Origin of the sequence: Paenibacillus sp. NPDC058898 (assembly GCF_049316025.1) — a bacterium.
Classification (GTDB): domain Bacteria; phylum Bacillota; class Bacilli; order Paenibacillales; family Paenibacillaceae; genus Paenibacillus_AQ.
Window position 1 is genome coordinate 633,758 of record NZ_JBMOSM010000003.1, and the last position, 57,671, is coordinate 691,428.

53 protein-coding genes and 1 riboswitch (2 of these 54 running past the window's edge) are annotated in these 57,671 nt (G+C 49.3%); of the genes, 16 read left to right on the forward strand and 37 right to left on the reverse strand.

Features of this window, described 5'->3' with window-relative positions; all coding sequences use genetic code 11:
• Positions 1-720, forward strand: partial view of an MFS transporter gene (locus ACOZB4_RS11355; protein ID WP_379404785.1) — the 3' portion only. Its footprint begins 519 nt before the window's first position; the window shows 720 of its 1,239 coding nt (coding positions 520-1,239); its start codon lies beyond the left edge, outside the window; its stop codon occupies positions 718-720.
• A 72-nt stretch (positions 721-792) separates the two neighbouring features.
• Here ACOZB4_RS11355 and ACOZB4_RS11360 read toward each other — a convergent pair whose 3' ends face one another.
• The 5 genes from ACOZB4_RS11360 to ACOZB4_RS11380 form a co-directional block, all read right to left on the reverse strand.
• A complete protein-coding gene (locus tag ACOZB4_RS11360) occupies positions 793-2,097 on the reverse strand; it encodes an MFS transporter (RefSeq protein WP_379404859.1) in 1,305 nt (434 codons plus the stop codon).
• Between the two features lie 85 nt (positions 2,098-2,182).
• On the reverse strand, positions 2,183-3,886 hold the full coding sequence (locus ACOZB4_RS11365) for a methyl-accepting chemotaxis protein (RefSeq protein ID WP_379404787.1): 1,704 nt from the start codon (positions 3,884-3,886) through the stop codon (positions 2,183-2,185).
• 311 nt (positions 3,887-4,197) lie between these two features.
• Entirely contained in the window at positions 4,198-6,528 is a 2,331-nt protein-coding gene (gene helD, locus ACOZB4_RS11370; protein ID WP_379404789.1) for an RNA polymerase recycling motor HelD, read from the reverse strand.
• 295 nt (positions 6,529-6,823) lie between these two features.
• Complete coding sequence (locus ACOZB4_RS11375; RefSeq protein ID WP_379404791.1) at positions 6,824-7,882, reverse strand: FUSC family protein; 1,059 nt, start codon at positions 7,880-7,882, stop codon at positions 6,824-6,826.
• A gap of 107 nt (positions 7,883-7,989) precedes the next feature.
• Positions 7,990-8,679 (reverse strand): phosphatase PAP2 family protein, encoded by a 690-nt coding sequence (locus ACOZB4_RS11380; RefSeq protein WP_076325058.1) that lies wholly within the window; start codon positions 8,677-8,679, stop codon positions 7,990-7,992.
• Between the two features lie 180 nt (positions 8,680-8,859).
• Here ACOZB4_RS11380 and ACOZB4_RS11385 point away from each other — a divergent pair, with 180 nt between their 5' ends.
• Positions 8,860-9,504, forward strand: coding sequence for an SDR family oxidoreductase (locus ACOZB4_RS11385; RefSeq protein ID WP_339266317.1), 645 nt, complete (start codon positions 8,860-8,862; stop codon positions 9,502-9,504).
• A gap of 185 nt (positions 9,505-9,689) precedes the next feature.
• On the opposite strand, the gene mnmH is transcribed toward ACOZB4_RS11385, so the two are convergent.
• Positions 9,690-10,742 (reverse strand): tRNA 2-selenouridine(34) synthase MnmH, encoded by a 1,053-nt coding sequence (gene mnmH / locus ACOZB4_RS11390; RefSeq protein ID WP_379404794.1) that lies wholly within the window; start codon positions 10,740-10,742, stop codon positions 9,690-9,692.
• Positions 10,743-10,781: 39 nt separating this feature from the next.
• Entirely contained in the window at positions 10,782-11,834 is a 1,053-nt protein-coding gene (gene selD / locus ACOZB4_RS11395; protein ID WP_076325061.1) for a selenide, water dikinase SelD, read from the reverse strand.
• A gap of 295 nt (positions 11,835-12,129) precedes the next feature.
• Between selD and ACOZB4_RS11400 the strand changes: the two genes are divergently transcribed.
• The 3 genes from ACOZB4_RS11400 to ACOZB4_RS11410 all read left to right on the forward strand — a co-directional run bounded on the left by ACOZB4_RS11400 (position 12,130) and on the right by ACOZB4_RS11410 (position 15,003).
• A complete protein-coding gene (locus ACOZB4_RS11400; RefSeq protein WP_339290866.1) occupies positions 12,130-13,200 on the forward strand; it encodes a permease in 1,071 nt (356 codons plus the stop codon).
• Between the two features lie 134 nt (positions 13,201-13,334).
• Positions 13,335-14,525 (forward strand): peptidyl-prolyl cis-trans isomerase, encoded by a 1,191-nt coding sequence (locus ACOZB4_RS11405; RefSeq protein ID WP_379404797.1) that lies wholly within the window; start codon positions 13,335-13,337, stop codon positions 14,523-14,525.
• Positions 14,526-14,658: 133 nt separating this feature from the next.
• Positions 14,659-15,003, forward strand: coding sequence for a hypothetical protein (locus tag ACOZB4_RS11410; RefSeq protein WP_339290868.1), 345 nt, complete (start codon positions 14,659-14,661; stop codon positions 15,001-15,003).
• An 85-nt stretch (positions 15,004-15,088) separates the two neighbouring features.
• On the opposite strand, the gene ACOZB4_RS11415 is transcribed toward ACOZB4_RS11410, so the two are convergent.
• Positions 15,089-16,033 (reverse strand): hypothetical protein, encoded by a 945-nt coding sequence (locus tag ACOZB4_RS11415; protein ID WP_379404799.1) that lies wholly within the window; start codon positions 16,031-16,033, stop codon positions 15,089-15,091.
• A 193-nt stretch (positions 16,034-16,226) separates the two neighbouring features.
• On the opposite strand from ACOZB4_RS11415, the gene ACOZB4_RS11420 reads away from it, so the two are divergent.
• Positions 16,227-17,003: a TIGR02206 family membrane protein gene (locus ACOZB4_RS11420; protein WP_379404801.1), complete on the forward strand. Its 777-nt coding sequence runs from the start codon at positions 16,227-16,229 to the stop codon at positions 17,001-17,003.
• Between the two features lie 103 nt (positions 17,004-17,106).
• Here ACOZB4_RS11420 and ACOZB4_RS11425 read toward each other — a convergent pair whose 3' ends face one another.
• From ACOZB4_RS11425 to ACOZB4_RS11440, 4 genes are all read right to left on the reverse strand, one after another.
• Positions 17,107-18,099, reverse strand: coding sequence for an aldose 1-epimerase (locus ACOZB4_RS11425; RefSeq protein WP_379404803.1), 993 nt, complete (start codon positions 18,097-18,099; stop codon positions 17,107-17,109).
• A 135-nt stretch (positions 18,100-18,234) separates the two neighbouring features.
• Entirely contained in the window at positions 18,235-19,965 is a 1,731-nt protein-coding gene (locus tag ACOZB4_RS11430) for a glycerol-3-phosphate dehydrogenase/oxidase (protein ID WP_379404805.1), read from the reverse strand.
• Between the two features lie 189 nt (positions 19,966-20,154).
• Positions 20,155-21,645 (reverse strand): glycerol kinase GlpK, encoded by a 1,491-nt coding sequence (gene glpK, locus ACOZB4_RS11435; RefSeq protein WP_379404808.1) that lies wholly within the window; start codon positions 21,643-21,645, stop codon positions 20,155-20,157.
• 60 nt (positions 21,646-21,705) lie between these two features.
• A complete protein-coding gene (locus tag ACOZB4_RS11440; protein WP_379404861.1) occupies positions 21,706-22,917 on the reverse strand; it encodes an ROK family transcriptional regulator in 1,212 nt (403 codons plus the stop codon).
• Between the two features lie 431 nt (positions 22,918-23,348).
• Between ACOZB4_RS11440 and ACOZB4_RS11445 the strand changes: the two genes are divergently transcribed.
• The 5 genes from ACOZB4_RS11445 to ACOZB4_RS11465 all read left to right on the forward strand — a co-directional run bounded on the left by ACOZB4_RS11445 (position 23,349) and on the right by ACOZB4_RS11465 (position 27,811).
• On the forward strand, positions 23,349-24,611 hold the full coding sequence (locus ACOZB4_RS11445) for an ABC transporter substrate-binding protein (RefSeq protein WP_379404810.1): 1,263 nt from the start codon (positions 23,349-23,351) through the stop codon (positions 24,609-24,611).
• A gap of 47 nt (positions 24,612-24,658) precedes the next feature.
• A complete protein-coding gene (locus ACOZB4_RS11450; RefSeq protein ID WP_076325068.1) occupies positions 24,659-25,600 on the forward strand; it encodes a carbohydrate ABC transporter permease in 942 nt (313 codons plus the stop codon).
• A gap of 16 nt (positions 25,601-25,616) precedes the next feature.
• On the forward strand, positions 25,617-26,453 hold the full coding sequence (locus tag ACOZB4_RS11455) for a carbohydrate ABC transporter permease (RefSeq protein WP_379404813.1): 837 nt from the start codon (positions 25,617-25,619) through the stop codon (positions 26,451-26,453).
• 42 nt (positions 26,454-26,495) lie between these two features.
• The gene (locus ACOZB4_RS11460; RefSeq protein ID WP_379404815.1) at positions 26,496-26,624 is read left to right on the forward strand and encodes a hypothetical protein; all 129 of its coding nucleotides are present in this window, start codon (positions 26,496-26,498) and stop codon (positions 26,622-26,624) included.
• Positions 26,625-26,848: 224 nt separating this feature from the next.
• Positions 26,849-27,811, forward strand: a complete 963-nt coding sequence (locus ACOZB4_RS11465) for a Gfo/Idh/MocA family protein (protein ID WP_339290877.1) — start codon at positions 26,849-26,851, stop codon at positions 27,809-27,811.
• Between the two features lie 138 nt (positions 27,812-27,949).
• On the opposite strand, the gene ACOZB4_RS11470 is transcribed toward ACOZB4_RS11465, so the two are convergent.
• From ACOZB4_RS11470 to ACOZB4_RS11490, 5 genes are all read right to left on the reverse strand, one after another.
• Positions 27,950-29,374, reverse strand: a complete 1,425-nt coding sequence (locus tag ACOZB4_RS11470; RefSeq protein ID WP_379404817.1) for an NAD-dependent succinate-semialdehyde dehydrogenase — start codon at positions 29,372-29,374, stop codon at positions 27,950-27,952.
• A 177-nt stretch (positions 29,375-29,551) separates the two neighbouring features.
• On the reverse strand, positions 29,552-30,523 hold the full coding sequence (locus ACOZB4_RS11475; protein WP_379404819.1) for a siderophore ABC transporter substrate-binding protein: 972 nt from the start codon (positions 30,521-30,523) through the stop codon (positions 29,552-29,554).
• 201 nt (positions 30,524-30,724) lie between these two features.
• The gene (locus ACOZB4_RS11480; protein WP_076325073.1) at positions 30,725-31,483 is read right to left on the reverse strand and encodes an ABC transporter ATP-binding protein; all 759 of its coding nucleotides are present in this window, start codon (positions 31,481-31,483) and stop codon (positions 30,725-30,727) included.
• On the reverse strand, positions 31,480-32,427 hold the full coding sequence (locus ACOZB4_RS11485) for an iron chelate uptake ABC transporter family permease subunit (RefSeq protein WP_098747217.1): 948 nt from the start codon (positions 32,425-32,427) through the stop codon (positions 31,480-31,482). The genes ACOZB4_RS11480 and ACOZB4_RS11485 overlap by 4 nt, the downstream gene beginning before the upstream one ends.
• Positions 32,417-33,370 (reverse strand): ABC transporter permease, encoded by a 954-nt coding sequence (locus ACOZB4_RS11490; protein ID WP_076325075.1) that lies wholly within the window; start codon positions 33,368-33,370, stop codon positions 32,417-32,419. Before ACOZB4_RS11490 ends, ACOZB4_RS11485 begins: the two co-directional genes overlap by 11 nt.
• 526 nt (positions 33,371-33,896) lie before the next feature.
• On the opposite strand from ACOZB4_RS11490, the gene ACOZB4_RS11495 reads away from it, so the two are divergent.
• Both ACOZB4_RS11495 and ACOZB4_RS11500 read left to right on the forward strand, forming a co-directional pair.
• Entirely contained in the window at positions 33,897-34,499 is a 603-nt protein-coding gene (locus ACOZB4_RS11495; protein ID WP_098747218.1) for a nitroreductase family protein, read from the forward strand.
• Between the two features lie 182 nt (positions 34,500-34,681).
• Positions 34,682-34,784, forward strand: a riboswitch (TPP riboswitch).
• Between the two features lie 85 nt (positions 34,785-34,869).
• On the forward strand, positions 34,870-35,475 hold the full coding sequence (locus ACOZB4_RS11500; RefSeq protein WP_379404823.1) for a YkoF family thiamine/hydroxymethylpyrimidine-binding protein: 606 nt from the start codon (positions 34,870-34,872) through the stop codon (positions 35,473-35,475).
• A gap of 70 nt (positions 35,476-35,545) precedes the next feature.
• On the opposite strand, the gene ACOZB4_RS11505 is transcribed toward ACOZB4_RS11500, so the two are convergent.
• Together ACOZB4_RS11505 and ACOZB4_RS11510 are read right to left on the reverse strand one after the other, a co-directional pair.
• Complete coding sequence (locus ACOZB4_RS11505; RefSeq protein WP_076325078.1) at positions 35,546-35,644, reverse strand: sporulation protein YjcZ; 99 nt, start codon at positions 35,642-35,644, stop codon at positions 35,546-35,548.
• A 117-nt stretch (positions 35,645-35,761) separates the two neighbouring features.
• Complete coding sequence (locus ACOZB4_RS11510; RefSeq protein ID WP_379404825.1) at positions 35,762-36,460, reverse strand: nucleotidyltransferase domain-containing protein; 699 nt, start codon at positions 36,458-36,460, stop codon at positions 35,762-35,764.
• Positions 36,461-36,607: 147 nt separating this feature from the next.
• Between ACOZB4_RS11510 and ACOZB4_RS11515 the strand changes: the two genes are divergently transcribed.
• Both ACOZB4_RS11515 and ACOZB4_RS11520 read left to right on the forward strand, forming a co-directional pair.
• A complete protein-coding gene (locus ACOZB4_RS11515) occupies positions 36,608-37,330 on the forward strand; it encodes a class I SAM-dependent methyltransferase (protein WP_076325080.1) in 723 nt (240 codons plus the stop codon).
• A gap of 184 nt (positions 37,331-37,514) precedes the next feature.
• Positions 37,515-38,765, forward strand: a complete 1,251-nt coding sequence (locus tag ACOZB4_RS11520) for a methyl-accepting chemotaxis protein (RefSeq protein ID WP_422759539.1) — start codon at positions 37,515-37,517, stop codon at positions 38,763-38,765.
• Positions 38,766-38,969: 204 nt separating this feature from the next.
• On the opposite strand, the gene ACOZB4_RS11525 is transcribed toward ACOZB4_RS11520, so the two are convergent.
• The 18 genes from ACOZB4_RS11525 to ACOZB4_RS11610 all read right to left on the reverse strand — a co-directional run bounded on the left by ACOZB4_RS11525 (position 38,970) and on the right by ACOZB4_RS11610 (position 55,834).
• Positions 38,970-39,530 carry a histidine phosphatase family protein gene (locus ACOZB4_RS11525; protein ID WP_379414963.1) on the reverse strand — a complete coding sequence of 187 codons (561 nt, stop codon included), beginning with the start codon at positions 39,528-39,530 and terminating at the stop codon, positions 38,970-38,972.
• A complete protein-coding gene (locus ACOZB4_RS11530; RefSeq protein WP_379414960.1) occupies positions 39,527-39,991 on the reverse strand; it encodes an NUDIX hydrolase in 465 nt (154 codons plus the stop codon). Before ACOZB4_RS11530 ends, ACOZB4_RS11525 begins: the two co-directional genes overlap by 4 nt.
• Before the next feature lie 2 nt (positions 39,992-39,993).
• Positions 39,994-40,701 (reverse strand): class I SAM-dependent methyltransferase, encoded by a 708-nt coding sequence (locus tag ACOZB4_RS11535; RefSeq protein WP_379414958.1) that lies wholly within the window; start codon positions 40,699-40,701, stop codon positions 39,994-39,996.
• Between the two features lie 102 nt (positions 40,702-40,803).
• Complete coding sequence (locus ACOZB4_RS11540) at positions 40,804-41,352, reverse strand: nucleotidyltransferase family protein (RefSeq protein ID WP_339266354.1); 549 nt, start codon at positions 41,350-41,352, stop codon at positions 40,804-40,806.
• A gap of 415 nt (positions 41,353-41,767) precedes the next feature.
• Positions 41,768-41,953 (reverse strand): hypothetical protein, encoded by a 186-nt coding sequence (locus ACOZB4_RS11545; protein WP_074961828.1) that lies wholly within the window; start codon positions 41,951-41,953, stop codon positions 41,768-41,770.
• A gap of 249 nt (positions 41,954-42,202) precedes the next feature.
• A complete protein-coding gene (gene rbsK / locus ACOZB4_RS11550) occupies positions 42,203-43,114 on the reverse strand; it encodes a ribokinase (protein WP_379414954.1) in 912 nt (303 codons plus the stop codon).
• A gap of 20 nt (positions 43,115-43,134) precedes the next feature.
• Positions 43,135-45,255: an ADP-ribosylglycohydrolase family protein gene (locus tag ACOZB4_RS11555; RefSeq protein WP_379414952.1), complete on the reverse strand. Its 2,121-nt coding sequence runs from the start codon at positions 45,253-45,255 to the stop codon at positions 43,135-43,137.
• Positions 45,256-45,318: 63 nt separating this feature from the next.
• Entirely contained in the window at positions 45,319-46,473 is a 1,155-nt protein-coding gene (locus ACOZB4_RS11560) for an ADP-ribosylglycohydrolase family protein (protein ID WP_379414950.1), read from the reverse strand.
• Between the two features lie 13 nt (positions 46,474-46,486).
• Positions 46,487-47,980, reverse strand: a complete 1,494-nt coding sequence (locus ACOZB4_RS11565) for an extracellular solute-binding protein (protein WP_379414948.1) — start codon at positions 47,978-47,980, stop codon at positions 46,487-46,489.
• A 69-nt stretch (positions 47,981-48,049) separates the two neighbouring features.
• Positions 48,050-48,922: a carbohydrate ABC transporter permease gene (locus ACOZB4_RS11570; RefSeq protein WP_215160247.1), complete on the reverse strand. Its 873-nt coding sequence runs from the start codon at positions 48,920-48,922 to the stop codon at positions 48,050-48,052.
• A gap of 14 nt (positions 48,923-48,936) precedes the next feature.
• A complete protein-coding gene (locus tag ACOZB4_RS11575) occupies positions 48,937-49,830 on the reverse strand; it encodes an ABC transporter permease (RefSeq protein WP_379414944.1) in 894 nt (297 codons plus the stop codon).
• A gap of 3 nt (positions 49,831-49,833) precedes the next feature.
• Positions 49,834-50,160 (reverse strand): DUF4387 domain-containing protein, encoded by a 327-nt coding sequence (locus ACOZB4_RS11580; RefSeq protein WP_083659789.1) that lies wholly within the window; start codon positions 50,158-50,160, stop codon positions 49,834-49,836.
• Positions 50,161-50,173: 13 nt separating this feature from the next.
• Entirely contained in the window at positions 50,174-51,523 is a 1,350-nt protein-coding gene (locus ACOZB4_RS11585) for an acyclic terpene utilization AtuA family protein (protein WP_379414941.1), read from the reverse strand.
• A gap of 90 nt (positions 51,524-51,613) precedes the next feature.
• Positions 51,614-52,312, reverse strand: coding sequence for a FadR/GntR family transcriptional regulator (locus ACOZB4_RS11590; protein ID WP_076325091.1), 699 nt, complete (start codon positions 52,310-52,312; stop codon positions 51,614-51,616).
• A 267-nt stretch (positions 52,313-52,579) separates the two neighbouring features.
• Positions 52,580-52,873 (reverse strand): hypothetical protein, encoded by a 294-nt coding sequence (locus tag ACOZB4_RS11595; protein ID WP_379414936.1) that lies wholly within the window; start codon positions 52,871-52,873, stop codon positions 52,580-52,582.
• Positions 52,874-52,920: 47 nt separating this feature from the next.
• Positions 52,921-53,712, reverse strand: coding sequence for a lipid II flippase Amj family protein (locus ACOZB4_RS11600; protein ID WP_076325093.1), 792 nt, complete (start codon positions 53,710-53,712; stop codon positions 52,921-52,923).
• Positions 53,713-53,812: 100 nt separating this feature from the next.
• Positions 53,813-54,724 (reverse strand): sugar phosphate isomerase/epimerase, encoded by a 912-nt coding sequence (locus tag ACOZB4_RS11605; protein ID WP_379414932.1) that lies wholly within the window; start codon positions 54,722-54,724, stop codon positions 53,813-53,815.
• Between the two features lie 27 nt (positions 54,725-54,751).
• Positions 54,752-55,834: a Gfo/Idh/MocA family protein gene (locus tag ACOZB4_RS11610; protein WP_379414930.1), complete on the reverse strand. Its 1,083-nt coding sequence runs from the start codon at positions 55,832-55,834 to the stop codon at positions 54,752-54,754.
• Positions 55,835-56,201: 367 nt separating this feature from the next.
• Between ACOZB4_RS11610 and ACOZB4_RS11615 the strand changes: the two genes are divergently transcribed.
• Positions 56,202-57,671 carry the 5' portion of a spore germination protein gene (locus ACOZB4_RS11615; protein ID WP_379414927.1) on the forward strand. Its footprint extends 63 nt past the window's final position, so 1,470 of the gene's 1,533 nt are visible here — the first part of the coding sequence; it begins with the start codon at positions 56,202-56,204; the stop codon falls past the right edge of the window.

The following is a 57,671-nucleotide window of genomic DNA, read 5'->3' on the forward strand; positions in this document are numbered from 1 at the left end:
ACCGTCATCATCAATGTACTTATCTTCCCACTCGCCTACGTTCTGACGTTAAAATCGGCAAAACGAAACACGGAGCGCCCCTCAGCAGTTAAACCTCGAGTGGAGGAACAACCGAAGGGCTCATTCAATAAAAAGCTGATTCTACCCAGCGTCCTTAATTTTTTGATGTCCATTACGTACGGCGGGCTGCTGAGCTTCATGGCGTTGTTCGGCACCGAGGCTCACCTCCGGAATCCCCAATATTTCTTCTTGTTCAATGCCATTGCCATCATTCTGGTACGGCCGTTCTCCGGCAGAATCTATGACCGCTATGGACACAAGGCGCTGGTTATACCCGCTGCTGTTCTGATGGTCACCGGTTTGTTGTTGCTGACCTTCGCCTCATCGACGGGAATTATGCTGTTATCGGCATTATGTTATGGCCTTGGCTTCGGTGCGATGCAGCCGTCCATCCAGACCTGGATGATCCAGGAGGTTCATCCGCTCCAGCGCGGCATGGCCAACGGCATGTTCTTCAACTCCCTGGATTTCGGTGTCGCTATCGGCTCTATCGCGCTCGGCTCCATCGCCAAATCCACTTCGTACACGATCATGTACCGATATTCAGCCATTGCGCTAGTGCTGTTGATCCTGATTTATATCGTCATGCAGGCAACCGGCAAATCGCGCACTAAAGCTACATCAAAGCTTGAGGATACCGAACCCACCGTTGCAGGATAACGGGGGTTCGAAAGCGAATCCAATTTTTTAGCATCCGATCCGTACCCGAATATGAGAGAAAGGTCTTGTCCATTATTTATGGACAAGACCTTTCTTTTTCAAGCCCTGCGGTTTCTTGAAATCCACTCGGTATGAATTCCCTCCGGTATCGTCTTCCTTCGCCTCCGGCTTCACGGCGAATAATGTAAGCAGGCCACCTACAGCCGCAACGGCTGCCAACGTGCCGAACAGGACCCAATGATTCGCCCCGAGCAGCAGTGAAACAACTGGCGGACCGAGCGATACGCCGATAAAACGCATACTGCTATATAGGGAGGTAATGGTACCGCGCTGCTCCTTCTCAACACCTTCCGTCAGCAGCGTGTCCATGCATGGCAGTACCATCCCGATCCCGACGCCACCAAGCGTCATCATGCCGACTACAAAATAGATCTGTGCACTAAATCCGGTTACGATCAAGGAAGCCGTCAAAATGGCCATGCCCGCGAAACCGGTCCACTTCTTAGCCGCTTTATTTTTGCCCGTAAATTTACCGGCTAAATAAGATGAAAGACATAACAAAGCTAGCGGAATCGCAAGCACCAGCCCTTTCACCACACCGTGTAAATGGTAAGTGCTTTCGAGCGTTTCCGACAAATAGAAAAGAACGCCGAACACGCCAAACATCGCGATGCCGCCGATGGCAAATATCGCATACAGCCATCTTCCCTTCTCGTGTAAAACCTGCTTGGTTGTTTTCAAAAACTCACGAATGGATTGTTTATCGTTATGGTTTGACTTTGGCGTCTTCACAAGAAAAATGACAAGCACGATAGAGATCAAGCATAGAATCGGAATAGCTATAAAGGGCAAGAACCAAATAAAACTTCCGAGCAGGGCACCCAGTATCGGGCTGATTACCTTGCCAAACGTATTGGAGGTTTCGATAATACCCAAACTCTTACTGACCTCTTCTTCCTCTTTAAACATGTCACCGACAAGCGGAATGACAATGGGGAATGCCCCGGCAGCACCAATCCCCTGCAGAAACCGTCCCGCCAAAATAACGTAATATGCTGCCGTCCCACTCAGCATCCAGGCTGCCACAGCCGAGACAGCTCCGCCTAATGCCGCAATAATTAAGCTGGGGATGATGATCTTCTTTCGTCCATACCGATCCGATAAATAACCGGCAATCGGAATCAGTAAGATGGCTACAACAGCATATACCGTTATAAGCATACTGACTTTGAAGGAACTGATCCCCAGAGCTTTTGAAATCTGCGGCAAGATGGGAATCAGCATGGAATTGCCCAAGGTCATGATGAGTGGTATGGATGCAAGGGCAACCAGATCCCATTTCTTGTTTTCCATGAGAGAAGACCACCTTTGCGTTATCTGTCATCCATATTGTAGGTTCTTTTGCCCAGAATATGCATGATTGCAAGGTGGCCGTTTTTTCCCATATGCAATTTTTCCTTATTTATACTTTAAAGCCGGACATCAACTGCCGCAGCTTGCTGGACATTACATTCAAATCCTCAACGGAATTTGTAATTTCCTCCATAGAGGCCAGCTGCTCTTCCGTGGCTGCACTGACGCTTTGGGTTCCACCTGCCGTTGTCTCCGTGACCTCCTGAATTCTGCGGATGGCATGAACAAGCTCTCCTGCTCCGGAGTCCATCTGTTTAGTTGCAACAGTGACACTCTGAATTTGTTCGTTCAATTCGCCGACGGATTGCTCAATATCCTTAAAGGCTCTCTCGGCTCCTTGTGCCACGTTCATACCCTCGGTCACTTCGCGGGTGCCCTGCTCCATGACGCCGGCCAAATCAACAATATCCTGCTGAAGCTCATGGACGAATTGTCTGATTTCGACGGAAGAGTTTGAGGCCTGATCAGCCAATTTTCGGACCTCAGCCGCTACAACCGCAAAACCTCTGCCATGCTCACCTGCCCGAGCGGCCTCAATGGAGGCATTCAAGGCAAGTAGTGATGTCTGCTCTGCAATTTCGATTATGATCTGTCCCATCGCTCCAATGTTGGAGGCCTTTTCGCCGAGCGCCCGCACCGATTGCGCAGATTGATCCACGCTGGTGCGTATGCCTTCCATCTGAGCCAGCGTATGTATAAGTGCCTGTTCCCCTTCAGCCGCAAGTTGGTTCGTCGTTGCTGCCAATCCGGAGACACCTTGGGCGGCATGCGCGATATGTTTCATGCCTTCCGCCATGTCCGTTACCGTAGCTGTCGTTTCCTCCGTATCCTGAAGCTGGTTTTCTACCCCGGCCGCCAGCTCTTCCATAATCCCAGAGGTTTGCTGAGAAGCTTGACGGATTTCCTCGGTCGTGGAGTGCAGCGTCGAAGCTGCGACACCAACTTTGCCAGCCGTATCCTGTACCTGCACGACAAGCACCCTGAATCCATCAACCAGTTTATTGTAGGCGTCGGCAACCGCCCTGATTTCGTCTTTCGTATTGATCTGTAATCGGGTAACCAGATCACCGCCGCCTTCGGCAATCTTCAAAAGCTGACTGCTCATCTGGTTTAACGGACGGATCGAGCGAGTAAGAAGATATCCCTGTATAGCAAAATAAACAACGGCTGCGACTCCGATCAGCATAATGATCAAATTCTGAAATCGGCTGCTGGCCGCAATTTGATCAGCCTGTTTAGTCAAGGCTTCATTTTTATCTACGGTAAATTGTGCGATAAGCGTACTGAAGGACCTTCGCACTTCGCGTTCCTTGTTAAAGGCAGCTTCATATACCCGGAACGGCACAGCCTTGTAAAAACCGGTATCGTACCCCAATTTGCTCAATACCTCGTTAACGGCTTCAGAATAAATGACATATCCGGTTTCAATCTCGTTAAACACCTTAAGGTCTTCCTCAGCCATCATCAAGCCTTTGGTTTCAGCCATGAGTTTGGCAACCGACTCCTGTTTCGCTTTCAATGAATCTGCAAAGGTCGAATCTCCGGTCAATAGGTAGCCCCGCTCATCATTAGAGACACCAGTCAATAGGGTCTCCAATTGCGTCAGGTTATAAATGACCTTCTGATCCACTTCAATAATTTCGCTGAACCTCTTCTCCGTCATGTTCGAAGTGATGAACGCGATGATTACGATAACCACCGTAACCGTTGCAAGAATCGTAGACGAAAGAATTAATTTTGTTTTTATCTTCATCCGTAAGCACCCGACCTTTGATATAAGTAATAGACCCCCAATCCTTTTTTCGTCAAATTTGTGTCCAAAATGAATAGACACGGCGGTCGAGAAAGCACTTATTCCGAAAATTATTGAAAAAAATTATTAATCACCGGTCAAATCATCATAAATATTGGATAACTCCCTCCTTATGGTACAAAGCATACTCCCTATCTCACCCTAAATAGGTTTCCGTTTTTTTCCTTTTCCATGAAACATGTTTGGATTTCATATAACAATCATGAAAAAAAGGCCTGCCTAAGCCGTGGCTCAGGCAGACCTTTATTCATTTAATATTCATCCGGGATAAAATGGCTTTTTTCCCCGATATGATACACATGAAGTTTGTGCATGGCACGCGTACATGCGGTGTAGAACAGCTTGCGGTCGCTTTCGCGATGGTACACATCCTCAGAGCCGTTGTATATGATCACCGCGTCGAATTCCACGCCCTTGGCCAAATAGGCAGGAACGACAAGCGTTCCTTTCTCAAAAGCCGGAGTGGTTTTGGCAATTAATCGTGTTTGTATATCTGCTGACAACTGCTCGTGTACGCGTCTACTCTCCTCTTCTGTCCGGCAGATCACCGCGACGTACTGGAATCCCTGTTCATGAAGTTCACGGATATCAGAGACTATCGCTGCATGCAGGTGTTTTTCATCGTTCACCGCAACCACACGCGGAGCTTCGCCGCTTCGATTAAATGGAACGATCCGCTCCCCGCCCGGTATCATCTGCCGCGTGAAATCAACGATTTCATACGTGGACCGGTAGCTTTGCGTCAGATTGATAACCTCCGTATCCTCCTTGCCGTACAGACTTACCAGATTTTCGAGATTGCCGAGTGCCTCTCCATGTGCATAAATCGCTTGATTAAGGTCTCCCAGCACCGTCATTTTCGCTCGTGGGAACAATCGCTTCAGGAATTCCAGCTGGAATCCGGAATAGTCCTGTACTTCATCAACAATGACGTGTCGAATCGACGTGTTCGTGCGGAAACCTTGAAGCAGCTCCTTCAGATAGAGGAACGGAGTCGCATCCTCATACAACAGCGATTTGTTGTCCAGTGACGCAACGGTAAGATTGCAGATTTCTTCCCAATAATCCGGGAGCATCTCCAAATTTCCGGCCGCCCGGCGAAATAACGATTCATCCGTATATAGTTTTCGATACATGCCCTTCACATCCACATAACGGAACCGCTTGATCCAGCGTCTGACCGGCTTGAGCCGATTGCTGATGACCATTTTGGCAAGGACGTCCCTTTCCTTATCGAAATCGTCAAACGTGTCTGCCTTCCGGTTTTGCTTACGTCTCATCGTTTGAAAGGCCCGCTGGTAATCCTCCGTATCCAGCAGCTGGATTTGCTCCTCCACCCACGGGGCGTCTTTTTCGCTCTGAGCAAACTCCGACAGGCGTTTCAGCATCCACTCTTTCATGAGGTCGATACGGCCAGCAAGTTTAACCGCCGCATCATAACCATAGAACTGCGCGGACATTTCGTCGGAGCTAACGATAACCTTACCTTGGAATACGACCGGCTTAAAGAGCATCCCGTCCTGTTCCAGCAGCTCCTTGTATCGTCTGATGGTGTCCAGATAAGCACCCGAGGATTTATAGGATATACTCTGAAGCCGTGCCCGGTAACGCGGCGAATCGTCCGCATTCAGCAGGGTTTCCGTCTGCGTGAACACGTCTTCGAGCTCAAACTCTTTGCCGAGCCGATGCTCCAGATAGGACTGAAAGGTCGTCTGCTGCATATTGTCCTCGCCAAGCTCCGGAAGCACCGTGGATACATAACTGTTGAACAGCGGGTTCGGTGAGAACAGAATCATCTGATCGGCCCGAAGCGTCTCCCGGTACTTATACAACAGATAGGCCACTCGCTGCAGTGCCGCTGAGGTTTTGCCGCTGCCAGCAGCCCCCTGAACGATCAGCATGCGGGTTTTGTCGTTTCGGATGACGGCATTCTGTTCCTTTTGAATTGTAGCTACGATGCTCTTCATCCGATCATCCGCGCTATGGCTGAGCACCTGCTGGAGCAGCTCATCCCCGATCGTTACACCGGTATCAAACAATACCTTGATCTCGCCGTCATGGATGACGAATTGGCGCTTAAGCAGCATTTCGCCTTTGACCGTACCCGATGGCGTTTCATATTGGGCCTGCCCCGGTGCCCCGTCATAATACAAGCTTGATATCGGAGCCCGCCAGTCGTAAACCAGAAACGTCTCCATATGTTCATCCAAAAAAGATCCTGTCCCCAAATAAATGGTTTCCGTCTCCGTGGTTCCATCCTCTTGAAAATCGATGCGTCCAAAGTAAGGGGATTCCACAAGTTTTCTATACTTTTTAAGCAGCTTGCTGGATTGCAGATGAGCATGCTCACGTTCCGCGAGCACCTGCGACTGCTGTCTCAGGTTGGTGGACGTTTCACCCAAATCGTCCGGGTTGCTGAAGTTGACCGTTACTTCGTCCCAAAAGTCTTTTCGCATATCAATAACGACTTCACGGATATCTCCAACGCTCGCTTCCAGCTGAGATATTTTATTACCGATTTTCGTTGTCACTTCCGTTACCCGTGCCTGTTCTTCTTTCCAATCCTGTTCGCTGATAGCCATTTGTTCATCCCCCTAATATACTGGTTGACAGCGCAAGTTGCCTGTGTTATAATACAATTGTGATATTCTAACCACGAATCCTAATTTTAATGACAAATCATTGCTAATTATAACAATGAGCCCCGTATAATTCAACATCGAATTTCAGAACCGACCCACCGGGCGGTTTTTTTTGCGTTTATATACAATACCATTCCCAAAGCTCACTGCCAAGAGAAATCATCCTAAATCCTGGTGCATGAAAACAGCCGATCAAATATGGCATCTTGATCGGCACCCTCATGGTGAACGTCACTTATTTACGCAGCCACGAGAACAAGGCTTCATCCTGCTCTTTATCATCCGCAACGCGGCTGATATGATCCGCCACCCGGTTCAGCCGGTCAAGCTGATATCCGTAATCATACATGGAGGCAGCCACCACTGACAGCCGAAGCCCCCCGGCATTGGCGCCTGGCCCGCACATCACCTGCTCCATAAACGCTTCATTGTTCTCCGCCATGGTCTCAGCTTCGTCCTCATTCGGTTTCAGTTTATCTTCGAATTTCCACAAGATATGCTCATGGTACTTCATTAACCGCTCTAGATTATGATCAAACTTCTCGTCGATTCCTTCGGATCGTTCCGCCTGAAAATAGTGGTTCTCCACCGCATCCAGCACTTCATACCCCTTACGAAGGGATTGGAGCAATTGCTTATACACCACTAGCTGTCTTGCTTGACTGTACTTGGCCCGCTTTAGCTTCCTCTGCTCTTCCTCAAACAAATTGTATTTGTCGGACAACGATTTGATCGCCGATTCCAGCTCCTTCTTCTCCGCACGATACACCGAATCCTTCATTTCATGAGAGATGGCCGTGCGCAGCAGAAGTGACATTTTGCCAAATACAATATGAATCCGCGTGATGTACTGTTCCTTGGGTTTCGGGGGAAACACAAGAATATTGATAAGAAATGCAGATATGATACCGATAATCGTCAGAATAAAGCGATTGAGTGCAAAATCCCATTGACCTGAAGCTTCCATCACAGATATTACCGTGACGAGTGTAAGTCCGATGGTCTCACCCATATTCAGCTTCATACAAATCATAATCACTAAAACACACACCAAACCGACGGAAATAGGCTGATTCGATAAAAAGTATCCTCCGAGCATCGCCAGAATCGCACCGAGCGTACTGGTCTGCAGCTGGTCCAGGAAATACCTCCACGACCTATATATGGATGGCTGCATCGCAAAAATCGCGGCTATGGCGGCAACAACAGGGGATTTAAAGTCAAAGAGCATGGCTAAATAAAGAGCCAGCGTCACGGCTAAGCCGGTTTTGAACATTCTTGCTCCAAACGCCACAGACAGCCCTCCTTACCGAACTCAATTTCACATCTATGGATACACACCATGATACATACTCCTCCGTTTGAACCGCTATTACATGAATTACCCTTGCGCTTCCAATGTTATGCAGTTTCTGATCCAATCCTATCTTCCGGGTTGGCCCGCTTCCCCATCCTCTTCTCGTAAGATCGGACCAGAAAGCCAAGCCAAGCGCAAGCAGCCAAATATCCGCCAAGAATATCGCTTGGATAATGGACCCCAAGATAGACTCTGCTTAGTCCGATGCCCAGAATCATGACGACGGAGATGGATATTAAAGTTCCTCTCCCCGCCCTGCTGTCGATATGTCTCCACAGCAAGTAAGCCAACACGCTGTAGAACGAGAAGGCAGCCATGGAATGTCCGCTGGGATAACTATATCCCGTAATTTCAATTAAGCGGTGGATGTCAGGCCTTGCCCGTTGAAATACCCATTTTAATAATACATTCAGAATAGATGAACCGAAGACGACCACAATAAGGAGAAGGATCTCCACGCGGTGCCCCAGTACCCAATATAGCACGGCGATTACAATCAGACATAACATAATCACCGGTCCGATAGAACCTATAAACGACAGCCCGATGGCGATATCTGTGATAAGCGGCTGCTCCCAGGCTTGTACCGTTGTTATGATCGCCATGTCAAACGTTTCCAGGCCTTGCCGCTTTACCAAAGCTGCCAGCGTGACAAATCCTATGAGGCTGATCATCGATATGAGAAAAATCCAGCGTTGTCTTCCTGAAGTCGGGTGTAGCTTCTGTCCGCTCAACTCTCTTTTCTCCTTTGCCTTTGTTTCGAAACCGTGTCAATTGGTGAAAACAAGATAATATCATTTTCCCGAGATAAAGGAAAGTACATTTGGGATATACATGAAATATCCCGTAGTCTATGTCAAAATCGCAATGATTACTCTTTCAAGGAAATTTTTACCGTAAAGGAGCGTGTCCACATGAAGATTCTCGTTGTCGGTGCCAACGGCCAAATCGGCAAACAGCTTACACATCTGTTGCAAGACCATGAAAGATATACCGTGAGAGCAATGGTACGAAAAGAGGAACAGGCCGCCCCATATCAAGCCGCCGGAATAGAGTGTGTTCTTGCGAACCTGGAAGGATCGGTCGAGGAGCTTGCTGATGCGGCGAAGAATTGCCAGGCGGTGGTATTCGCTGCCGGCTCAGGCGGAGCTACCGGATACGACAAAACCCTGTTAATCGATCTGGACGGAGCCGCAAAAATGATCGAAGCCGCCGAGCAGGCATCTGTTTCGCGTTTTGTGATGGTAAGTGCGCTTCAAGCCCATCATCGGGAATTTTGGAATGAGGAGATCAAACCGTATTACGCCGCCAAGCATTACGCGGATCGCATGCTTCGTCAGAGCAGCCTCACGTACACCATCATTCGTCCAGGAGGACTTACAAATAGACCCGGTACCGGTCGTATTACCGCTGCGGAGGATATCCAGGGCGGATCAATTCCGCGCGAGGATGTAGCACGAACGATTCTGTTATCCTTGGATGAAGAAAATACCTTCCGTCGTTCCTTCGATCTGATTTCAGGAGATACTCCTATATCCGAAGCTTTATCCTCTATTTAAAGAGAATGCCTTTGCCAAAAAAAATCGCCCCTTAGTATAAGCGGTACGTTGGTATCGGCTCATACTTCAGGGACGATTTTCCATACTAGTTCCAATCATAACCAGCTTACAATAAAAGCGGTCAATGCCAACGCAGGCGCATAGTTTATGATTTACTTTGTCACATTAGCCTTTGTTTTGCTACCTTACGCGCCTGTCTTCCGCAGCATTTGATTCCGCAATATATCTTTAACCGCAACCACCGCTTCTTCCACCCGGTCCACCGCCACAACGATAGGCGTGCTTCCCTCATATTGACTGAAAGAGTGATTATACTTGGGATCATAATAATGCTCGAGCAGCAGTTGTATTCCCTGAGCAAATCGACCCTCTTCCAACGACTTGCCGATTTCCGCAGCGATCGGTGTGTGGATCCTGCTTTTGATTAACTGGAAGGCTGCTAAATATTGCTCTTTAAAAGCAGCAGGGTTGTAATCCTCCAGAATCTGACGAACACGCTCGGCCATCGGCAGTTCTAACACGATGGCTACCCCAGACTCCTTCTTCTTCATGAGGAAATCGGGAACGGCAATTTTGCCGATCCGTTTGCTCTCCGCCTCAAATAACAAATACGGCGAAGATTCCAGTTGCTTCAGCCGCTCAACCAATCCCGAATCAAACGTCTTCTGATTATTCGCCTGGAGACCGATATGTCCAAAGATCGAGCCGCGATGTCCTGCCAGCCCTTCCAGGTCCACGACCGGGTAGCCTTCCTGCTGAAGCTGTTTAAGCACTGCGGTCTTGCCTGTGCCTGTCAATCCATGAAGGACAAATGCTTCCGCGTCCAGACTCTTATGCTCAAGCGTATCCAGCACATACTTCCGGTAAGCCTTAATCCCACCCGTAATTCGGTTGACATGGATATCCATTAAAGAGAGAACGGTTGCGGCGGTCCGGCTGCGCATGCCGCCCCGCCAGCAATAGACCGCCTTATCCCCTTCGATCTCCTTGAATTGCTTCACAAAGCTCGGGAGCTTGGCCGACATAATGGCAAGTCCACGCTCTTTAGCCGCATCCACGCTCACCTGTTTATAAATCGTCCCGATCTCCGCCCGTTCTTCATCATTGAAGACCGGAATGTTCAGACTTCCCGGAATGGTGGAATCCCTGTACTCCGAAGGGGAACGGACATCTATCAAAGTAATCTTCTTCTTGCTTTGCAGTTCCATTAATTCTTTTACGGTGATGTCTTGAAACATGTCTGTTCGCTCCTTTATTGATACAAAACCCGATTCCCTTTATAACTCAACGACAATGCGATTCGGATGGTTATCCACGACCTCACCGATTCTTCCTGCTTCCAGACCGGCATGGCGAAGCTCTGACAGAAGCTGATCGGCCTGCGAGCCATCAACCGCAATGAGGAGTCCTCCTGAAGTAACGGCATCGCACAATATCCACTTATCAATCTGGTCCATGCTGTCCGGGAAATCCACGTCATCCTTCACGTGATCATAGTTGTTTTTTGTACCGCCTGGAATAACACCACCATCGGCCATCTCTCGAACCCGCTCCAGAATAGGAACAGAAGGTTTAGAAATTCGGATCCCCGTGCCGCTTCCTTTTGCCATTTCAAGCGCATGGCCAAGGAGACCGAAACCAGTCACATCCGTGCACGCATGCACCTCATAAGGTTCCATGAGCTCGGCTGCCGTTTTGTTCAATGCCGCCATCACGGCGGTAACTCGGCGAATCTCCTCATCGCTTAACAGATCTTTCTTGATGGAACTCGTCAGGATACCCACGCCGATTGGCTTGGTCAAAATCAATGCATCGCCTGGCTTAGCACCGGCATTGGTTCTTACTCTGTCCGGATGGACAGTACCTGTAACAGCAAGGCCGAATTTTGGTTCTTTATCATCGATGGAGTGCCCGCCAACCAGGGTTACCCCCGCTTCCTTCAATTTATCCCCCGCACCTCTCAAAATATCCGTCAATACCTGCTTGTCCAGCGTTGAGATCGGAAATGCCACGATATTCAAGGCAGTCAACGGTTTGCCTCCCATGGCATAAATATCGCTGATGGCATTCGCTGCAGCCACTTGTCCAAAATCATAGGGATCATCCACAATCGGCGTAAAGAAATCGACGGTCTGAACCATAGCCAACTCATCCGTGAGGCGGTATACGCCAGCATCATCACTTGTATCCAAACCAACCAATAAATTGGGATTCGGCTCGGCTTGCGGGAGCTTGCGAATGACCTGTGCCAGGTCCGCAGGTCCGATCTTGCATCCGCATCCTCCTTTAGAGGAATACGAGGTTAATTTTATTTTCTCCGATTGACTCATCACGGGTCTTCCCTTCGTCTTAAGAGTTAATTTTAACAAAACACATGCAACAACCCCGGCGTGGATGCATAAAAAACGTCTCATCTACCCGGGGGATAATCTGATATTTGTCCGTTTACTAACACTTGTGATCACACACAATATCTATATTATAAGAAATCGGCTGCTCCAAGTCTAATGGTCTTCCTATTTCTTGCAATTACCGGGAATATCTTTCTTCGTTCTGTCCGCAATGTGATATACTAATTGATTGGATATGTAAATCATTTCACAACACATCGGGGGAATATAGATCATGAATCACTCAAGCGACGGCAGAATGGCCTTTGATCATTCGGATCGCAGAAGAACCATCTGGTTCATCACCATCTTCATCATCATTGCAGCAACAGGGCTAACCTACGTAAAATGGTGGCCTTATTACGATAAAGCGCTCAAAGCTATTATGGAGCACAGCATTGGCTCTTCCATATTAGGCCTGGACCCGGGCAATGCCGTGCCTTCTTGGCAAGCAGCCTGGGAATATGCGGTCACGTATTTTAAAGCAGTTTGGAAAGCGGCGGTGCTCGGTATCCTGCTCGGGACCTTGATCCAGTCGCTGCTGCCCTCCCAGTGGCTGCTCCGCGTACTAGGCAAAACCACCTTCGGCAGCACGGCGATTGGAGGAATCGCCTCCATTCCGGGCATGATGTGTTCCTGCTGCGCAGCACCGATCGCGATCGGTCTGCGTAAGAAAAAGGTGTCCGTAGGCTCCGCCCTCGCGTTCTGGATCGGTAACCCGACCATCAATCCGGCGACACTCGTGTTTATGACGTTTGTTTTGTCATGGAAATTCACCGCGCTGCGTTTGATCTTCGGCATCATTCTGACCTTTGGCGTCAGTTATCTGGCTAACCGCTTTGCCAAAGAGGCGAATCCAGTAGAGATTGACGCGCCAGAGAGCACTGAACAACTCGATGAACGTCCACTGTGGAAACGCTGGTTCGCCAGCATCGGTCATATGATTATTCGGGTGGTACCGGCTTATTTTATCGCTGTGCTTCTCCTTGGCGCCCTGCAAGTGTGGATGTTCCCGCATTTGGGAGCTGCTGCTGGAAACACGCTGCTGGCCGTCATTTTCTTCTCCGTGATGGGAATGCTGTTTGTCATTCCAACCGCTGCGGAAATCCCGATCATTCAGGCCTTTATGGCCGCGGGCCTCGGAGCGGGCCCGGCCGCAGCGCTCCTTCTGACCCTGCCGGCCATCAGTCTTCCATCTCTTCTCATGGTGAGACGCTCATTCCCGAGGAACGTCATGTGGTTTGTTGTTGCTGCCGTGGTCCTGCTTGGAATTATATGCGGTATAGCGGGAATGCTGATCCTGTAGACCCAGCTCCAACTTTTTCGATTATCTTTTCAATTTTTATTTTTTCTTAAGGTAAACCCTTGGCTTATCTGGTAAAGTGATTAAAGAATGAACTAACTCATTATTACATGCAGTCGAAGGGAGTCAATCATTAAATGAAAGATAACGATTTGCAGCCAAACCATCCGGGGCAACCCGAGGATGAACAAGGACAAGCCCAAGAGAAAGAGAAAGAGAATAATCAACAAGATCCGGGCAGCTTGTCTAATGAAGAAGAAAGAATAGATTCAACCTATCCTGAGTCGATCGAGCTTCACAAGGATGAGAACGAACAGCCTGCACTCATGCATCCAACAGGGGATCAACCGCTTAACGATGAACAGTCCCCTGCAGGTGGCGGCGGCAACGGAAGCAAAGGTTGGATGATCGCTTCGCTGGTATTGGCGGCAGCGTTAATCGTCGTCCTGATTGTCCCTCCGTTTGCCAAGGGATCCGGCAATGAAGCTATAGCTAAAGTCAATGACGTTAACATTACCAAGGATAATCTATACAACGAGCTTGTCAGCGCAGGCGGCAAACAAACACTCAATTCCATGATCACAGAGGAATTGATTCAGCAGGAGTTGAAGAAGAAATCCATTACGGTGACCGATGCTGACGTCAATAAAGAAGTGGACACCTTGAAGGGAAGTTTCCCGTCCGAGGATCAATTCAATAGTGCTCTTCAGCAAAGCGGCATGACGCTCGATGACCTGAAAAAGCAAACCAAAACCCAGGTCGAGCTCAAAAAACTGATGGCCGACAAAATCAAAGTCACCGATGAAGAAATTAAAGAAATTTACGATCAAAACAAAGAAAGCTTCGCTACGCCTGAGCAAGTTCGCGCATCCCACATCCTGGTCGAGACCAAGGAAGAAGCTGAAGCCATCGAGAAGCAGCTGAAGGAAGGCGCCGACTTTGCAGCGATTGCCAAAGAGAAGAACCAAGATGCTACGAAAGAAACCGGCGGCGACCTGAACTTCTTCGGACGCGGCCAGATGGACCCTGCATTTGAAGAAGCAGCGTTCAAATTGAAGAAGGGCGAAATCAGCGACCCGGTGAAGAGCTCCTTCGGTTACCACATCATCAAGGTTACCGATCGTAAAGCAGCCACGAACCCTACCCTTGAAGATAAAAAGGAAGAGATCCGCAGTCAGCTTGAGAACCAGAAGGTTTATTCCGAATCCACAGCTTATATTCAAGAGCTGAAGGATAAAGCAACCATCACCAATACGCTGGAAGAAACTCCGGCTGAAACGCCTGCAGATCCTGCAAAGGAAACACCGGAAGCACCTGCTGCACCATAAATATTAGTCCAAGCCCCTACCCTTGAGGTAAGGGCTTTTTTTAATGCGAAATAAAAAGTTCTTTAAACCCCAGGGAAAACATGTTAGAATGTAAGCGTTATCAAATGTTGATCTTGGAAAAGGGGGAAGCAGAATGATGAAGCACGTATCGGAATCCCGCAACATGTATGAGGACTTCGTGGTGGAGACAGACATTCTGTTCTTTAAAACCGGATCGCACGGTTTGGTCAGCTTTCACGGCAGAAACTATAACATTAAAAAGAGAATGACTGCCGAAAAAATTGCATCCCTGCTCTCCGGTAAACAGTTCTATCATGTCGGCGGAAACTGCTACGTTAACGTAGACAAAATCACGACGGTAGAACAAGGCATCGTTTACTTTGGGGAGAAGGCACCTTCTGCCAAACATCTTCGGATTCCGAGATGGAAGCAAGAGGCACTCAAGCGCCTTGTCGCTGAAGTAAAACAGCCTGTTTGAGAGCAGCGCTCTCTTCAGAATCAGGCGTCAAGCACAGAAGATCCCGTATCCGTTAACCGGAAGCGGGATCTTTTGGTTTACAGGGTTAAAGCTTCAGTTTTTTAGCATTGAGTATGTACAGATGCTTCAGCGGCATTGCACCGTTTCTGTACTTCCGGGCACCGGATTCAAACAGAACGTACAGATCATTACCCCTCATCGCAATATTCTCGGACATCGGAGGCATCGTCAGCGGCGTAGCCGCAGCCTTTCCCTTTGCTCCACGAGTATATATGAGCAATTTGCTTGCATTGTTGCGGCCGCAGGATTGGCTGTACACAACGCTTGATTTCGTCACGACCGCCCCTTGTATACGGTCAGGTGTACTCCATATATAGGTCGCCTTCCGATTCGACGGGAAACCGTCGCTGGACGTCAATGGATAACCTCGCAGTTTGCCCTTAGGTCCCGGCGCACACTGTTTGCCTCCTTGATCCTCACCATCCATATATTCGCCAATCCATAGAATGCCGTCTAAATACGTGGCATAGGATGCTTTATGGCCGAGCGCATATGGAGTCATGACAATATCGCTGTAATCTTTCTTGCTGCTCATTGTACTCAGCGGAATTTTGTACACATTTTTGCCGGACGTTACCCACAGATGATTTTTGCTAACCGCAAGCCCTCCGACATGCCCGGTATGCTTTTTGCTGCCGCTCTCATACAAATAGAGTGTTTTGATACGTTTGCTGGTTTTGCTGCTTGTAATCGAGATGCTGCTGGCTTGATTGCTGTCCTTATTGCCCCAATAATGCGAGATAATAATCCAGTTCTTGCTCGGAACGAGAGCCAGTCCTTGCGGAATCCACTCCTTGGTCCCGGAGTAACCAGGAATAGGAGCGCCCTTTTTGCTGATATCGAAGAACTTTTTGTACTTCGAGCTGGCTGCTTCGACCTCTCCGGGATGAACAAGCCCGCTTAAGCTGAAGATCAGCACTAAGCTAAGCAGGAGAAATGCATAACGTTTGGCTCCCTGTCGTTTACTCACAATCAATACACCTCTCTTCCATCGTCATAATCTATAACGGTATGATTTTCACCTTGCTTACCTACTTAAATGTATGTATTCTGGTCTGGTTGTACCTGATGATCGATAGGGATGCAAGGGTATGATCCTACCCCTAACTTGCCCCATATTATGGTAATATCAAATTAAAGGCTTATGAACATAGAGAGGATGATTGCGCATCAGTCCCTATTTTGATCCGAAATATCCGAAAGTTTTTACTGCTTTCTCCATTGAACATTGGATAGCCATTATGGTATTTATCGCCCTTGGCTCGCTGTTGTACCTGTTCAGGACTACAATCGCCTCCAAGCCTTCTTTGCAAAAGACCGTGAGATGGGGGCTGCTTGCTGCACTTTCGTTACCCGAAGCCTCCCTTCATATCTGGTATGCGTCAACGGGAATATGGGACCCTGCCACTTCGCTTCCATTGGAATTGTGCAGCTTGACCCTGTTTCTCTCCATCGCCATCCTGCTTACGGATGAACGCCGTCTATATCCGTTAGTTTACTTTGCCGGAATTGGAGGGGCCTTACAAGCTATATTAACCCCCAATCTGGGTTACCCTTTTCCCCACTTCCGGTTCTTTCATTTCTTCGTTGTTCATATCGCGATCATATTGACGGCGTTGTACATGACATGGGTTCGAGGATACCGTCCAACCTGGAAATCCATTGCCTGGACGATGGTCTTCCTGAACGTATCCGCAGCCGTTGTCGGTCTGGTCAACCTCGCTGTCGGCTCGAATTATATGTTCCTGATGCACAAGCCGGACACGGCTTCGCTGCTAGACCTGCTGGGACCGCATCCCGTATACATCCTCGTTGAGGAGCTCATCGCACTCGCGCTGTTTATCCTTATGTATGCCGCCTTTTTTGTCATTCCGGATCGCTTGAAACGCAGTCGCCGCCGTAAACAAGAACAAACACCTTTTTCTTCGGCTGGCAGTTGAAGAAGGAGTCCTATAAATATAAAGCGTATGGATTGTAAACGCCCTGTGTATTCGGGCGCGGCAATCCATACGCTTTTTTTCAGGGAAAAGCCTAGACTAATCCTTAATCCTTAAGATACAGCCTGGAGGTTGCTTCCCAAATTTCGCCCGGAGCCAAACCGAACAAGCCGATATCGTCAGCCGGCAAGTCCACGTTCGGTGCATTCACCAGGTTGATCTGTGGTTCGGGACAGAAGAACTTCCGGGATGCCTTGTTGTTCCATACCATCCACTGCTTATACGAATTGCCGACATCATAAACGAACGTTTTGCCAAGCTTGGTATCCGTCAATTCCATGCGGTTTCTGCCATTTTGCGGAACGGCCGTGTAATGGTTGTCCATCGAATCGAAATAAGGATTTACGCCGCTTGTCCGAAGCAGTTCTTCTTCTGGCGTCAGAGTCTGGAACTTGCCAGTCGGCAGCATCCGCTCACTCATTTCCCACCGCTCGCCCATGGTAATTCTCACGACGCAGTCATCCGCCGTGCTCCCGGGTGCAAACGGAGCGTTGATCGCCGTGTGGAAGGCTAGCAGGCACGGCATGCTGCCGGTACCCTGATTCCTTATAAACACATGCTGGGCCAAACCATCCTGATTCAGCGTGTAGCGAAGCCGGAAGGTGAACTGGTGCGGAAGCATGGCATACACGGGATGATCCTCATCAATGGTGACCGAAACCACCACGTAACTTTCAGCCTCGCTGCTGCCAAATTCCTCGACGCTCCAAGGAATTGTATGTAAAAAGCCATGGAGGTGATTGCCCGTCGCTTCTTCGTTGATCGGAAACTGATAGGTTTGTCCATTCCATGGAAACCGGCCGTCCTCATAACGATTAGGCGGAAAGAGAACAGGAATGCCGTGAACGCCCGGATTGGATTTGAATCCTTCCATTTCGTCTGCTTCCGGTTCGCGAAGGAACCGGTAACCGCTTTCGTTATCCCTAAAAGCGATGAGATTGCCTCCGATTTCGGGCAATATCACCGCTTCGTAAGGGCCGTGCTGGAGCCAAACCGCGCGCTCTCCGTGATATGATCCTTCATACGCTTTGTGGTTCATCGGGTCATCTCTCCTCTCAAGTGTGAACGTATATAGATTATCATACCAGTGCCCTTAACTTCTATATTTGAGGAGGGATTGTCATTAGAGTCATCCTCTCCCCCCTCACCCCGTTTGTTTAAAATTACATACCGGTTAAGACGTAAGTTTCGTTTTAGAAGAGTTTTGCAAAAGTGGAGCCGGGGCCGATTGATCGCTTGCTGTAGTCTGTGTGGCCGAGACCAACTCCTCATCCAGTTCCTTCGTGTATTCGAGTGTCTGCTGCTCGCTCCAACCCAGTACCGTAGCCATATAATCGATCACAGGCAGCTTCCATTTTCTCGTCCAATCGATATGAAATAATAGGGAACCCGTGCGACGGATAAAAAAGTCGGCCGGCTTCACTGCCATCTCATGCTGAATCGCATACATCAGAGGAACCAGCACCGATACCGGAAGCACCGCTGCTTCCGCCTGTTCGGAGCCCTCCTTGGCCAAGCGGAACAATTCCGACACGTTGGAGCCGTACGTTCGCGCCCACTGCTCGGCGAGCTTACGGTCAATTCCTTGCGCGGCGCCGATCTCCGCCTGCTTGCGGACAAAATCAGGGAATTGGGCCGAGCCGCCAACCTCACCGCCGGAAATAGGCAGATTCTTCGTTACGCAGGCACCATACGCTTTCCCGCCGCTTTCTTGGATCCGTCTCGCAACCAGGTCGACGACGGTGCCGGCCATTTTGCGATAGCCGGTCAGCTTCCCTCCGGCAATGGTAATCAGGCCAGACGGGGACTCCCAAATTTCATCCTTTCGTGAAATTTCGGACGGGCTTTTGCCTTCCTCCAGAATCAGGGGCCGGACTCCCGCCCATCCCGATTCAACGTCTGCCGGGTTTAGCTTCACGCCAGGGAACATGTAATGAATGGCTTTCAATATATAATCCCGGTCCTCCACCGTGATCAAGGGACGTACGGGATCGGCCTTGTAGACCGTGTCGGTGGTGCCTACGTAGGTCTTCCCGTCGCGGGGAATAGCAAACACCATTCGGCCGTCAGGTGTATCGAAGTACACCGCTTGACGAAGCGGAAACTTGGATTGATCGATGACCAGATGAACCCCTTTGGTCAGCTGAAGCATTTTCCCCTTCTTGGACTTATCCATTTCGCGCACCTGATCCACCCAGGGCCCTGCCGCATTTACGATTTTGGTTCCGGATACGGACTTGACCCCGCCACCCAGCATATCTCTTACGGTGATACCGGTAATTCGTCCATTCGCATCATAATTCAACGATTCGGCCTTCGTGTAATTGAACAGAACCGCCCCTCTGGCGGCTGCCTCCTTCATGACCTCCAGCGTCAGCCTGGCATCGTCCGTCCGGTATTCCACATAATAACCGCCGCCCTTAAGGCCCTCCTGCTTCAGAAGCGGCTCCCGCTTCAGCGTCTCGGATGCCGACAGCATGGAACGCCGTTCTCCCCGCTTTACGCCGGCCAGGAAATCATACACCATCAGCCCGATAGAGGTGCTGAACCTTCCAAAGGTGCCACCCCGGTGTATCGGCAGGAGCATCCACTCCGGCGTGGTAACATGCGGCCCATTCTCATACACAACAGCCCGTTCTTTGCCAACTTCGGCCACCATGCCAACTTCAAACTGCTTCAGGTACCGCAGGCCGCCATGCACCAGCTTGGTCGAACGACTGCTCGTTCCTGCGGCAAAATCCTGCATCTCGACCAACAAAACTGACATCCCGCGCGTGACCGCATCCAGCGCAATCCCTGCACCGGTTATGCCCCCTCCGATAACAATCAGATCGAAGGTTGCCTCTGCAATTTCTTGAAATCGATGCCTGCGCTCCAAACTTGAAAACGACTGTACCTGCTTCACAATGAATCCCTCCCAGTATGATTTACCCTGTTTTTATCTATCGTTACCCTTCCAATGCAAAAAGACAGCAAAAAAGAGACCACGAAACGCGCAGTAACAAACCCCATATCATGAGGTATTCCGCGCCTAGTGGTCTCTCCAAGTCTCCAGACATGTATTCACTTAATGATCATTATACCATAGAAAATGCTAATGAAAAGCCATTGCCGCATAAACGGCTTTTTTCCAGCCGCTGTATAATTGCTCCCTTACGTCTTCCTCCATGGTTGGCTTGAAGCTTTGCCCCATGCTCCATTTGCTGCAGATTTCCTCCTGATCCTTCCAGAAGCCGACAGCGAGCCCAGCCAGGTAAGCGGCACCGAGTGCCGTTGTCTCCGTAATGTTCGGCTGTTCCACCGGAACATTCAGGATGTCGCTTTGGAATTCCATGAGAAACGTGTTGGATACAGCCCCTCCATCCACCCGCAGGGATGTGATGCCATAGCCGGAATCTTCTTCCATCACGGATAGGACATCCCGAGTTTGATACGCAAGCGACTCCAGGGTTGCACGGATAAAATGCTCCTTCGACGTGCCTCGCGTCAGGCCGAATACGGCCCCTCGGACATCGCTGTTCCAGTATGGACTGCCGAGTCCGACAAAAGCTGGCACCACGTACACGCCTTCTGTTGAGTTGACCCGACGCGCATAGGGCTCACTGTCCTTGGCCTCCCGGAACATCCGAAGACCGTCGCGCAGCCACTGGATCGCCGAGCCGGCCACGAACACACTGCCCTCAAGCGCATACTGTACACCGCCATCCAGTCCCCAGGCGATCGTGGTGATCAGCCCATGCTCGGATTTTACGGGCTGGTCGCCGGTGTTCATCAGCATAAAGCTGCCGGTTCCGTAGGTCGTCTTCACCATGCCTTCCGAGAAGCAGGTCTGCCCAAATAGCGCCGCCTGCTGATCGCCGGCTGCTCCGGCAATTGGAACCTCGCGACCGAAGAAATGATAGGAAACGGTATTGGAATATACCTCGGAAGAAGGCCTGACTTCGGGCAGCATGGCCATGGGGATATCTAGGAGTTGCAGGAGCTCCTCATCCCATTTCAATTCATGAATGTTGTAGAGCATCGTTCGCGATGCGTTGGAATAATCGGTCACGTGCGCCTGGCCTCCGGACAGCTTCCAGATCAGCCAGGTATCGATGGTCCCGAATATAATGTCACCGCGCTCGGCCCGCTCACGGGCACCGTCTACATGATCGAGGATCCATTTGATCTTCGTTCCCGAGAAATAAGGGTCAATCAAAAGTCCGGTCTTCTCCCGAACCATCCCGTCATGTCCGGCGGCAATCAGCTCCTCGCAGATGCCCGCCGTCTGGCGGGATTGCCAGACAATGGCGTGGTATATCGGTTCGCCACTATTCCGATCCCAAACCACGGCCGTCTCCCGCTGATTCGTAATTCCGATTCCGGCAATCTGATCCGCCTTCACGCCCGCTTCGGATAAGCATGTCGCAATGACCGCAAGAATGGAGCCCCATATTTCATTGGCATTCTGCTCCACCCAGCCCGGCTTGGGAAAATACTGCGGAAACTCCTTATGAGCCGAGTGTACGATTTCTCCTTCCTTGTTGAACAGAATAGCGCGCGAGCTTGTTGTTCCTTGGTCAAGCGCCAGAATGTACTGCTCCAATCAACTTCTCCCCTTCCGCATATGCATTTAACCAAAGATAACGTGCAGGTGGAAACGTTGTCAAATCCAGTATTCCGTAAGCGAGAAACCTAGCAAGTCCTGCAACAGGACTGAGGCCGCACCCATTAACTTGTCTTCCTCGCCAAGGGAGGCCAAACCGAATACCATGTCCTCCTTCAGAATCGGCAGCGCATGCCGGTCTATATAGCTGCGGACCATTTCCAGCAAATTCGGATTTCCATGCGCCATTTCCCCGCCCAGGATTAGCGCTTCGGGATTAAACATATTGACCAGATTGACGATGGCTGCTCCCAGAAGCTCCGCCACTTCCTCATTCAGATCCCTCGCCAGCCTGTCCCCTCTGCGAAGAGCTTCCTTGAATACGGACGGAACAATTTTACTGTAATCTCCCCCGCTGAGCTCCTGGATTAACGTCGGTCTCCCCGTTGCAATTGCCGTTATAATTCGCGAATACACGGCCATCCAGCTGATGTAACTGTCCAAGCAGCCTACATTGCCGCATTCGCAGCGGATGCCGCTGCGGTTTACGCTCGTATGCCCGAATTCGCCGGCACCGCCATGCTTGCCCCTTAGGAGATGATCGTTAATTAAAATACCGGAACCAAGCCCGTCGCCAATGGAGATATAAATCAGGTTCGCAAATGCGTAATCGCCAAATCGGCGTTCAGCCAGTACAACGGAATTCATATCGTTCTCCACCCAGGTGCGCAGTCCATAGCGTTCTTCAATAATCCGTTTCAACGGAACATCGGTCATGCGAAGTTTCGTGTTATAGTGCACCATGCCCTGACTATCACTCACAATACCCGGCACGGTAACGGAAATCCCGACACACCGCTCTAAGTCTTCTTGGCCTGTCATGAAATTGTCCATCAGGCTCAGCAGCCGCTCGATAACGGCTTCTCCTTGGAGCCCGGCTAGAGGATGCGTTTCCTTCTGGAGCACCTTCGCCTCCAGATTCATGCGGGCCAGCATCATAACCGAATTCGTTATCGCTACAGCGAACAAATAATGATTATCCGGATTGAATTTAAGCAGAATGGGTTTTCTCCCTCCGCTGGAGGAGCCCGTTCCAATCTCGGAAACGTAGCCTTCCTTGATGAGTTCCTGTACGGCTGAGGCGACCGTGGAGGGACTCAGCTTGTTTTTTTTGGCCAGATCGATTCTGGATATGGGTCCCTCTGTGCGGATCTTGTTCAGCACCATGGACCGGTTTAATGCCTGAATCAGCTTATGGTCACCTTTTTTCATATTGTTCAAGCAAGCTCAACCTCTCTATCGTTTCTTCGCATAGTGCGACTTTCTGTATCGGAAAAATGAGGATAGAATCACTATAACATGTTCCAGAACTGAATAAAAACTTATTCCATTACTCGAAATAAGATGTAACGTTAGATCTCATGCTGATTCTCTCATATTGTGAAAAAAAGAATTTAAACGGATTTGAAATCGCTATCTTGAAAAATAATCGAGGGGATTATATAATCTTTCGCAATAGAAGCTGGTTGTTCTGTCAAGAAAGATAGCATATCGATGTTAACTTTTTTCGACTTATGGAATAACTATTGCTTTTTACATCACTTACATAAAGGGGGCGCATATGGGGTCCGCTTCACTTCGAACAAGCCGTACGACCAACCACGCTTGATCAAAAACCATGTGAATTCAAGGAGGGTTATCTGATGAAAAAAAGAATGTCTGTCCTGATTTCGGTATTATTCGTGTTCACCGCGTTACTCTCTGCTTGCGGAGGCGGCAATGCCTCTGGAGGAGAAAACGGCAAGAAGGTCATCAGCGTCGCTCTATGGGACGAAAATGTGCGGGACACGCTGGACAAGTCCATTAAAATTTTCAATGAGAAGCACCCGAATGTTGAAGTGAAAGTGACTTACACCCCATGGGCCGATTATTGGACCAAGCTGAAAACCAGCCTCGCCGGCAACAGCGGTCCTGACGTCTACTGGATGAACGGTCCTAACTTTCATTCCTATGCCTCCTCCGGTCTGATCAAAGACCTGTCTCCCCTAATTGAGAAAAGCGGTCTGGACACCTCGGTTTATACCGAAGCGCTCGTCGATATGTACACCTATCAGGGTAAACTTCACGGACTCCCTTACTTCCAGGATTCCGTTGGACTTTTTTACAATAAAGAATTGTTTGACCAAGCAGGTCTGCCTTATCCCGACAAGAGCTGGACCTGGCAAACCGTCGAGGAGAACGCAGCCAAACTGACGGATAAATCGAACGGCATTTATGGCTTCATCGCGCCGATCGACAGCCAGATCGGATACTACAACTTCATTGCTCAAGCGGGCGGATACGTCATCTCGGACGATAAGAAATCATCCGGATTTGATACACCCGAAGCGCTATCGGCCTTCCAGTGGGAGCAGAGCTTGATTGAAAAGGGTTATTCCCCAAGCGCCCAGCAGCAGCTTGAAACGAAGTCCCGCCAATTGTTCGGCTCCGGCAAGGCCGCTATGTTCCCGGGGATTTCGGTTAACTCCCCCGAGTTATACAAGCTTCTCGGCGATAAACTCGGTGTCGCTGAACTTCCTGCCGGCAAGGAAAAGGCATCGATCGTTCATGGACTCAGCTGGGCCATCAACGGCAAGACGAAGGTCGAGCAGGAATCCTGGGAGCTGATTCAGATTCTTTCCGGCAAGGAAGGTCAGGAATTACTCGCCGAATCTGGATTCTCGATGCCTGCATACAAAGGCACGGAGGGCGGCTGGCTGAAGTCCATCCCATCTCTTGATCTACAGGTGTTCGTGGACAGCCTGGAGTTCGCCGTACCTTATCCCGTATCCCAGAAAACGGCAGAGTGGCAAGACGCTGAAGTGAAGGAAATTCAGGCGGCTTTCCTCGGAAAGAAATCGTTTGAAGAAGCACTGAAAAATGCCGGCGAACAGATGAATGCGATCCTTGCGACAGAAACGAAATGACAAGCGGCCACGCCCAATACGGAAATTAAGAAAGGACGGTGCAGCCTGTGAGCTCTCCCATCACCGTGACCACAGAACCTCCTAAAACAACAACCAAGCGAAAAGTTGGGAAACTTGCCGTACACGAAGCTGTCTGGGGGTATATCTTCATTCTTCCTGTTGTGCTGGGCCTCGGTCTGTTCTATATGGCACCTTCCGCAGCATCTCTGTTCCTGTCGTTTACGTCGTGGGATGGATTAACTTCACCACAATTCATCGGATTCGATAACTTCGCAAATTTGATGAAGGACGACAAATTCACCGGTTCCTTGCTCAACACGATGCTGTATACGGTCGGTACGGTGCCATTATCCGTTGCACTCGCAACGGTGCTGGCCGTGCTTTTGAACCAGAAGATCAAAGGCATGGTCTTCTACCGCACCCTCTATTTCATTCCCGTGATCACCATGCCGATCGCGGTCGGCATGGTATGGAAATGGTTATACAACTCCGAATTCGGATTGATCAACCATGTGCTGGGCGTCATGAACCTGCCGCAGCCCAACTGGCTGTTCGATGAGCGATTCGCCTTGTTCTCCATCGTGCTTGTCAGTGTCTGGAGCAGCATCGGATACAATGCCGTCATTCTGCTGTCCGGTCTGCAGGGCATCTCCGGCAGCTATTATGAAGCGGCTTCGCTTGACGGAGCGGGGACGTTGTATAAGTTTTTCCGAATTACACTTCCTCTGCTCACGCCCAGCTTGTTCTTTGTCTTGGTCATGTCTTTCATCAATTCGTTCCAGGTGTTTGACCTGATCTTCATCATGATGGATCAACAGACCACGATGCTGGAATCCACCCGAACGGTTGTATACAGCATCTGGGAAGATGGCTTCAAATACTTCAACATGGGTTACGCTTCAGCGCAGGCCTTCATTCTGTTTATCGTTATTCTGATCATCACCATGGTCCAGATGTATATTCAGAAGCGCTGGGTCCACTACCAATAACAGGAGGTGTGTAGATGTGAATACTTCAACCAATACGGGAAAAGCAAGCCGTCTAGCGGTCCACATCCTGTTAGCTGTCGGGGCGCTGCTCATGATTATGCCGTTTCTGTGGATGATATCCACATCCTTCAAGTCCTTTGCGGACTCCATGTCCGTTCCGCCCAAATGGCTGCCTGTGGAATGGCACCCGGACAACTACCTGCGGGTCATCCAAACCATCGACTTCGGTACCTACTACTTGAACACCATAATCGTGACGGTGGGACGGACGGCTGGCCAACTCATTCTGTGCTCCCTTGCAGCCTATGCATTTGCCAGCTTGAGATTCCCTTTCAAGAACGCCATCTTTCTCGCGCTCCTGGCCGTGTTGATGGTCCCTTCCCAGGTCGTTATGATTCCGAGCTTTGTCATCATGCGCGAGTTCAATTGGCTGGACACATTCTATGTGCTGATCGTACCCGGCATATTCAGCGCCTTCGGTACATTCTTACTGAGACAGTTCTTTATGACACTGCCGAAGGATCTGGAGGAAGCCGCCAAAATTGACGGCTGCAGTTACTTCCGGATTTACTGGAATATTTACTTGCCTTTATCCAAGGCGGCTCTCGTCTCCCTGGCGATCTTCACCATATTAGCCTCATGGAACGATCTTCTGTGGCCGCTCATCATGACAAGCTCTGAGGAGATGCGCGTCCTTTCGATCGGGATTTCCAGCTTCCAGGGACAACATTCCACCGATTACCCGCTGCTGATGGCAGGCGCCCTAATGGCTACCCTTCCCATCATCATTCTGTTTATCTTCCTTCAGCGTTACTTTATTGAAGGGATCGCCATGAACGGGATTAAAGGATAACACTCGGATCGCTCGAACCATGCAGAAAAGGAGTGTACGGAAATGTTACAGGTGTTAGTTATTGGAGCAGGCACCATGGGAAGAACCCATGGTGCCGCCTATGCTTCGATCCCGGGCGTTAAGCTTGCTGGCGTTGCGGGTATCCGGGTGGAGGAAGCGCAGCAGAGTTAGCGGACAGACATGGCGTACAGGCCTATGCTTCATTCGAAGCAGCGGCACAGAAGGCGTCGTGGTATTTGAGAGGTTCTTCTGTGCTTTTTATCATTGCGCATCCGTCAATCTAGGTTCAAATGAGTGCTTGAATAATATGGATAGCGGGGCTATAATCACGTGTGAGTAATCGAGTTACCGGAATATGTAACCAACATCTTATACGATCAGGAGTGAGGCAACCTATGATTAAAGCAGGCGTGCTAGGAGCGGGAGGCATGGGCGCCGTCCATATCAAAAACCTTCACGGGAACGAACACGTTCAGCTGGCTGCAATATGCGATACCAATGAAACGTTAGCGCAGCAGCAGGCCGAACTGTACGGCACAGCTTACTATACGGACGGCAGCACGATGCTGGAGCAAGAACATCTGGATGTGCTGTATGTGTGCATTCCACCATTTTGCCATGGGGATATCGAAGAACAGGCAGCCGCGAAGGGCATTCACCTCATGGTGGAGAAGCCGCTGGGACTGGACGCCCAGTCCGTCCGCCACAAAGCCAAGGTCATTGCTGAAAGCGGAATCATTGCAGCTTCCGGCTACTGTCTGCGGTACCTGGACACGGTTGCGATTGCCAAAGACTTTCTCAAGGACAAAAAAATCGGCATGGTTCGCGCCCACTACATTACAACACCTGTACCAACTCCTTGGTGGCGCAAAAAGGAATTATCTGGCGGACAGCTAGTTGAGCAATCCACGCACACCATGGACTTGGTTCGCTACCTGTGCGGCGATATCACCCGCCTGTATGCTGATATGAAGCTGCTTCTGGTAGACGACATCCCGGACCTCGATATTCCGGATGTGGGCGCCATCCAATTCGTGTTGGATTCCGGAGCTGTCGGCCATATGCAAACTGGATTTATCCAGTTCGATCACCGCAGCGGAATCGAGATCATGGGCCGCGACTTCCGCGTCGTTCTGGACGGAACCACGCTCTCCATTGTAGAGAAGGAGAAAGAGATCGTGTATCGGAGCAAAACGGACTTCTACAAAAATCTTACCAACGCCTTGATCGACGCCATTCGTAACAACGATCCGAGCCTAGTGCTGGCATCTTATGAAGACGGCTTCAAGACGCTGGAAGTGACGCTTGCGGCCAATGAATCTGCGGAAACTGGAAAACCCGTTATCCTACAAGCATAATAATATGGGGCATGCTCATGGTCTGAAAACCTTGAGCATGCCCCTTAATTTTGAATTGGCATGGAGTAGCGCAGTAACATATATGCTTGTCAATCCACCCGTTTCGCATTCTTGTGCAATGATATACTCGCCCCGCTCTTATAAACCAAGCGAAATATACTTCACCTCCAGGAACTCATCCATTCCGTAGTGCCCGCCTTCCCGGCCCAGTCCACTCTCTTTGAATCCGCCGAATGGTGCTTGCGCCGTCGAAGGTACGGGATCATTCACGCCCACAATCCCGTAGTCCAGCGATTCCGCAATGTTGACCGCTTCGCCTAGATTCTGCGTGAATACATAGGCGGCTAAGCCATAAGGACTGTTATTGGCTCGCTGCACCGCTTCGTCTATCGTCCGGAAAGTGGTAATGGGCGCAAGGGGGCCGAAAGTTTCCTCATTCATACACTCCATGTCATCGGTTGCGTTCATGATGACCGTCGGCTCAACATAATTGCGACCCAGCTCAGATAATGCTTGACCTCCTGCCAGAATGACGCCGCCCTTCTCTTCCGCGTCCTTGATCTGTCTTACGACTTTATCCACAGCGTCCCGGTTAATCAAAGGACCAATATCGACGCCGTTCTCCAGTCCATTTCCTACCTTCAATTGCTTGACAAGCTCAGCAAACTTCGCGGCAAACGCCTGCGCAATGCCTTCCTGAACATATACCCGGTTGGCACACACGCAGGTTTGTCCCCCATTGCGGAATTTAGAGGAGATTAATCCGGCAGCCGCTTGGTTCAGGTCAGCCTGATCCGTCACAATAAACGGCGCATGACCGCCAAGCTCCAGCGATATTTTCTTGACGTTAGCGGCAGCTCCGGCCATCAGCTGTTTCCCCACCTCGGTTGATCCTGTAAAAGACAGCTTTCTTACACGGCTGTCCGCCTGCCACACGCTGGAAATGTCGCTTGAAGATCCAGTTACGATGTTAATGACCCCGGCAGGAATACCAGCCTGATCGGCAAGCTCTACCAGCTTGATGGCCGTAAACGGCGTCTCACCAGATGGCTTGATCACCACCGTGCATCCGGCTGCTAGAGCGGGCGCCACCTTACGGGTAATCATGGATGCCGGAAAGTTCCACGGCGTAATCGCTGCTACGACGCCAACGGGCTGCTTCGTTACGATGATGCGTTGGCGGCTGGATGATCCGGGTATGGTCTCGCCGTAGATTCGTTTGCCTTCCTCCGCATACCAGGCCACAAAGCTGTTGGCATATTGTATCTCGCCTGCTGCTTCCTTCAGCGGTTTCCCCTGCTCCGTGGTCATAATCCGCGCCAATTCATCCGTATGCTCCGCTATGAGCTGATGCCAGCGGCGCAGCAGTTCCCCTCGCTCATTCGCCGTTCTGCGAGACCACGCCGGAAAAGCATCGGCTGCCGCATCGACGGCCAGGGCGGCTTCCTTCTTGCCAGCCTTGGACACGGTACCTATCACCTTGCCATCCGCCGGATTATATACATCCATCTGTTCTTCGGTCTGAATCCATTGTCCAGCAATATAGACTTGATTTCGAAACATAGTAAAGACCTCCTCATCGTCTCTTCAGGCTGCAAGTGTCTATTGATCATCATCTTCTAGGTCACGATTCGTCCTTCTTATTATCCGTTACCCACTTACCCTAATGCAAAAAAAATAAAACACCGGAGCTCATGTGAAAGCTCCAGTGTTTTCTATATTCATAACGGCTTCACTATCTTATTTAATCGCTGCGTCTACTTCCGTGATCATTTCGGATACGGACGTCAGGCCGCCACCGGAAAGATACCAGAAATCCGGGTTCAAGTAAACGATATTACCCTCTTTCGCCGCGTTCGTTGTATTCACAAGTTCGTTCTCAACGACCGCTTTAGCGCCTGAATCCCCTTCGCCTGTGGCAACCGCAGCACCGCGATCGACAACAAAGAGATAATCCGGGTTCATCTCAACGATGTACTCATTCGAAATGTCTTTACCATGTGTGCTGACTTCGATGTTAGGATCTACAGCTTTGAAACCGAACACGTCATGCAGAATACCGAAGCGGGAACCTGGTCCGTATGCACTGATTTTGCCTTCGTTAGCCAGGATGATCAATGCCTTCTTGCCGGTTGCTGTAGCTTTCTCATTCAAAGCTTTGATGTTCTCGTCAATTGTAGCAAGCTCTTTTTCAACTTCTGCTTCTTTACCAAAGATTTGACCCAGCGTGTTCATGTTTGCTTTAAAGGATTCCATGTATTTGCTTGTATCCACACCCAGGAAGATGGTTGGGGCAATTTTGCTGAGTTCATCATACGCATCTTGCTGTCTGCCGGAAATGATGATCAGATCCGGGTTGATGCTGTTGATTTTCTCGAAATCAGGCTCTTTCAAGCTGCCCACATTCTCATATTTCTTGTCTTCGAATTTGGACAGGTAGGCCGGGACATTCGCTTGGGGTACGCCCAGAACCTCAACGCCCAGTTTATCGACAGAGTCCAGAATACCAAAATCGAAAACAACGACGCGGGAAGGATTCTTCTTCACTGGTGTTTTACCCAGTTGATGGGTAATCGTGATTTCTTCGGTTGCAGCCGATGTATCTCCAGTTGCATCTCCTCCACCCGTGCCGCTTGTTTTATCGTCTTGACCACAAGCCGCGAGTACAAGCGTGAACATTGCTACCATAAATAAAGCTAACCATTTTTTCATTATTTCACACCCCATTTTTATATTTAAAAGCTTTAACAATCCAACATATATTTGAACTTATGGTTGAATATGTAATTTAATATGAACAGACTAAACCATGCCGTCCTGTATCCAAGGCAGCCCTGTCCTTGTCTATGATTAAGGATTCCGTGCTTCTGTTCCCCCAGAATCCTTATCCTCTACTCTCTCCTACCATGCCGCTTAGCCGTAGTAGACGCATACCCGATTGTCATTAATCTCTTCGATCTCAATGTCCATGTCATAGATTCCGCGAAGCACATTGCTCTGAATGATGTTCTCGGTCTTCCCTTCGCTTTCAATGGCTCCATCCTTCAATGCCACGATGTAATCCGAATAGAAGGAAGCGAAGTTGATGTCATGAATCACGATTACAATCGTCTTGTTCAGATCAGCGACAAGCTTTCTGAGAATCTTCATAATCTGTACGGAGTGTTTCATGTCCAAATTGTTCAGAGGCTCATCCAGCAGGATATACTCTGTATTCTGGGCGATAACCATCGCGATGTAGGCACGCTGGGTCTGACCGCCGCTGAGCTGATGAAGATATTTATGCTGCATATCCCCAAGCTCCATATAAGAGATCGCCTCATCTACGTATTTCTCGTCTTCTGCGTTCAATCTGCCCTGAGAGTAAGGAAAACGACCGAAGGATACAAGCTCACGCACCGTCAGACGGAGGCTGATATGGTTGGATTGTTTCAGGATCGAAACCTTCTTCGCCAGATCGCCGCTCTTCCATTGGCTGACCTCTTTACCGTCCACCGTAATTTGTCCGCTGTCCTTCCCTGTTAATCTGCTAATCATGGACAGCAAGGTACTCTTGCCGGCACCGTTCGGGCCGATAAAGGAAGTGATTTGACCTTTCGGGATCGTAACCGACACGTTATCAACGACTTTTTTGCCGCCATACACTTTCGATACGTTCGTAACCTGGATCATGCTTTACTCTCCTTTAGTAGCAGGTATATGAAGTAGACACCGCCGATGAAATTGATGATGACGCTGAGCGTTGTAGAGAACGTAAATACTCGCTCTACAACCAATTGTCCGCCGACCAGTGCAATAATGCTAATCAGTATGGATGCTGCAATTAAATACGAATGCCTGTACGTCTTCATAACTTCGTACGCAACATTGACAACCAGGAGCCCGAGGAATGTGATCGGCCCTACCAAAGCGGTAGCCACCGAGATCAGAACGGCAACCACAATCAGAAGCCGCTTCACAACATAATCATAATTCACGCCGAGGTTGATCGCCTGCTCACGGCCAAGCGCCAGCACGTTCAGGTACTTGGCAAATCGGGCAAAGTACAGCAAGGTCAGCACAACGACAATGACCGACAGGACCAGAAGCTCGGTCTTCACATTGTTAAAGCTGGCAAACATTTTGTCGGCCACAAACTGGAACTCGTTCGGGTCAATCAACACTTCCATAAAAGAAGACATGCTCGAGAACAGGGTTCCAAAAATCATGCCGATCAGCAGCAGGAAGTAAATGTTGTTTCCTTCCCTTTTGAACAGAATCTTATATAAGACTCCGGCGAATAGGATCATCCCGCCGACGTTGATCAGAAAGTTAACGTTGCTGCCCAGTTTGTACAGCGTGAAGGATCCGAAGACGAAGATGACGGTGGTCTGGATCAGTACATATAAGGAATCTAATCCCATAACGCTTGGCGTCAGTATCCGGTTATTCGTGACCGTTTGAAACACCGTGGTAGACAGAGCGATCGCTCCGCCGGTCAGAATGATGGCAAGCACCTTCTTGATTCTTCTTGGAAGCGCGTAATCCCAATTGCCGCCAAGATCAATGAACAGAAAGACTGCCACCAGGATGATTGCCGCTGCGGCCAACAGGCCGAGTTTGGCTTTATAAGTCATAAGCCTTTCTCCTCATCAGTAAGAAAATGAATATACCGCTTCCGAGTACGCCCACGGTTAGACTAATCGGAATTTCATAGGGATAAATAATGATCCGGCCCAGGATGTCACAGAACAGTACGAACCCGGCCCCCAGCAGCGCGGTATGCGAAAGGCTTTTTTTCAAGTGGTCTCCTAAGTACAAACTGACAATATTAGGTATGATCAGACCAAGAAACGGAATCACGCCGACCGTCAGCACGACAGATGCCGTAACCAGCGCCACGATGACCAATCCCAGATTCACAACTCTCCGGTAGTGAAGACCCAGGTTGGTTGCAAACTCCTCTCCCATTCCGGCCACCGTAAACTTGTTGGCGAACAGATACGCCAGAATCAAAAGCGGGATACTAATATAGAGCATTTCATACTGGCCCTTCATGATCATGGAAAAATCACCCTGAAGCCATGCGGACATATTCTGAATAAGATCATATTTGTATGCAAAGAAGGTGGCGATCGAACTCACGATATTACCAAACATCAGCCCTACGAGCGGGATGAAGATCGCATCCTTGAACTTAATCCGATCCAGTATCTTCATGAAGATAAAGGTTCCTGCCAGAGCGAATACAAATGCCACGAGCATTTTGATAAGCGGACCGCTTGTCGTGAAGACGAGCATGGCTACCAAAATCCCCAGTCTGGCAGAGTCCATCGTACCTGCCGTGGTCGGCGATACGAACTTATTGCGGCTGAGCTGCTGCATGATCAATCCGCAGATACTCATGCTGACACCCGCCAATATAAGACTGACAAGCCTAGGAATCCGGCTTACAAGCATAATATGCTGTTGTTGTTCTGTCATCGAGAACAGTTGCAGTGGCGAGATATCTTTAACTCCAATAAATAATGAGATTATCGAGAGTACCACAACGGCTGCAAATAAGTATCTAATCTTCATGTCTCTTCCTTCTATGCGTATGTCTCTAAAATATCCGGGATCTCGCAATTTCCAACGCCATTCTCATTGAGATTGATTATCAATCGCGCTCTGATATGCATTATATCATCCTCATTCTGGCTCGACAAGGGTAATTGAGAATCAAAATCAATTAATTTGTTCATACTTGTATATTTTGTTCATGAATTGTTCATAATATGAAGTTTCGAGAAGACATAGCTAATATCCTCAGGTAGGAAGCACTCCTTTCGTTTAAACCTCCATATAATGAAGCTTCTCAAAAAGCCAAACGGATTCAATTCATATTTAATAGATAAGGGAAATTATATTTAATCAAAAGTCGTTGACAATTACTCTAAGTTATATTAATATACTAACATAAATATTATTCCTAACTAAACGTAAGTTAATATGGAATGATAATTAAAAATATTGCTAAATAAGCAACATGCATATTTGCTTGAAGTAAAGGACATCTTCTTATCAGGCGTATGCAAATTCGATTACACCAGGAGGAATTTTTTCAATGTCTAAAGATTTTTCAACTGCACTCAAAAGTCGCCGTTCTTATTATGGGATTAGCAAAGAATCCGTTATCTCGGACGAGCGTATTCAGGAAATCGTAAACGAAGCGGTTAAGTATACCCCGTCTTCTTTCAACTCTCAAAGTGCACGCGTCGTTGTATTGCTTGGCGAACAGCATGATAAACTGTGGAATATCACGGAAGGCATCCTGAAGGAAGTCGTTGGCGATGAAGAAGCATTCAAATCCACTGCCGACAAAATGGGCGCATTCCGCGCTGGTTACGGTACGGTATTGTTCTTCGAGGACAACAACGTCATTGCCGGGCTGCAACAAAACTTTGCCGCTTATGCCGACAACTTCCCGATATGGTCCAACCAATCCAACGGCATGCTGCAATTTGTAGTATGGACATCCCTTGAAGCAGAAGGTCTGGGTGCATCCCTGCAGCACTACAACCCGCTGATCGACGAAAAAGTAAAATCCGAATGGAACATCCCGGAAAGCTGGAAGCTGCTTGCTCAAATGCCTTTCGGTAAGCCGGTTGCTGAACCAGGCGAAAAAGAATTTGCACCGCTTGAAGATCGCGTAAAAGTATACAACTAATTAAATAGATGAAAAAAGGCCGCCTCCCTAAGTTCCCGCAACTTGGATAGGCGGTCCTTTTATAATGGGCAAAGATTGAAAAACCGATCACTAAGCGATACAATTAGTCAAGTAAGAACCCTCGAACTTCTAAGATAACAGAAGCTCCGGGCAAACTTGCGATAACCAACTACATAGGATGTTGGCTGTACTAGGGGTGCCATGTGCTGAGAGACGGCGGTTTGCCGTTAACCCTTAACACCCGATCTAGGTCATACTAGCGTGGGGAAGTGTAGCATTTATGTTTATTTCTTTTCGTAGGCATAACTGCACTTTCTTCACGGGGTGCGGTTTTTTTTGCGTGGACTTATATCATGGGGAGGAAATAACAATGAATGAGCTTGTATGCGGAACCAGTCGGATCGTCGGGTGCCGGTTCTCGGTATTTCCCATGACGGACCGGTTTGTAGAGGTCATCATGGGCGCACTACGTTCCGTGGATACAGGGAAGGTATGGATTCAGACAGATGATGTGAGCACCTGTATTCGTGGACGTGCAGAGCATGTCTTTGATGTGACAAGGGCGATATTCGCCTATGCTGCAGCGAGTGGCGTGCATACCGTTTTTAATGGTACATATTCCATCGGTTGCCCCGGAGATACGGACGCCGATGTATATATGACCGAGGATTCGACTCTCTTAAACAACGACATCGGGGAACATGCCGATATTGAGACTGCCTGCCAATTCGCTCTTTACCCCATGGGGACCGATGACTACATGGATGTCATCTACAGTGAAGTTAATCGTACGAAGGCAGCCGGGACATTCGCCGGAAGCGTTCATTACGCCAGCCGATTAGATGGGTCACTGGCCCAGGTGTTTGGATCCCTTGAAGAGGCGTTTTTACATGCGATTCAATCCGACAGCAGCCATTTGGTCATGACTGCGGTTGTGTCCGCACACAGCCCTTCGGTCAAAGCCGCATCGAATTGAGCTTTATTGAGGCAGACAAAAGCCCGGCAATCGCCGGGCTTCTGTCACTACTGCCAAGAATCTTGACGGTTTAAACCCAAGCACTCAAGATAATTACGAGCAGGATAAAGAGAACCAAAATAATTCCTACTGAATTGTTCCATCCACCGCCGCCATATACTCCGCTCATGAAGATCCCCTCCTGGATTTAAAGAATGACGTGATGTAATCACACTTTTATAGTATTTCCCGTCTCGTGCTAGTGTCACGGCTAATGTACCCCTCTTTTTATATTGGCAAGGATATTCTATTCCTCATAACCAATGAGAAGCTTGCCTCCGTACGGATGGAGCATTTCCTCGGTGAATGCCATAAGAACTGAAGGATCATCCTGGCGATACATCGCCGTGAGCGCTGCTTCAAATCGTTCTCCCAAGATCGAGTCATAGCGGTTGAACAGACGGAACAGTGTTTTCCCTTCACCCGTCCACTCCCGGTTCACCCTAAGTACAAAATCACAGAGAATCGCCGCTATTTTGTGCACCGTAAACCACTTTTCGGCATCCCTTCGGGGACTCTGCAAATCCAGCAGGTACTCGGTTAGCATATAACGGTATTCGTTAATGTCGGTTAGCATCAAGGGCATGGGTCCGTAATTCAAGTCGCTTCGGGCTTCCGCCTGCACCTCTTCCCCCTCAGGCAGCGCGTGCAGCACCGTCCCTTCTACGACCATCCGCTGCAATGAAGGATTCGCCGCGCTCACTCCCTCATCGAAATATTCGCGATAGGAGGATAAAGACAAAATAAATATTTCCGCGATCCACCCATGTGCCTCTATCGTCTTCCTGCTGAAATCATGACCATCCCGTTCAATGACTATGATGTCCAAATCGGATTGTTCATTATGTTCACCTCTGCTCGCGCTGCCGCCAAGCACAGCAAGCAAACAGTCGGGATAATCGTATTGTATGATGCGTTCCGCTGCCTCTACCGGTTCCATCCTCATGACGTTTCCTCCAGTATAATTCTGATCCTCCCGAAAAAAGGGCTCAAAATATCTAATTCAGCTAAAACCCTAAACGTACCTGAATCATATGGTAAATAAATAAACGATTACCCTCATGTTGATGACAAGGAAGAAGGGATAGATGAGATGAACTATATTCATATGCTCTCCAAATTAGGTATGGGCAGTGCCCACCCGGGAGGATTCGAGGCAACCCTCCGAATGCTGAAGAATTATCCCATTCAACCGGGCAGCCGCATTCTGGAGGTCGGGTGTGGAACGGGCAGAACCGCATGCCATCTTTCGGAGATGGGGTATCAAGTAACGGCCATTGACCTGAACGAAAATATGATCAAAAAAGCCCGTGCAAGAGCCGAAGCGATGGAAATCGACGTGCAGTTCCAACAAGCGGATGTATGCGCATTGCCTTTCGAGGACAACCAATTCGACCTAATCATGGCCGAATCCGTTACCGTATTTACGGATACTACGAAATCACTGCCCGAATATTACCGCGTTCTGGATCATGGAGGCGTCCTGCAGGACAGAGAATTGCTGCTTGATAAACCCATGCCGGAGGCAAAACTTCAGGAACTGCTCGAATTCTTCGGAATTCCTAATCTCATGATGAGGGAAGAATGGGCGGACTCCCTCTTGGCTTGCGGGTTTAAACAGGAAGAAATTCTGGAGTACAACCACTTCAATGACCAGTTAAAGGAAGAGCAAACACGTCATCTGGATACATTTGAACAGCGCGATAAAGGACTCCTGTTCGATGTGGCGCTCTGGGAAACGTTGTTCAAGCATGACCGCATGATCCTGGATAATACCGATTATCTCGCTTCCGCCTTATTCCGGGCTGTAAAATAAAATCACTTCATATCTGTGCATCAAGTGGGGATTCGCATATTTGCTGCGCATCCCCTCTCCCTCCTCAATTTCAGTCCTTTCGACCTAATCCAACACTTTTTGTCAATTCGTTATATCTAGTTTTGCCTGTCGATGCTATAATCATGGTAAATATATCCTATGTTGTTGAGGAGGACTCATTCTTATGGCATGGTTCAACAGACTCCCTATCTCGCGAAAAATTACCGCAGCCTGTTTTCTCATTGCCGCTTTGTTTGCGGTTCCAATGCTGCTTGCATTTATTCTAATGGGTAAAGCAATCATTGGCGTGGTCATCGTTGTGGCACTAACCGGTTTTACTTTTCCTCTTTCTCGTCTTATTGAGAAAACGCTTACCAATTCCTTTGCGGAGATCTCTAGCGTTTCCGCCAAAATCGCCAAAGGCGACTTCACCTTCCAGGTAGAAGAGGTTGGGGGCATGAACGATCTCAGCCGAACGTTCAACAGCATGGTGGACAAGCTTCGAAAAATATTGCAGGAAACCTCGGATATCACCCGCCAGGTCATGTCGTCAAGCTCCAACATCTCGATTAAAAACCAGGAGCTCATTCAAGTGATGAATCAAGTCTCCTTATCTTCCAATGAGCTGGCCGTCGGCGCGAACGAAATATCGGAAGACGTAGCCGAAATGACACATTCCATCGGTGAGATCGAAGAGAAGGTCAGCAATTATACGCATTCAACCCAGGAAATGAATACCCGTTCGATCGAAACGCTGGGACTGGTTGAGCAAGGAAGGGACTCCGTTGCCAAGCAGTCTGCAGGGATGCAGCGTAATATTGACGCAACAGCCAAGGTCTCGGAATCCATTGATGCGCTGGCTAAGAGCGCCAGGGGAATTACGCAGATCACGGAGACGATCTCGGAACTTGCCGATCAGACCAACTTGTTATCCTTGAACGCATCCATTGAAGCGGCAAGGGCAGGCGAGCATGGCGCTGGCTTTGCCGTTGTCGCCCAAGAGGTGCGTAAATTGGCTGAGGAATCCACATCATCGACTAGAGAAGTATTCAATCTCGTACGGAGCATCGAATCGGACGTCAAACATGCAACTCAGAACATAAAAATTAATGAAGAGGTCGTCAGGCAGCAAACCGAAATGATCCGTGAAGCTGAGCTGGTGTTCATGGAGATTGTAAACAGTGTGCAGTATATTTCGGAACAGATCGCCGCTTTCTCCAAGGAGAGCGAATCCATGCTGGAAAGTGCGAAGAGCATTTCTTCCGCAATTCAGAATATATCGGCGATTACGCAGCAATCCGCCGCAGGCACGGAGCAGGTGTCGGCATCCATGAATGAGGGCATCTCATCGATCCAGAAGATGGCCGAGGAAGCAGAAGCGATGAATAATGCCGTCTTCCGGCTGCAAAAAACGATCAACATTTTCAAATTTTAAGTAGGGTACAGGCCTCCATACATCATGTCTACTGCTTTCGAAGAAGAAACGAACCGAAAATGCAAAAAATGGCTGTGCAAGGATACCATCCTGGGCACAGCCATTTCTTCATTGGACACATTTTTTTAATCTGACGAACCGTCCGTGTGAGCAGACCCTTCATATGGGACAGCTCTCCTTTGTATCATGTCAAGTACACCTGCATTATGACTCGCTCCATAACCGCGCGATATTCACAAGCCGCCCTTCTGCAAATTCGACTCGATATATATCAGGCAACGTCATTCCTTGCCAGAAATGATAATCGAACCGTTGATCATAATGGTGCAGCATAAGTGTCATAATGTCGCCGTGCGTGCCAATCACGACACGCTTTCCTATATGCGTATTCAAGATTCCCTCTAGCACCTGGACTGCTCGGCTTTGTGCGGCTTTGCTGGATTCCCCTCCGGGAAAGGACGTGGTTGGATCCTGAAACAGTATCTTTTTGGCATCGAGGAAGGAATGCCCCTGAAAATCCCCGACTTTCCGTTCTCTTAAGTCCTCTTGCTCCGCAATCGGGAGTCCTAAAGCATCTGCCAATGGTTGGACCGTGTCCCTGGCTCGCTGATAAGGGCTTGAAGTAATAACGTCAATCCCTTCACCCAGGAGCAATTCCTTGACTCGAACCGCAGCGAGGGAGCCCTCCGCGGACAATCCCCGCGACCTTTCCTTCCCATCGATAAAAGGAGATTCCGCATGTCTTACAAAATAGATAGTCGTCATCCTTCGACCTCTGCTTCTTTATGAGCCTCACCCTTTAATACGGGCTCCATCATCATCTCTACAAACGGTGTTAACGGTAACACCCCCAATGACTCCAAGGGAATCCATTTGGCCCCTAATGAGTCTTGGCCGTCACCGTCCTTTTTGATAACAGCTTGAAGATCCAACAGCTCGACATCATACATGATACCGATGTGATGCAGCTCTTCCATCTGATTCGCCTCATACAGATATACGATCGTGTAAGATACAGCCGTCCGAATGCTCCCCTTAATCGGAGAAAGCCCGGTTTCCTCTAAAAATTCGCGCTGCAGCGTATGCTCCGGCTCTTCTCCGAACTCAATGGAGCCGCCCGGTAAATCCCACTTCCCCTTGTGCGGTCCTCTCGCTTTCTGGATCAACAGGATATGATCATGCTGAATCAGTATTCCATAAACACCGAGATGCGTATGTTTCACCACGGTCAACAACCTCCTTTTCTTGCAGTGAAGGTAATCCATTGACTTCGGAAAAGTACGTCTCTCCCATCCTTCACTTCCTGAATATCCTGCTGCACCTGCCGCCTCGTTAAGATCTCCCATTCCGAATACAGCTCATCAAGGATGGAAAAAGCTTTGTCGGCGGATAGATTCAACTCGATTAAGCCTGCCTCCTCCAAACCCGTTTCCTGATCGATTTCCTTTACCTCGGTGCTCATCAATATGCAATGTACGCCCTGCTCCACGGTTCCAGCCTGCATCTGTTTGATCTTGGATACTAAGGCTTCCTCGGAGCTCATATGCTCCAGACATGAGCATGCGATGACGTAATGATAAGTATCCTCGGTAATTTCATAGTGTTCTACGTCTGCCACAAGTGCCTCAAGATTTGAGCTTACGCCATGCAATTCGGCATACTGCCGCAGCTTGTCAACTGCCGATGGCAGCAGATCCACGCAGATGACCTTCCCGTTAACCGCTTGGATCCGCCGCGCAACCGGGATGCTGTTACGCCCGACGCCACAGCCTAGATCCAGTACCCGCACCTCATGAAACGGCAATAATTCCAAATGATCCAGGACCGTCTGAACGGGCTTGGCTAACCAGCTCCCAGGTTGAAACAGTACGGCTTCTTCGTACAATGTCTCGTGATACGATATTTCCTTTTCACGTGCGCGGTTGAATATGTCCATGCTATATCCCCTTGTTTTGGCCGTTATAAGGTCACTCTATAAATTCCATACGAACAAAGACCATTTCCTTGCTCACTGCAACTCCTGCTAGGATACCTTTTTCTAATCTTCGCTTATCGTTAGCTGCGGCCACTGATCCTTCCATTGCTTCTTTCCTACCCGCTCCAAATAATAGCGTCGCTTATGAAAGTTAGGGCATCTGCGAACCCGAAGCGCAAATAAATCCTCCAGTCCGTAAGGACAGCAGAGCTCAAGCTCTCCTTCGGCGTTCAGCCTTGCCCCGACCGCGGTAGCCGTCTCCGTCCAATGAGCTAACGCATCATAGGTTGAGTGATAGGGTTCATCTCCATTCTTCACATGCATTCTGGCCTGATTCTTGACCGACCATTTCGGGTTCCCCGTGGTTGTTCTTAGAAGCTCTTCCAATCGAATATCCCGCGCTTCAGACACATCTTCCGGATCGAAATACACCACATCGATATCCGTATGCCGATCCGTCCCTTCTAACCCATGAAGCAAGTCCCACACATAATTTCGGATGTAGCCTGCAGCAATATAGCATTGCGGCAGCCCTAAGTCACGAACGATGTCCAAATCCGTCATCAATTGCTGATGCTGGCTTATGTACTCCTTTAACCGTTTCTCTAACATACCATCCACCGCCAATGACCTAAATTCTTCTCAGCCCTCTTACCATTCAGCTGCCACATGTTCTTATATTAGTTAGCTGCAACTTGAATAAGAGCGTACCCTACAATCCTGTATTCGTGTAAAAAAGCATAGACCGCTTCACGAAGAGAAGGAAACGGTCTATGCACACTCATAGATATAACTATTATATTCCAGATAATCCCTGAACGGCAAGAGAGAGCAGGGATTATGGGACGCAGCGGGTGATACCCGAGCTGCATGTTGGACAGAAATCTGAGCATGCATGCGCCATAACTGCTTCAACTTGAGCCAGATTGACTTCGGTATGCTCATGTGAGAGAGCTTATAAGCCGGATTTCGGACAGCCATGCACGAAATAATCTCACTACCGAACAATCAAGTCCAGTGGTGCTAGCTACACAGCCGCGTCCACCCGCTCCTGCGAAGCGCCGTCGCAGCGCTTGCACACTTTCAGGGCAGTCCCGTCCGATTTGGTTCGGGGATACAACAATTTCGTTCGGGTACTCTTGCACACCGGACATGTACCGCGCGCGCGAGTTGGTAGGTTCCACAAGGATTTGCCTCTTTTTTGTTTTGCCATTAGTCAGATACCCCATTTCATAGATTCATTATTATCACTCTTACTTATATGAAAGGGTTCAGCAGAACATGTCGGGCAGCTCCATTTAGATCTCACATACCATCGCTCACAACCATTGCAACCTCATCAGATCCGGAATAGATGGTGGATCGCCCTCATGGTACGCCTCCGTCGCACATTAGAAAAACGAGTGGGTAAGATAACAAAAGCGAGAAGGCAACGAAGACGCCCTCCCGCTTGTGCAACGAATTACTTATTTATAAAAGCCACAATCTCTTCCTTGGACGGTATGGAGGCTTGTGCGCCTGGCCGGGTCACCGTCAATGCAGCCGCTGCAGTTGCAAACTGAAGCGCTTCTTCCGTTTCCAGCCCCTCCGTGCAAGCTGCCGCATAAGCACCGATGAAGGTATCTCCTGCCGCCGTGGTATCCACGGGTCTGACGCGGAAAGCCGGAACGGTGAAACGATCACCTTGTGCATTCCCATAGAAGCAGCCTTGCTCGCCAAGGGTGATGATCACGTTGGAGGTGCCTCTGCCGATAATCGACGCTGCAGCCGCATCCGCTGAAGCAGTGTCCTCCACCTTCAGGCCGCTTACCACTTCGGCTTCCGTCTCGTTCACAATCAATGTATCGATCAGCGGCAACACGTTATGAGGGATCTTTCGCGCAGGCGCCGGATTCAACCAGACGCGAACGCCTGCCTTGTTGGCCGATTGGATAACATACTGCGTCGTCTGCCATGGAATTTCATTTTGCAGCAGTACAGCATATACTCCATCCCACTTCACCTCAGTCGCAACATCTTCTTCGGTCAACCGCCCATTGGCTCCTTCCGACAACACGATATAATTCTCGCCCGCCTCGTTGACCGTGATGATCGCGATTCCGGATGTGCCTGCCTTAGCGAGAACGGACGAGACGCCAACGCCGCGCTCCTCCAAGGAAGCAACCAAGGTGCTTCCAAAAGGATCCAGGCCCACGGCGCCGACCATGCTGCAATCGGCACCTGCCAAGGCTGCGGCCACAGCTTGATTTGCCCCTTTGCCTCCGGGAAAAAACTGTGCGTCCCTGCTGTGAATCGTTTCCCCCGGCTGGGGGAACTGCGCTACATTACTTACAACGTCCATATTAATGCTGCCAATGACAACCAGCTTGCGCAAAGTTAACCCGCTCCCTTCTGTTAAACCGGCTTCGGCTCGAATGTACGGACGCGAACTTCCTTGATCTCGTTCTCGCCATCCTCCAGACAACCAAAACCGAACATGCCGTGAGCATAGGCGGTTTCCTTGCATTCCAGCACATTCTCTCCATTAATATACAAGATGAACCTGTCCCTCTCGGACACCAGCTTCAGGCGGTATTCGTTACCCAATGCCCAATCGTATTTTGCCGTGATCAAACGCTTGATTCCGAAATCCTGTTTGATAAACGATACGGCGTTCGGGCCGTCGAAGCCGGCCAGATAATGACGCATGACGCCTTGCGCCCTTGCAATAACACAATGGCTGGTGCCGGATATCGGTTTGATGGTCGCCTCAATCTCCATATCTCCGGCATAATAATTGCCGGAATAAGACGAGGTATCCCCTTCAGAGAAACAATGCAGGGCTCCCTCACGCAGCTCCCAGTTTCCTCGATGATGCGAGAATGGAGTGACAGAAGCGAACTCTTTGGCCTGCTTGGCAAAATCGATCGAATAATCCGCCGCTCCCGTGATGCGGAATTGCCCGACGAACAAACTACCGATAGCGCGGTTCAAGAGCGGCGACGGGCTCTCGAGTATCCAGCCGATTTCATCAATCATGGCGCCTTCGGTATCCGGAATGACGAATTCAACCGCGTTCCACTCTCCGCACGCTGGAGTATACGTTGTCAAACGCACTTCCTCCTGCGTATAAGTATTTCGCACATACGGAGTCAAGGTAACCGGTTCGCCTTCCCACTGATCCACATAAATGTGGGCGGATACGGTTTGTCCGCTATAGGCCAGCGGCGCAAAGGTCGGCTTATACTTCTCATCGTTAAACTCCGCCCGGCGATAGAACGGTTTATAGTAGATTTTGCTGCTGTCGCCTTCTACCAATCGGTCAAAGACCACTTCCAAGGATCCTCTGCTATCATACGTATTCTTGGTTGAATGGCGCAAGACAGGCGTCTTGAACGAATTGCTTGTCCGAAAGCCGTGCGTGGACCCCGGCAGGTCGAAATCGAAATACACCTCGCCTTGCTTCACCCGCGACACCAACGCTTCGGGGGCCTTCTCTCCATTGAGGCGATAGCCAAGCAATGCAAGCTCTTTGGCAAATGTCGGGAAATCCACTAGATTCAAATAACCGGATACACTGGAAGCCACGATGAAGTCATTGATCGGCTTGCGATAATGATCCGGAATCCCATCCAGGCCGCCGTAAACGCCAAGGATCGTGCCCACGTTTCCGGCGTTGCAATCGGTGTCCCAGCCACACATCGATGCGATCTCGACCGTGCGCGCAAAATCCCCCTCGCCATACAGAAGGGCAAGCACGCACACGCCCGCATTCGGGATAATGTGGCATACGCCAGTATACTTATCGTATCCCCAGTGATCCTCCAAATATTGACGGCAAGCGCGGAAATCCGATGGATGCTCCCGGTGGAAGTCCATCACCGCATGGACCACGCGCGCATAGGTGGAGTCATCCGGAATCATGCGAAGTCCTTCCGCAATAATCTCATCCATGGATGAAGCGTCAAAGGCTTTGGCTATGCAAGCAGCCATGAAGCGGGCGCCGTACAGCCCGTTGCCGTCGTGCGAAACACTGGCGGCTTTTTCCGCATAATCCGCCGCTTTCTCCGCCTGACCCGGGAACAGCAGGCCCCAGGAATCGATGAAGATCTGGCCGCCGATCTGCTCCGCCATCTCCGTGCCGTTGACCTCAATCGAACCGGAGCGGGGGGCTGAAATGCCTTTGCGCAGATTAACATAAGCACGGTGCTCCGTACTGATATCCTCGCCGCCCCACCAAAACATGCCGATCCCTTCCCTTGCGTAGTTGAGCCATGCCTTGCCCACATCCTCAGGCTCAAGCTCGCGGTCCGTCGCATCGTCATACAGCGCGCGAATAAAGAAAACCGGACCGTTTGCGTCATCGTCCGCGGCAAAGGTTTTGTACGGCTTCACGTAATCCCGGATATCGCCGTACACATCCCGAATGCGTTCGTAAGTCCAAGCAACCGGTTCGATGGGGGCACCGAGTCTGATGCCAATGTTCATACCGATGAATCCTGCATATACCGTCTCTACATAATGTTTAGGTATCATTTGCTCTCCCTCCTGTATCAACCATTCCTCTACATCCGCTAAGCTGCAATAGCTTGTGAAAAACTATGGACTCACAATATTCTTCCGAGATTCATTGATGCGCAGATCATCCTCAATGATCTGCGCGGCAATGCCGCTGAACCTGTCCGCGATGGCGCACAGGTCCAAGCGATTCACCTTATTCAGCTGTTCGATATCTTCCTCGCGGATAACCTCACAACCATACATGGCGCCCAGGATGACCCCGGCCATAACGCCGATCGAGTCTGTGTCACGCCCGGAGTTAACCCCGTCCAGAATCGAACGATAGTAATCGCCGTCGTTGAGAACGATAAACGCTAGTGCCATCGGCAGCTCTTCAATCGACCATAGGCGGCTTGGCGTATAATGGTTGCTCGGGATGCCGACCTTGTCGATATGGCGGCTCACGTCATCGCCCATCGGCGAATATTTAAGCATGATCGCTTGCAATACCTCGATCACTTTGTCCATGTCATCCCGCTCCTGCCGCAGATCGCGCGCGGCTTGCGTCATCTCCACAATGGCTGCTTTCGTTCCGTCTTTTGCCAGGCTGATCGCGGTGCGGACAATATCGTCCACACTCACCCCCGGCTCAAAGGCCTTCGCCACACAAGCAGCCAGAACGCCTGCGGCTTCCAGACCGTAGCTGCTCTGATGACCCATCGCAAACAGGATGGCCTCATCATAGGCCGCCTTGGGATTACCGGCATTGACGATCCCGATCGGGGCGATGTACATCGCCGCCCCGCAGTTCACCATATTCCCGATGCCCCCTTCTCTCGGATCGCAATTGGCCAACACATGACGCATGAAGATGTATTTTTCCGGATAGAACAACCGGTCAATGATCAACGTCTCCTCATTCAGCTCCGGGACAAACGTCTTGCGGAACGCAATTTCCTTCACGAATTCATTGCCCATATCATAGGCATCCAGATGCCGGCCTTCAGTAAGATAAACATTCATGAGCGCAATGGTCATCAGCGTATCATCCGTGACAATCCCGTCGCCCCTTACCCGTCCAAGCCGGACGTCGGCGGGCAGATCCATCTTATGCCATCTTGTCATAAGAGATTCCACGCGTCCGTATTTGGACTTGATCTCCTCGTACGTCAATTTCTCGATTGGAGCTCCCATTGCGTCTCCGAGCGCGGTGGATATCACCACGCCCCTCACCCGGTCACGAAACGAAGTCATAGTCATAGGCTCCTTACTTGATGTTTTCGTTGGCATATTTCGTAATTTCTGCACCACCTGCAGCATTCCAGGCTTCAACGAATTGGTCGAATTGGGACAAGTCTTTCTTGCCCGTAATAAAGTCCGTCGAGTATTCCTTGTACAGATTGTTCATTGCATCCCAATTCGCAATGAATTGCTCAGGAATGATGAAATTGTTGTCTTCCGTGTAGAATTCGGTAGCCATTTTCAACGATTCGGTTCCAGGCTCACCCAATAGCGGCGTTTTCAAAGGCGTTTCGGACTTGATCTCGGTCGGCTCCCAGAAACGCGCATACCATTCGCTGTAGTATTTCTCGTTCAGCTCGATCTCGCCGTCAACGACCTTATAATGCTCGTCTTCGAAACCGAGGCGGTCCAGCATTTGCCCCTTCGGACTTGCAAGGTAATCAAAGACCTTGAACGCTACGTCTTTATGCGGTGACTGCGAAGAGATCGCAAGCCCTCTGGATTCCTTCGTCACGTCGGTTGCCCCGAAGCCCTGCGCTTCGCCCTTGGCCGGCGGCAGGACGATCAGATTGGCGTCATCTCCGCCCAGTTCCTGCATTCTTCCATCATACAAATCGATGATTTTACCGGCTGTACCCGTGATAACGGCAGCTTCCCCTTTATAGAAGGCGTCCTCCTTGGTATCCCATTGCTTTGTAATGAATTGCGGGTCCAGCAGCCCTTCCTTGTAGAGCTTATTGTAGAACGTCAGCTTTTCCTTTTCTTTCTGAGAAACCTTGGAATACTCATAAGTTCCGTCTTCCTTCTTGAGCCAAGTCGTATCCAAACCGAAAGCCGTATTGAAAATAAAGTTGATCTCGGCAATATCGCCTGCTGCCGTCAGCGCGTAGCTCGGCTTACCTTCACCCGGCTTCTTCTCCACCAGTTCCTTGAAGAAGGCATAATAATTGTCGACACTTGGGTTCTCCATCAAGGCCTTGGAGCTCTCCATGGCATTAAACCAATCCGCCCGGATGACCGGTGTTTTAGGTGCGAGCGGTTTGATCCACAGCAGATACGGATAACTTGCCATCCGGGTCTTGTTGTGCGGCTCCATGATATTTTTGATGTAGGTTGAATTTTCAATATAAGGTGTCAGATCTTCCAACAGACCTTGATCGGCAATTTGCTGGTCACCGCCCTGGAAATAGATGATATCCGGAATGGTTCCGCCCAGCAGCAGCAGATTCAGGTTCTCGGCATAACTGCCTTGTGCCAGATCCACAAGCTCGAATTTCACGTTCAAGCCTTCGTCTTCAGCCAGGGATTTCTCCAATGTCTCGAAGAATTTAACCGAAACGGGGTTTGCCGTTCCTTCATCCTTGTACACGATCTTCAGCGTAACCGGATCCCCGGTCCCGTCAGACTGGGCGGTTCCGGGTTCAGTTTGACCTGCTCCCGGCGTGTTTGACTTCGATGTACATGCCGACATGACCATAACCAGCATGGCAACGATTAATAACAGGCTTAATTTTTTCATGTTCATCTTTCTCCCCTTTTTTGAATTTGAACATTCATGCCTTATAAGTTAGCTGCCTTCGCTTCCCGCTTAATCCTTCACTCCGCCCTCCAGTTCGCCTTTCGCGTAATATTTCAGAATGAACGGATATAGGAATAACAGCGGTACAATCGCAATCATGATCGTACCTGCCTGCAGGGAAGCAAAATCAAAGTTGATCGAGCTGTCGAACATGTTTTGGTTGCCGATCAAGGACGTATTATCCTTGCGGACAACAAATTGTCTGAGTACAACCTGCAGCGGCCATTTGGTTGGATCCGAAATGTAGAGCGTGGCTCTGAAATATTCGTTCCAGTGATATACCCCGTAGAACAAACCCAATGTCGCCAGCCCCGGTTTGGACAGCGGCAGTATGATCTGACTATATAAGCGAAAATGACCTGCGCCGTCGATTCGGGAAGCCTCCAGAATCTCCTCCGGAATGTCCTGAATGAACCGCATTAGAATAAAGAGATAGTACACGTTGACCGCTTTGTACAGGATCAGTGATGTTAGCGTATTCATCAGTCCGAGATCCTTTACCAGCAGGTATTCGGGAATCATGCCCGGCTCGAACACCATAATGACGATCAGAAAGAACAACACAACTTTTTTACCGATAAACTCGGTTCTGGCCAGCACGTACGCTGCCATGGAGGTCAGCAGCAGATTCAGGAATGTACCCGCTACGGTAATCCATACCGAATTCAGAATACTGCCCGTAATCAAGGGATTGGACAATAACAGTTGGTAATTGATCGTTGAGAATCCCTTCGGAAAAATGTCCAGTCCGCCCATCAAATGGGCTTTGCCGGGATCGGTTAAGGATAGCGCCAGCAGATTCAGGAGAGGAACCAATACCATGAGCGTAAACACAAACAACATAAGATAAATAACGATTTTCGAAACTTCCAGTCGTCTCATCGTAAATCCCTCCTTTACCAGACGCCCTTGCCCGAGAAGCGCTTCGAGATGAAATGCGTGCCCAGGATGAGGATGATACCGATAACGCCCTTGAACAGACTCGCTGCGGTTGCATAAGCAAATTGTCCGTTCCCGATACCGATTCGGTACACATACGTGTCCAAAATATCCACCCTACTAATGATGGAATCGTTCATAAAGTTAAACACTTGATCGAAACCAGCATTCATGAAGAAGCCCAGATTCAGAATGAAGACGGTTACAACTGTGCTGTATAAATGAGGAAGCGTAATGAACCTCATCTGCTGCAGGCGGCTCGCCCCGTCAATCTTGGCTGCTTCATACAATCCTGGGCTGATCTTCATGATGGCTGCCAGATAGATGATGGAGTCCCAGCCGGCGCTTCGCCAGATTTCGGAAAATACAAGCACCCAACGAATATGCTCTTTGCTGGTCATGTAATCAATGGATGGCAGTTGAAAGAAATTCGCAATCAGATTGACTCCGCCTTCGGCAGGATTCAAGAGGCTGATCCAGATCCCGGCAATAACGACCCAGGATAGAAAATGCGGCAAATAAACCACGGATTGCACGTATTTGCGGTATTTCGAGCTTCGAACTTCATTAATAAGCAGTGATAACATGATTGGAATCGGGAATACAAATACGATTTTCATCAAACTGATAATGATGGTATTCTGCAGTACGCTTGTGAAGGCGGGCGAACTGAATAGCGTCTTAAAGTGCTTCCACCCGACCCACACATGATCCCCCAGAATCCGGTAATCCTGAAAGGCAAGCTTCATGCCGTATAGCGGAATGATGTGAAAGATAAAAAAGTAGAGCAGAGGCAGCGACAGCATCGCGTATAGTACCCAATCCTGCCTTAAGCGTCTCAACACCTTCATGGCTTACCCCTCCTCCAGATGTTCAATGGATAATTTCATGAGGGGAGCATGCTGCTGGGCTCCGTACACGTCGCGGTCGCCGACACTGCCGGACGATATATCCCGCGACATCGTGATTTTGAAACCCAGCGCCTGGTCGAAAAATACCAGGTGATGAATCTGCTCCTCCCGTATCTGATACAGCTCACATATCGTCCGTTTTGTAATGATGCCGGACTGTTTCACTTTGTCATATTGCTCTTTGGAATCAAACAACACGTCTAAAGTAATTTCGAAGGGGCCTGAGTTTTTGCTTCGCAGCACCTTCGCCAAATCGCCGAGTTGAGTCATGGTTTGATCCTCCTTATCGATGCTCTATCCGAAAAGCGTTATTGTTCATTTCCATCAGATGGTAGACGGAGAATTCATAGACAGGACCGAACTCGATATCGCTTGGCGCGAAGGGAAAAGCCAGATTGCCTGCCGTTGATTTACGGCCTTCGTATCCATAATGCAGGAAGGTGGAACGCACCGTGGCGCAGATGCTGTTCGCTAACTCCTGCGTCTTGGCCACCACTTCGAACATAACGCCGACCTCGTGTCCGACGAACGACTCAGGCTCCTTGCTTCCGAGTACACCGTTCTTGCCGTAGTTGTAAAATTGAATCTGATAATCCGATTCCGGAATTTCCCGGTAATATTCCCGTGCCTGATTGCGAACATATTCCTCAACCTCTTCCAGCTTCCCGATCAGGATCGGATCCCGGATCCCCGCCACCACGAAGGTCCGATAAGCGACGCGCCTAGCGCCTTCCAGCTTAATGAAATATTTCTCTGCCGGAAGGAACCGGCTGCCGATTACGCGCACGACGCCTTTCTCCTCTTCCTCGAAGCGGCAATTCTCCAAGTCGAGTGTAAATCCGGGACCATGCAGAATATAAGGATGTTCCTTCTCATAAAAGGTATGTGCCGCAACGCTGGTCGGGCTGCACGTCCGGTCCGGGTTAAGCGACTGAACGGTAAACGAATCGTCGCTGATCGTGCCAAGAATGCTGTCTTTGGTTGTTCCCGGTTCCGCGCACAATGCGCCGCATTCCAATATTTTGCCCAGATGATAGGATAGCCCCGGGTCCTTGCCGTGGTAGATCCCGATCGCCGCGAAAGGCGAAGGATCATACGCCCTGCCGCAGACGATGATGTCCACGCCCTGTTGAAGCGCTTCCACAATAGGTTCATGTCCCATCTGGGCAACGATGCTGTTGGTGGAGTCAATCAACTCACGGGTGAGTGGCGGAATATTCGGACTTAATGCCTTAATCCGCCCTTCTTCCTTCGCCTGATGGATTTCCTCCCGGGTGAAGTCGGCCCATATGACGGACACCTTGGCCTGAAGTCCCCGCTCATCCAAAATTTCATCAATGATGTTGAGTGTCCATTTCACATGGGTCCGTGCGCCCGAGCCGCCGGCCGAGCCGATGATGATCGGAATTTTACGGGGCAAACCGTTCGTGAGCATAATATCCAGGTCTTTCTTAACCGCCCGCTTGCTGACGATCGATACGCCGGCACCCAACTTATGCGGTCCCCCGTCCGTTGAGCCTGCATCAACAACGATGCCGTGCAGCTCGAACTTCAGTCCGTTCATGAAGGATTGTTCAGGAAATCCATATCCCAGCATGCCGCAGGGGGATAGAATTCGAATGTCTGTATTCATCTGCAGTCCCTCTTTACCAAAATATTCACCCATGACCATTGGATAATTGGATTATCCAATTTGTGCTAAAAGGGGTATGTTTCTCCCCTCTTAAACATGAATGTAGTTTTTCTGTATGTTTTCTTTAACCCGGCTGAGATGGTTCAGCAAAGCCAGCTTTGCTTTTACCGGATCGCGTTCCTTAATAGCTTGCAAAATAAGTAAATGTTCTTCGTAGACCTCGCTCTTGCGACCCGGAATCTGGGCTGTTTTGCTCAGCGTCCGCTGAAGCAAATCCATATGCAATTCAATCATATTGACGAGGACCACGTTATGCGTGGCTTTAGCAATTGACAGGTGAAACGCCTGATCCGGCTTCGAACGATCCTCCGCATTCTGATCAATCTCCCCCCACGTCGCGAAGGCTGCCTCAATCTCGGCGATATCCTCATCGGTTGCCCGCTTGGCCGCTAGCTCCACGATTCCTGTCTCGAACAATTCACGCGCCTCTAACAACTCAATGATAGTCGCACGTTCAATATTGTCCAGTATGCGGCTTCGATCCTCGGCAACATCCAGTGCCTTACTCAGGAAGCGCCCGCCGCCGGGTCTGGCTTCAATCAGTCCTTCGCGCTCCAGAATGCGGAATGCTTCCCGCAATGTCCCGCGGCTAATGCCAAACGATTGGGCCAGCTCCCGTTCAGTCGGAAGAACATCACCCGGAGCCAGATTTCCTTCCAGAATCAGATTCTTGATCTGTTCGATAACATCCTCATACACCCGATGATATTTAATCTTCTTAATGGTCATATGACTACCCTCTCTATCCCTACTTGCGCAAACGATAATTGGGTGATCCAATTAACCGCATGTTTAGCATAAACGCATCGTAAAAGGCTGTCAAGCATAAAAATAGCGCTTACATCATCGTTATGGAGATATTTATTGCCTGATTGAAGACATACACCGGGTAATTGGGTGACCCAATCATCTTTAGATTTTTCTTTTTCAAAACAAATAACCCTGGCTTTGGACGGAAATCCATGACAGGGTTTATGCTCTCTAGAAAATCCAATATTAGGGTTGCGGTCTTCGTTTTGCCAACATCCATCGAACACATCCATATAAGCTGCCCAATACAATAAAGCCTCCAATTGCAGCCACGGTAAGCCATTCGCTATTCCGCTCGATCATTCCAAAAGCTACCTGAGCCTGGAGGGATTCCGCCCGTTCATATTGCTTGGTCAAATCCAGATCCCGCACATGTCTCTGTGTTAGCACCAGGCCTTGCAGGATCATAAATACAAAATAGCCTATGTATATCGCTGCAGCAAACAGCACGGATTCCATAACTACACGTTTACGAGTCATTACAATTCTTCCTCTCTCCTCTGACTTTCTAACCACAACCATAGTCCTTATATCCACTTCACAATCTCACTGATCACATAAGCGGCCGGAATGATCACCAGCTGTGCCAGCATGGTCCCAAAAAACCTTGAAACCATCAGCATCGTATATACTTTGCCAAGCTGGTCCCTCGCTTCCTCGTTCCGAGTCGCCTTGTCGGTAATCAAACCAAGCTGGGGATCGATAAATATCGTTAAAATAATCGTTGCAATTCCGTTGATCAGTCCGGATGCTTGGGATGCCGTGGTGCTGTACTGAGGAACGAGATGTGCTGCGTACAGAGATGACAGGACACCTACTGTGTAAAAAGCGGTGACCACAATATTCAGCATAATAAACCGTTTAGGTATTCCTAAGTAACGAAACTGACTCCATTTCAAATTGGGCTTTCTTATGTAATGCCTTGTATTCTTGAGCTGTCCAATGGTCACACTGGATACCAGCTTCGGAATCGATCCGGCGACCTCCAGCTTGCTGATGACTCTGCTGAACAGATTGACGAAGGTGGGAAACAACGCGATTGCGACAATCGTTCCGATCGAGGCCGCTAACAAAATCGCCCTGAAATAGGAAAGCACGTCAAACGAAGGATCCACCTTCGCATAATCAACAAACTTGGCCGTCAGCGGGGCTTGAACTAAGTTGGATGTTCGGGAAACCAGCACAATGATCCCCGTCAACGATAAGGCAACAGCAATCTTGTTTAGCTTCACCCCGGCATATCTTGCAGAGTATGATAAGGTTTCCGCCGTATGAATAATCATCGTCAGGACAAACACAACGATCAAGCTCTGTATCATAGAGGGCTCCTCCCCACCTGATGTTCAGTTCAAACGCCGTACCCTGTATTGTCGCCAATTGAGTCTGTAAGCTCTAGCCCACTCTTTATATCTATCCGATTTACGATCGAATTAGTACGTGCCCTCCCTGCTCTTCCAGCGTCAACACCGTCCGACTATATATCTGATGCAGCTGCTGTTGAGTGATGAGACTGGCTTTGTGTTCAAATGTTACATGAAACCGTGAATTGCGTTCTGCAAGATACCGCAAATAGGCGTAGGCATCTCCATAATTCACATCATGATCCTGCTCCGGCAGGACAGGCAGATGATGCGTGAACTTGTCCTCATCATAAAATACGTTACTGTAATGGACCAAATAAACCTGGGATGCCATCCGATCAAGAAAATGATACGGATCAAACCCGTGAAAGGCCCTGCGGGTAATATCAAGCCTGGCCGTGTCCAGCACAAACCCGATTTCAGGATAAGCGTGAAAGCTATCCACAAACACATCCTCGTAATCACCAAAAAAATCATGCTCCAGCACAATGCGCTGCCCATAACGGAGCTGCAGCTCACAGAGGAACTCAAATAACCGCTTGGAAATTTCCCGGAATTTTGTTTTGCTCAATTGGTTGTAACTATAACGATGTGCAGGATCGGGAAGTCTCGGATATGGGGTAAAGGGCTCCTGGAAGACCGGATAAAATGGATAATGGAACAGCATATAATCTGCGCCCATACTGGATGCTAACTGAACTTCGGACGAGATTTGTTCTAGTGCTTCCTGAAAGTCCCCGGACTCTGGGGCATTAACTTGAGGTAATCGAAATCCAGCGTCGCCGAGAATCGGGGCATGCACACCGAAAGCGATCCGCTGGCTGCAGCAATAATCGCTGACCTGCAATAATGCCTCCCGATTCGGAAAGCTGCATATTTCCATCCCGCTGATATGCTGGTCAGCAAGCTCATCCCATCGTTCTTCCGTAAAGTGATCCCACATCCCTACCTGTAAACGCCTCGGAATCATGCCTTTGCCCCTCCTTTGACTTTCCTCTTATCCATGCCGAATCATGGATCCATAATCAACGCTGATTCGGCTGTGCGTCTCGGACGACAGACGAATTGCATCCAGAACAGCTTGTACCCTGTGGCCATCCACGAAATACGGCATGTTCAACGTTGATTGGTTTGCAGTTATACTGTGGTATATCCCATCTATCATCTGATAAAAGCCGTTATAATAGTGTGCCGCTGGTGCCTCCAGATCAGCAGGTGGTTGGAACGTCTCAATATCGATAGATTCAAATGCCCCGCCAAAGCTGCATTCGAGGGTATGGTCATCTCGCATCCTCAGCGTCCCCTTCGTTCCGTAGATCTCTAGCGTCCAACCGACTCCGCGAATTCCCGGGAAAAACACATCCGCAAGGACAGAGGTTCCACCCTTAAAACGACCCGAAAAGGTAAAGGCATCCTCAGCGTCCCTGAACTCAAGCCCTGCATCTCCCTTATAGGCAGGGATCTGGGTTCTCAGGTCACCGTACACTTCCGTAATCTCTTCGTCCATCCACCATAGGAGTGAATCTATCATATGCGAACCGATCGCAAACAGGAATCCACCGCCATCCTCGCGGCGGGCTTCCCATCCCCGGTAAGAATTAGCCAGTACAGAGTATCCGGAGAAGCTCCCTGTATATTTGATATGCTGAATATCTCCCAGCTTTTTATCTTGCAGCATCTGTTTTATTTGTTGCCGAATCGGCGTCCATCTCCATTGAAAATTAACGAAAGCATGTCGGTCCAGCCGTTCCGACTCTCTCAGCATTTGTAACGTTTGCTCCGTATTCATGCCCAGAGGTTTCTCTGTCAGGACATGGTGGCCGGACTGCAAGGCGAGCATCGTCATTTCATAATGATGTACGGGTGCCGATACGATCGATACCAAATCCAACGGCTCACTCTCCAGCATGTCACGCCAATTCCTGTAATACGGAATTCCATTCCACGCGCGGTCCTCCGTGCGTTGTCGATGGACACTAGCAATGGATTTCACCTCAATACCCGGGTGCAACTGAAGAATGGGAGCATGAACGGTACCGCCAAATCCGGTCCCTATAATTCCTACTGATATTGTCTTCATCTTATGAAACCTCCTAACATCAAGCTACCCGCCTGATGTTATTTTAACATTATTTCCCTCTCCCGTACCCTGTGACTTTGGCCAAGCCTAACTTTTCAATGGTCTAATGTACCCCCGCATCGTCGATGTTTTAAGTTTAAACGGTTGTTGCTTAGATCATAATGGAATTATAGAGGTTTATGTTTAAACGACGCTAATGTTGACTTAGCAGGGGGATCAACATGTGGAAAATGGTGCTTTCCTACCTTCCGGATTGGAAGGTTTTTATGCAGGGTTTCATCGCATTGGTAATTCTGTATATGATCTCAAGGTTTTTTAAATGGATTCATAACTCAAAGGAAGACTGAGGAAATGGCGGGTATCAACAATGAAACAACATGAGAATGAAAAAAGCAAAACATTGAGTTCTGCTCAAGCCTCATTAGAGCATTTTACGGGGAATTTCGCCTTGGATCTTGAACTGGTAAGAGAAGCAATCGGCCATAACTCGGATGTACACTTTAGGGAGTTTCATATTGGAGGCACAGGCATTTGTGCGGCCCTCATTTTCGTAGATGGACTGTCGGATAAAGAACTCATCGACAAACACATCATGAAATCTCTTATGGTGAGCTTCTGCGAAAAAAATAATCAGAATCCATCTTTTGGGCAAGGGGCCGTTTCTAAAGAGTTTATTAAAAATCAAGTTCTTACCATTAGTGAAGTAACAGAAACACATCATGTAAAAGATTTGGTGTCCAAAATATTGACAGGTTCGACCGCACTGCTAGTGGATGGCGTGCAGAATGTACTCATTCTCGGTACAACCAAAGAGAAATCACGCAGTATTGAAGAACCTTCTTCGGAACCATTGGTTAGAGGCCCACGGGTAGGTTTCACAGAATCGTTAAGTGATAATACTGCCCTTTTACGACAGCATGGTGACAACTACAACTTATCCATCATCAAGTTTCAAGTAGGACTACGTTCAAAAAAAGAACTTGTCATCGCCTATATCAAAGATATGGCTGACCCTGCTTTGGTGGAAGAGGTCCAGGAAAGAATCAAAAAAATAAAGATAGATGATGTACCGGAATCAGGCTATGTAGAGCAGCTGATCGAGGATAATTACCTCAGTCCTTTTACTCAAGTACAGAATACGGAGCGTCCCGACCGCGTTTACAGTGCCTTGATGGAAGGACGAGTTGCAATCTTGTTAGATGGGACGCCTTTCGCTTTGATCGTTCCGGTTTCATTAAGTATGATGCTGCATTCACCAGAGGACTATTATGATCGTTGGTTACCGAGTTTTCTCATTCGCCTATTGCGTTATTTCGCGGCCCTTATATCGCTTTTTGGACCCTCCTTGTATATTTCGTTTGTCTCGTTTCACCAGGGGATGATCCCAACCAAACTGGCCTTGTCTATCATGGGCACGAGAGAAGGCGTACCGTTTCCCGCCATAATCGAAGCACTGATCATGGAAGTAGCGATCGAGATTCTGCGGGAGGGTGGCCTGCGATTGCCTAAACCCATTGGTCCGGCCATGGGCATCGTCGGTGGATTGGTCATAGGGGAAGCCGCCGTACGAGCGGGGATTGTCAGCCCAATTATGGTGATCGTGGTGGCGTTAACTGCCATTTCTTCCTTTGCCATCCCTCAATACAGCGCTGGAATTACGTTTCGCATGCTTCGTTTTGTAGCCATGTTTTTCGCTGCTGTGTTTGGATTATATGGGGTCGTTCTGTTTTTCCTTTTCCTTTGCAGCCATTTAGTAAGGTTGAAGAGTTTTGGTGTTCCCTTTATCACTCCGATCGTTCCTTATCGAGCAAGTGATTGGAAAGACTTTATGATTCGT

Excerpts from the sequence above, each read along its gene's own strand:
- ACOZB4_RS11490 (WP_076325075.1), bottom strand. The coding sequence starts at position 33,370 with ATGAAGATTAGATACTTATTTGCAGCCGTTGTGGTACTCTCGATAATC.
- ACOZB4_RS11520 (WP_422759539.1), top strand. The coding sequence starts at position 37,515 with ATGGCATGGTTCAACAGACTCCCTATCTCGCGAAAAATTACCGCAGCC.
- ACOZB4_RS11460 (WP_379404815.1), top strand. The coding sequence starts at position 26,496 with ATGTTACAGGTGTTAGTTATTGGAGCAGGCACCATGGGAAGAACCCAT.
- ACOZB4_RS11605 (WP_379414932.1), bottom strand. The coding sequence starts at position 54,724 with ATGATTCCGAGGCGTTTACAGGTAGGGATGTGGGATCACTTTACGGAA.
- ACOZB4_RS11560 (WP_379414950.1), bottom strand. The coding sequence starts at position 46,473 with ATGACTTCGTTTCGTGACCGGGTGAGGGGCGTGGTGATATCCACCGCG.
- ACOZB4_RS11580 (WP_083659789.1), bottom strand. The coding sequence starts at position 50,160 with ATGACTCAACTCGGCGATTTGGCGAAGGTGCTGCGAAGCAAAAACTCA.
- ACOZB4_RS11515 (WP_076325080.1), top strand. The coding sequence starts at position 36,608 with ATGAACTATATTCATATGCTCTCCAAATTAGGTATGGGCAGTGCCCAC.
- ACOZB4_RS11545 (WP_074961828.1), bottom strand. The coding sequence starts at position 41,953 with ATGGCAAAACAAAAAAGAGGCAAATCCTTGTGGAACCTACCAACTCGC.
- ACOZB4_RS11485 (WP_098747217.1), bottom strand. The coding sequence starts at position 32,427 with ATGACTTATAAAGCCAAACTCGGCCTGTTGGCCGCAGCGGCAATCATC.
- ACOZB4_RS11425 (WP_379404803.1), bottom strand. The coding sequence starts at position 18,099 with ATGAACCACAAAGCGTATGAAGGATCATATCACGGAGAGCGCGCGGTT.
- helD (WP_379404789.1), bottom strand. The coding sequence starts at position 6,528 with ATGGCTATCAGCGAACAGGATTGGAAAGAAGAACAGGCACGGGTAACG.
- selD (WP_076325061.1), bottom strand. The coding sequence starts at position 11,834 with ATGAGTCAATCGGAGAAAATAAAATTAACCTCGTATTCCTCTAAAGGA.
- ACOZB4_RS11595 (WP_379414936.1), bottom strand. The coding sequence starts at position 52,873 with ATGACTCGTAAACGTGTAGTTATGGAATCCGTGCTGTTTGCTGCAGCG.
- ACOZB4_RS11400 (WP_339290866.1), top strand. The coding sequence starts at position 12,130 with ATGAATCACTCAAGCGACGGCAGAATGGCCTTTGATCATTCGGATCGC.
- ACOZB4_RS11590 (WP_076325091.1), bottom strand. The coding sequence starts at position 52,312 with ATGACCATTAAGAAGATTAAATATCATCGGGTGTATGAGGATGTTATC.
- ACOZB4_RS11610 (WP_379414930.1), bottom strand. The coding sequence starts at position 55,834 with ATGAAGACAATATCAGTAGGAATTATAGGGACCGGATTTGGCGGTACC.
- ACOZB4_RS11410 (WP_339290868.1), top strand. The coding sequence starts at position 14,659 with ATGATGAAGCACGTATCGGAATCCCGCAACATGTATGAGGACTTCGTG.
- ACOZB4_RS11405 (WP_379404797.1), top strand. The coding sequence starts at position 13,335 with ATGAAAGATAACGATTTGCAGCCAAACCATCCGGGGCAACCCGAGGAT.
- ACOZB4_RS11445 (WP_379404810.1), top strand. The coding sequence starts at position 23,349 with ATGAAAAAAAGAATGTCTGTCCTGATTTCGGTATTATTCGTGTTCACC.
- ACOZB4_RS11570 (WP_215160247.1), bottom strand. The coding sequence starts at position 48,922 with ATGAGACGACTGGAAGTTTCGAAAATCGTTATTTATCTTATGTTGTTT.
- ACOZB4_RS11535 (WP_379414958.1), bottom strand. The coding sequence starts at position 40,701 with ATGGACATATTCAACCGCGCACGTGAAAAGGAAATATCGTATCACGAG.
- ACOZB4_RS11540 (WP_339266354.1), bottom strand. The coding sequence starts at position 41,352 with ATGTTAGAGAAACGGTTAAAGGAGTACATAAGCCAGCATCAGCAATTG.
- ACOZB4_RS11510 (WP_379404825.1), bottom strand. The coding sequence starts at position 36,460 with ATGAGGATGGAACCGGTAGAGGCAGCGGAACGCATCATACAATACGAT.
- ACOZB4_RS11505 (WP_076325078.1), bottom strand. The coding sequence starts at position 35,644 with ATGAGCGGAGTATATGGCGGCGGTGGATGGAACAATTCAGTAGGAATT.
- ACOZB4_RS11555 (WP_379414952.1), bottom strand. The coding sequence starts at position 45,255 with ATGATACCTAAACATTATGTAGAGACGGTATATGCAGGATTCATCGGT.
- ACOZB4_RS11575 (WP_379414944.1), bottom strand. The coding sequence starts at position 49,830 with ATGAAGGTGTTGAGACGCTTAAGGCAGGATTGGGTACTATACGCGATG.
- ACOZB4_RS11470 (WP_379404817.1), bottom strand. The coding sequence starts at position 29,374 with ATGTTTCGAAATCAAGTCTATATTGCTGGACAATGGATTCAGACCGAA.
- ACOZB4_RS11600 (WP_076325093.1), bottom strand. The coding sequence starts at position 53,712 with ATGATACAGAGCTTGATCGTTGTGTTTGTCCTGACGATGATTATTCAT.
- ACOZB4_RS11585 (WP_379414941.1), bottom strand. The coding sequence starts at position 51,523 with ATGAATACAGACATTCGAATTCTATCCCCCTGCGGCATGCTGGGATAT.
- mnmH (WP_379404794.1), bottom strand. The coding sequence starts at position 10,742 with ATGTTTCAAGACATCACCGTAAAAGAATTAATGGAACTGCAAAGCAAG.
- ACOZB4_RS11500 (WP_379404823.1), top strand. The coding sequence starts at position 34,870 with ATGAATGAGCTTGTATGCGGAACCAGTCGGATCGTCGGGTGCCGGTTC.
- ACOZB4_RS11495 (WP_098747218.1), top strand. The coding sequence starts at position 33,897 with ATGTCTAAAGATTTTTCAACTGCACTCAAAAGTCGCCGTTCTTATTAT.
- ACOZB4_RS11565 (WP_379414948.1), bottom strand. The coding sequence starts at position 47,980 with ATGAAAAAATTAAGCCTGTTATTAATCGTTGCCATGCTGGTTATGGTC.
- ACOZB4_RS11480 (WP_076325073.1), bottom strand. The coding sequence starts at position 31,483 with ATGATCCAGGTTACGAACGTATCGAAAGTGTATGGCGGCAAAAAAGTC.
- ACOZB4_RS11475 (WP_379404819.1), bottom strand. The coding sequence starts at position 30,523 with ATGAAAAAATGGTTAGCTTTATTTATGGTAGCAATGTTCACGCTTGTA.
- ACOZB4_RS11440 (WP_379404861.1), bottom strand. The coding sequence starts at position 22,917 with ATGAAAAAAGGTGACCATAAGCTGATTCAGGCATTAAACCGGTCCATG.
- ACOZB4_RS11365 (WP_379404787.1), bottom strand. The coding sequence starts at position 3,886 with ATGAAGATAAAAACAAAATTAATTCTTTCGTCTACGATTCTTGCAACG.
- ACOZB4_RS11385 (WP_339266317.1), top strand. The coding sequence starts at position 8,860 with ATGAAGATTCTCGTTGTCGGTGCCAACGGCCAAATCGGCAAACAGCTT.
- ACOZB4_RS11465 (WP_339290877.1), top strand. The coding sequence starts at position 26,849 with ATGATTAAAGCAGGCGTGCTAGGAGCGGGAGGCATGGGCGCCGTCCAT.
- ACOZB4_RS11525 (WP_379414963.1), bottom strand. The coding sequence starts at position 39,530 with ATGACGACTATCTATTTTGTAAGACATGCGGAATCTCCTTTTATCGAT.